The 56,120-nt window shown below is 68.1% G+C and carries 52 protein-coding genes (2 of these 52 only partly in view); 18 read left to right on the forward strand and 34 right to left on the reverse strand.

Annotation, left to right across the window (positions count from 1 at the left end):
- From ACWPKK_RS23035 to ACWPKK_RS23045, 3 genes are all read left to right on the forward strand, one after another.
- Positions 1-301: the 3' portion of a hypothetical protein gene (locus ACWPKK_RS23035; RefSeq protein ID WP_452008892.1), read on the forward strand. 74 nt of this gene lie to the left of the window's left edge; 301 of the gene's 375 nt are visible here — the last part of the coding sequence; the start codon falls outside the window, past its left edge; its stop codon occupies positions 299-301.
- A 93-nt stretch (positions 302-394) separates the two neighbouring features.
- Entirely contained in the window at positions 395-664 is a 270-nt protein-coding gene (locus ACWPKK_RS23040; protein ID WP_310118740.1) for a DUF5985 family protein, read from the forward strand.
- Complete coding sequence (locus ACWPKK_RS23045) at positions 664-942, forward strand: DUF5985 family protein (RefSeq protein ID WP_324864864.1); 279 nt, start codon at positions 664-666, stop codon at positions 940-942. Before ACWPKK_RS23040 ends, ACWPKK_RS23045 begins: the two co-directional genes overlap by 1 nt.
- Positions 943-958: 16 nt before the next feature.
- Here ACWPKK_RS23045 and ACWPKK_RS23050 read toward each other — a convergent pair whose 3' ends face one another.
- Complete coding sequence (locus tag ACWPKK_RS23050) at positions 959-1,375, reverse strand: hypothetical protein (RefSeq protein ID WP_452008897.1); 417 nt, start codon at positions 1,373-1,375, stop codon at positions 959-961.
- A gap of 208 nt (positions 1,376-1,583) precedes the next feature.
- Between ACWPKK_RS23050 and purT the strand changes: the two genes are divergently transcribed.
- Positions 1,584-2,753, forward strand: a complete 1,170-nt coding sequence (gene purT, locus ACWPKK_RS23055) for a formate-dependent phosphoribosylglycinamide formyltransferase (RefSeq protein WP_452008899.1) — start codon at positions 1,584-1,586, stop codon at positions 2,751-2,753.
- 53 nt (positions 2,754-2,806) lie between these two features.
- On the opposite strand, the gene ACWPKK_RS23060 is transcribed toward purT, so the two are convergent.
- The 12 genes from ACWPKK_RS23060 to ACWPKK_RS23115 form a co-directional block, all read right to left on the reverse strand.
- A complete protein-coding gene (locus tag ACWPKK_RS23060) occupies positions 2,807-3,985 on the reverse strand; it encodes a calcium-binding protein (RefSeq protein WP_452008902.1) in 1,179 nt (392 codons plus the stop codon).
- A gap of 282 nt (positions 3,986-4,267) precedes the next feature.
- Positions 4,268-5,503, reverse strand: coding sequence for an MFS transporter (locus tag ACWPKK_RS23065; protein WP_452008905.1), 1,236 nt, complete (start codon positions 5,501-5,503; stop codon positions 4,268-4,270).
- Complete coding sequence (locus tag ACWPKK_RS23070; RefSeq protein ID WP_452008907.1) at positions 5,504-6,670, reverse strand: thiolase family protein; 1,167 nt, start codon at positions 6,668-6,670, stop codon at positions 5,504-5,506. It lies immediately after the preceding gene.
- A 163-nt stretch (positions 6,671-6,833) separates the two neighbouring features.
- The gene (locus ACWPKK_RS23075) at positions 6,834-8,321 is read right to left on the reverse strand and encodes a class I adenylate-forming enzyme family protein (protein ID WP_452008909.1); all 1,488 of its coding nucleotides are present in this window, start codon (positions 8,319-8,321) and stop codon (positions 6,834-6,836) included.
- A gap of 19 nt (positions 8,322-8,340) precedes the next feature.
- Entirely contained in the window at positions 8,341-8,886 is a 546-nt protein-coding gene (locus tag ACWPKK_RS23080; protein WP_452009637.1) for a biotin transporter BioY, read from the reverse strand.
- A gap of 30 nt (positions 8,887-8,916) precedes the next feature.
- Complete coding sequence (locus ACWPKK_RS23085) at positions 8,917-9,564, reverse strand: energy-coupling factor transporter transmembrane component T family protein (protein ID WP_452008911.1); 648 nt, start codon at positions 9,562-9,564, stop codon at positions 8,917-8,919.
- Positions 9,564-10,238: an energy-coupling factor ABC transporter ATP-binding protein gene (locus ACWPKK_RS23090; protein ID WP_452008914.1), complete on the reverse strand. Its 675-nt coding sequence runs from the start codon at positions 10,236-10,238 to the stop codon at positions 9,564-9,566. Before ACWPKK_RS23090 ends, ACWPKK_RS23085 begins: the two co-directional genes overlap by 1 nt.
- Before the next feature lie 256 nt (positions 10,239-10,494).
- Entirely contained in the window at positions 10,495-11,322 is an 828-nt protein-coding gene (locus ACWPKK_RS23095) for an amino acid ABC transporter ATP-binding protein (RefSeq protein WP_452008917.1), read from the reverse strand.
- Positions 11,322-12,026 (reverse strand): amino acid ABC transporter permease, encoded by a 705-nt coding sequence (locus tag ACWPKK_RS23100; RefSeq protein WP_452008919.1) that lies wholly within the window; start codon positions 12,024-12,026, stop codon positions 11,322-11,324. The genes ACWPKK_RS23095 and ACWPKK_RS23100 overlap by 1 nt, the downstream gene beginning before the upstream one ends.
- A 4-nt stretch (positions 12,027-12,030) precedes the next feature.
- Positions 12,031-12,678: an amino acid ABC transporter permease gene (locus ACWPKK_RS23105; RefSeq protein ID WP_324864888.1), complete on the reverse strand. Its 648-nt coding sequence runs from the start codon at positions 12,676-12,678 to the stop codon at positions 12,031-12,033.
- Positions 12,679-12,925: 247 nt separating this feature from the next.
- Positions 12,926-13,756, reverse strand: a complete 831-nt coding sequence (locus ACWPKK_RS23110) for a transporter substrate-binding domain-containing protein (protein WP_324864890.1) — start codon at positions 13,754-13,756, stop codon at positions 12,926-12,928.
- Between the two features lie 66 nt (positions 13,757-13,822).
- On the reverse strand, positions 13,823-14,665 hold the full coding sequence (locus ACWPKK_RS23115; protein ID WP_452008923.1) for a GntR family transcriptional regulator: 843 nt from the start codon (positions 14,663-14,665) through the stop codon (positions 13,823-13,825).
- Positions 14,666-14,924: 259 nt separating this feature from the next.
- On the opposite strand from ACWPKK_RS23115, the gene ACWPKK_RS23120 reads away from it, so the two are divergent.
- Genes ACWPKK_RS23120 through ACWPKK_RS23130 form a run of 3 tightly spaced genes read left to right on the forward strand, consistent with a single transcriptional unit; the run spans position 14,925 to position 18,471 of the window.
- Positions 14,925-16,163: a paraquat-inducible protein A gene (locus ACWPKK_RS23120; RefSeq protein WP_452008925.1), complete on the forward strand. Its 1,239-nt coding sequence runs from the start codon at positions 14,925-14,927 to the stop codon at positions 16,161-16,163.
- Complete coding sequence (locus ACWPKK_RS23125) at positions 16,156-17,856, forward strand: PqiB family protein (protein WP_452008927.1); 1,701 nt, start codon at positions 16,156-16,158, stop codon at positions 17,854-17,856. Before ACWPKK_RS23120 ends, ACWPKK_RS23125 begins: the two co-directional genes overlap by 8 nt.
- Positions 17,857-17,871: 15 nt before the next feature.
- Positions 17,872-18,471 (forward strand): PqiC family protein, encoded by a 600-nt coding sequence (locus tag ACWPKK_RS23130; protein ID WP_452008930.1) that lies wholly within the window; start codon positions 17,872-17,874, stop codon positions 18,469-18,471.
- A gap of 34 nt (positions 18,472-18,505) precedes the next feature.
- Here the strand turns inward: ACWPKK_RS23130 and ACWPKK_RS23135 are convergent, their stop codons facing one another.
- Both ACWPKK_RS23135 and ACWPKK_RS23140 read right to left on the reverse strand, forming a co-directional pair.
- On the reverse strand, positions 18,506-19,045 hold the full coding sequence (locus ACWPKK_RS23135; RefSeq protein WP_452008932.1) for a hypothetical protein: 540 nt from the start codon (positions 19,043-19,045) through the stop codon (positions 18,506-18,508).
- A gap of 89 nt (positions 19,046-19,134) precedes the next feature.
- The gene (locus tag ACWPKK_RS23140) at positions 19,135-20,034 is read right to left on the reverse strand and encodes a LysR family transcriptional regulator (protein ID WP_324864901.1); all 900 of its coding nucleotides are present in this window, start codon (positions 20,032-20,034) and stop codon (positions 19,135-19,137) included.
- Positions 20,035-20,199: 165 nt separating this feature from the next.
- Here ACWPKK_RS23140 and ACWPKK_RS23145 point away from each other — a divergent pair, with 165 nt between their 5' ends.
- Positions 20,200-21,318, forward strand: coding sequence for an S-(hydroxymethyl)glutathione dehydrogenase/class III alcohol dehydrogenase (locus ACWPKK_RS23145; protein WP_324864903.1), 1,119 nt, complete (start codon positions 20,200-20,202; stop codon positions 21,316-21,318).
- An 87-nt stretch (positions 21,319-21,405) separates the two neighbouring features.
- The gene (gene fghA, locus ACWPKK_RS23150) at positions 21,406-22,257 is read left to right on the forward strand and encodes an S-formylglutathione hydrolase (protein WP_452008936.1); all 852 of its coding nucleotides are present in this window, start codon (positions 21,406-21,408) and stop codon (positions 22,255-22,257) included.
- A gap of 143 nt (positions 22,258-22,400) precedes the next feature.
- Here fghA and ACWPKK_RS23155 read toward each other — a convergent pair whose 3' ends face one another.
- The 8 genes from ACWPKK_RS23155 to ACWPKK_RS23190 form a co-directional block, all read right to left on the reverse strand.
- The gene (locus ACWPKK_RS23155; protein WP_452008939.1) at positions 22,401-23,546 is read right to left on the reverse strand and encodes a DUF1513 domain-containing protein; all 1,146 of its coding nucleotides are present in this window, start codon (positions 23,544-23,546) and stop codon (positions 22,401-22,403) included.
- Positions 23,547-23,549: 3 nt separating this feature from the next.
- The gene (locus ACWPKK_RS23160) at positions 23,550-24,662 is read right to left on the reverse strand and encodes an imelysin family protein (protein ID WP_452008941.1); all 1,113 of its coding nucleotides are present in this window, start codon (positions 24,660-24,662) and stop codon (positions 23,550-23,552) included.
- A 50-nt stretch (positions 24,663-24,712) separates the two neighbouring features.
- On the reverse strand, positions 24,713-25,978 hold the full coding sequence (locus ACWPKK_RS23165) for a di-heme oxidoredictase family protein (protein ID WP_452008944.1): 1,266 nt from the start codon (positions 25,976-25,978) through the stop codon (positions 24,713-24,715).
- A 199-nt stretch (positions 25,979-26,177) separates the two neighbouring features.
- The gene (locus ACWPKK_RS23170; protein ID WP_452008946.1) at positions 26,178-27,662 is read right to left on the reverse strand and encodes a multicopper oxidase family protein; all 1,485 of its coding nucleotides are present in this window, start codon (positions 27,660-27,662) and stop codon (positions 26,178-26,180) included.
- A 134-nt stretch (positions 27,663-27,796) separates the two neighbouring features.
- Positions 27,797-29,071: an imelysin family protein gene (locus ACWPKK_RS23175; RefSeq protein ID WP_452008949.1), complete on the reverse strand. Its 1,275-nt coding sequence runs from the start codon at positions 29,069-29,071 to the stop codon at positions 27,797-27,799.
- Positions 29,072-29,250: 179 nt separating this feature from the next.
- Positions 29,251-30,408 carry a trans-sulfuration enzyme family protein gene (locus ACWPKK_RS23180; RefSeq protein WP_452008951.1) on the reverse strand — a complete coding sequence of 386 codons (1,158 nt, stop codon included), beginning with the start codon at positions 30,406-30,408 and terminating at the stop codon, positions 29,251-29,253.
- 102 nt (positions 30,409-30,510) lie between these two features.
- Positions 30,511-31,593: an AbrB family transcriptional regulator gene (locus tag ACWPKK_RS23185; protein WP_452008954.1), complete on the reverse strand. Its 1,083-nt coding sequence runs from the start codon at positions 31,591-31,593 to the stop codon at positions 30,511-30,513.
- A gap of 143 nt (positions 31,594-31,736) precedes the next feature.
- Positions 31,737-33,101 carry a methyl-accepting chemotaxis protein gene (locus ACWPKK_RS23190; protein WP_452008957.1) on the reverse strand — a complete coding sequence of 455 codons (1,365 nt, stop codon included), beginning with the start codon at positions 33,099-33,101 and terminating at the stop codon, positions 31,737-31,739.
- Between the two features lie 462 nt (positions 33,102-33,563).
- Here ACWPKK_RS23190 and ACWPKK_RS23195 point away from each other — a divergent pair, with 462 nt between their 5' ends.
- The 3 genes from ACWPKK_RS23195 to ACWPKK_RS23205 all read left to right on the forward strand — a co-directional run bounded on the left by ACWPKK_RS23195 (position 33,564) and on the right by ACWPKK_RS23205 (position 36,107).
- Positions 33,564-33,767 carry a hypothetical protein gene (locus ACWPKK_RS23195; protein ID WP_149225871.1) on the forward strand — a complete coding sequence of 68 codons (204 nt, stop codon included), beginning with the start codon at positions 33,564-33,566 and terminating at the stop codon, positions 33,765-33,767.
- A 263-nt stretch (positions 33,768-34,030) separates the two neighbouring features.
- A complete protein-coding gene (locus ACWPKK_RS23200; RefSeq protein ID WP_452009640.1) occupies positions 34,031-35,215 on the forward strand; it encodes a quaternary amine ABC transporter ATP-binding protein in 1,185 nt (394 codons plus the stop codon).
- Positions 35,208-36,107, forward strand: a complete 900-nt coding sequence (locus ACWPKK_RS23205) for an ABC transporter permease (protein ID WP_452008959.1) — start codon at positions 35,208-35,210, stop codon at positions 36,105-36,107. Before ACWPKK_RS23200 ends, ACWPKK_RS23205 begins: the two co-directional genes overlap by 8 nt.
- 2 nt (positions 36,108-36,109) lie before the next feature.
- Here the strand turns inward: ACWPKK_RS23205 and betI are convergent, their stop codons facing one another.
- Positions 36,110-36,685, reverse strand: a complete 576-nt coding sequence (gene betI, locus ACWPKK_RS23210; protein ID WP_324864928.1) for a transcriptional regulator BetI — start codon at positions 36,683-36,685, stop codon at positions 36,110-36,112.
- Between the two features lie 350 nt (positions 36,686-37,035).
- On the opposite strand from betI, the gene ACWPKK_RS23215 reads away from it, so the two are divergent.
- A complete protein-coding gene (locus ACWPKK_RS23215) occupies positions 37,036-38,010 on the forward strand; it encodes a choline ABC transporter substrate-binding protein (protein WP_452008962.1) in 975 nt (324 codons plus the stop codon).
- A gap of 119 nt (positions 38,011-38,129) precedes the next feature.
- Positions 38,130-39,788: an NTP transferase domain-containing protein gene (locus ACWPKK_RS23220; protein WP_452008964.1), complete on the forward strand. Its 1,659-nt coding sequence runs from the start codon at positions 38,130-38,132 to the stop codon at positions 39,786-39,788.
- Here the strand turns inward: ACWPKK_RS23220 and ACWPKK_RS23225 are convergent.
- Positions 39,754-40,452, reverse strand: a complete 699-nt coding sequence (locus ACWPKK_RS23225; protein WP_452008967.1) for a type 1 glutamine amidotransferase — start codon at positions 40,450-40,452, stop codon at positions 39,754-39,756. The genes ACWPKK_RS23220 and ACWPKK_RS23225 overlap by 35 nt on opposite strands.
- 186 nt (positions 40,453-40,638) lie before the next feature.
- Here ACWPKK_RS23225 and ACWPKK_RS23230 point away from each other — a divergent pair, with 186 nt between their 5' ends.
- From ACWPKK_RS23230 to ACWPKK_RS23245, 4 genes are all read left to right on the forward strand, one after another.
- Positions 40,639-42,165 (forward strand): bifunctional metallophosphatase/5'-nucleotidase, encoded by a 1,527-nt coding sequence (locus tag ACWPKK_RS23230; RefSeq protein ID WP_452008970.1) that lies wholly within the window; start codon positions 40,639-40,641, stop codon positions 42,163-42,165.
- Between the two features lie 109 nt (positions 42,166-42,274).
- Positions 42,275-43,354 (forward strand): hypothetical protein, encoded by a 1,080-nt coding sequence (locus ACWPKK_RS23235; RefSeq protein WP_452008973.1) that lies wholly within the window; start codon positions 42,275-42,277, stop codon positions 43,352-43,354.
- Positions 43,355-43,359: 5 nt separating this feature from the next.
- A complete protein-coding gene (locus ACWPKK_RS23240) occupies positions 43,360-44,358 on the forward strand; it encodes a hypothetical protein (RefSeq protein WP_452008975.1) in 999 nt (332 codons plus the stop codon).
- Between the two features lie 77 nt (positions 44,359-44,435).
- The gene (locus tag ACWPKK_RS23245; RefSeq protein ID WP_310118328.1) at positions 44,436-45,158 is read left to right on the forward strand and encodes a fused DSP-PTPase phosphatase/NAD kinase-like protein; all 723 of its coding nucleotides are present in this window, start codon (positions 44,436-44,438) and stop codon (positions 45,156-45,158) included.
- A 15-nt stretch (positions 45,159-45,173) separates the two neighbouring features.
- Here ACWPKK_RS23245 and ACWPKK_RS23250 read toward each other — a convergent pair whose 3' ends face one another.
- The 9 genes from ACWPKK_RS23250 to ACWPKK_RS23290 all read right to left on the reverse strand — a co-directional run.
- Positions 45,174-45,839: a YitT family protein gene (locus tag ACWPKK_RS23250; protein ID WP_452008978.1), complete on the reverse strand. Its 666-nt coding sequence runs from the start codon at positions 45,837-45,839 to the stop codon at positions 45,174-45,176.
- A gap of 314 nt (positions 45,840-46,153) precedes the next feature.
- A complete protein-coding gene (locus ACWPKK_RS23255; protein WP_452008981.1) occupies positions 46,154-47,131 on the reverse strand; it encodes a pyridoxal-phosphate dependent enzyme in 978 nt (325 codons plus the stop codon).
- Between the two features lie 381 nt (positions 47,132-47,512).
- Positions 47,513-48,937, reverse strand: coding sequence for a diguanylate cyclase (locus ACWPKK_RS23260; RefSeq protein WP_452008983.1), 1,425 nt, complete (start codon positions 48,935-48,937; stop codon positions 47,513-47,515).
- Positions 48,938-48,984: 47 nt separating this feature from the next.
- A complete protein-coding gene (locus tag ACWPKK_RS23265) occupies positions 48,985-50,607 on the reverse strand; it encodes an ABC transporter substrate-binding protein (RefSeq protein WP_452008985.1) in 1,623 nt (540 codons plus the stop codon).
- Complete coding sequence (locus ACWPKK_RS23270) at positions 50,608-53,283, reverse strand: ATP-binding protein (protein WP_452008987.1); 2,676 nt, start codon at positions 53,281-53,283, stop codon at positions 50,608-50,610.
- Between the two features lie 208 nt (positions 53,284-53,491).
- A complete protein-coding gene (locus tag ACWPKK_RS23275; RefSeq protein ID WP_452008990.1) occupies positions 53,492-54,208 on the reverse strand; it encodes an XdhC family protein in 717 nt (238 codons plus the stop codon).
- Entirely contained in the window at positions 54,205-54,534 is a 330-nt protein-coding gene (locus ACWPKK_RS23280) for an XdhC family protein (protein WP_324864958.1), read from the reverse strand. Before ACWPKK_RS23280 ends, ACWPKK_RS23275 begins: the two co-directional genes overlap by 4 nt.
- Positions 54,531-55,748, reverse strand: a complete 1,218-nt coding sequence (locus ACWPKK_RS23285; RefSeq protein ID WP_452008992.1) for a vWA domain-containing protein — start codon at positions 55,746-55,748, stop codon at positions 54,531-54,533. The genes ACWPKK_RS23280 and ACWPKK_RS23285 overlap by 4 nt, the downstream gene beginning before the upstream one ends.
- Positions 55,749-55,755: 7 nt before the next feature.
- Positions 55,756-56,120, reverse strand: the 3' end of a protein-coding gene (locus tag ACWPKK_RS23290) for an AAA family ATPase (RefSeq protein ID WP_452008994.1). Its footprint extends 559 nt past the window's final position; 365 of the gene's 924 nt are visible here — the last part of the coding sequence; its start codon lies off the right edge, out of view; its stop codon occupies positions 55,756-55,758.

Here is a 56,120-nt window from a genome sequence, read left to right on the forward strand (position 1 = left end):
TCTGCTGCGCCGGAACCCCGAGCGCGATTGGTCGAACGGCGATCTCGTGAGGGAGTTGCGGGGCAGCGATGTGGTGGTTCAGGAGGCGCTTGGCGGTTTCCTGGGGGCCGGGCTGGTGGTGGCGCTGGCGGACGGCCGCCACCGCTACCATCCCGCCGCCCCCGTCCTCGACCAGTGGGTCGAGGAGATCGCGCAGGCCTATGCCACCCGTCCGTCCGCGGTCATCCGGGAGATCTTCGCCGCCCCCGGAAACAAGGTGCAGATCTTCGCCGATTCCTTCCGCTTCCGCCTCAACGACTGACGCCAGTGAATGACATGATCGCCGCTTTCCAATTCGACATCGTGGACCGATCCCCCTCTCCTTTGCCCGGGAGAGCGGGGTGGGGGAGCTGACATGGACGTCGTGAAGTCGGCGGTCTATCTGCTGTGCTTTGCCGCCAGCCTGCTGTGCATGGTCCTGCTGCTGCGCAGCTACCTGCGGTCGCGCAGCCGCCTTCTGCTGTGGAGCACGCTGTGCTTCGTCTGTCTGGCGATCAACAACCTGCTGCTGTTCATCGATGTCGTCGTCCTGCCGACCCAGGTCGACCTGCTGCCGTTCCGCCAGTTCTCCGCCATGGCCGGCGTGGGCGTGCTTCTCTATGGCTTCATCTGGGATGCAGAGTGATGCTGCCGACGACCTCCAGCTTCTTCACCGGTGCGCTTGCGGCACTCTATGCGGTTGCAGGACTGTTCTTCCTCAGCTTCTGGAGGAGGACGCGAGACGCGCTGTTCGTCTCCTTTGCACTGGCCTTTGCCCTGCTGGCGGTGAACCAGACCGTGCTGGCGCTTGGCGGGCTGGAGCGGGAGGAGCAGAGCTGGGTCTATCTGCTGCGGCTGCTGGCCTTCCTCGTGATCATCGCCGCCATCGTGCGCAAGAATTTCGAGGGGCGCCGCCACCGCTGAGGGGGGAGTTTCCGGGTCACTTCCGCCCGTCGCCGAACCGGCGGCAGTCCCACTCGTCGGTGCCGGACGACGCCCGGCCGCCGTTGGAGGTGCGGTAGCGCCCGTCGTCGCACTGGCCGTTGCCGGCATAGCGGCTGTAGCCGTCCCGGCCGCGTCCGCCGTAATGCCCATTACCGTAATGATAGCCGTCGTCGTAGCCGCCACGGCGGTGGTGGCGCCGGTCGCGCTCGTATTCCCGGTCATCGTCGTCGTCGCCGGCCGTCGCCGCCAGGACGCCCAGCCCGACCACCGCGGCGCCGAGCAGCAGGGCGCCCGTCATGTCGTCGTTTCCGTTCCCGTTGCCGGCGCAGCCCGGCAGGGCCAGCGACACCGCAAGGCAAGCGGCCAACACCGTCCTGCCGCCGAAGACACCGCGCCGCACCGTCTTTTCCATCGCCGCCTCCCAGCATACGGGTACTTTCATGTATGAACACACAGGCGGAGTTTTTCATCCAGTACCATTATAATTTCTTTTTAGAAATATTTGTCCTTCCCGGCTTTCGCTGTCCTGAAGGCATGCCCGGGTGCTCACCACGGGGCTTGGCCCGGCCGGGATGAAGCCCTATGGTCGGCCTGCTGTCGCCAATATGGGGAGTGCGTGGATGTTCACCGCCAGGATCCTGCTGCTCGGCTCCGGTGAGCTGGGCAAGGAATTCGTCATCGCCGCAAAGCGGCTGGGATGCGAGGTCATCGCCTGCGACAGCTACGCCAACGCCCCGGCGATGCAGGTCGCCGACCGGGCAGAGGTGTTCTCCATGCTCGACGCCGACGCCCTGCGCGCCGCCATCGCCAAGCATCGCCCCGACTTCATCGTGCCGGAGGTGGAGGCGATCCGCACCGAGGTGCTGCACGAGTTCGAGGATGCCGGCACCACCGTGGTGCCGTCGGCCCGCGCCGCCACCATGACGATGAACCGCGACCGCATCCGCGAGGTCGCCGCAACGGAACTCGGGCTGCGCACCTCGCGCTACCGTTATGCCGAAAGCCTGGACGAAGTCCGCGCCGGGGCGGAGCACACCGGTTTCCCCTGCGTCATCAAGCCGGTGATGTCGTCGTCGGGCAAGGGGCAGAGCACGGTGCAGGACGCCGCCGGTCTGGAAGCCGCCTGGGACTATGCGGTGGCGAACATGCGCGGCGACCGCCGCAAGGTGATCGTCGAGGAATTCGTCCCCTTCGAATACGAGATCACGCTGCTGACCGTCCGCACCCGCGACGGCATCCTCTATTGCGAGCCGATCGGCCACCGGCAGGAGCGCGGCGACTACCAGGAATCCTGGCAGCCGGTTGCCATGCCGCAGGCGATGCTGGACGATGCCAAGGCGATGGCGGCCCGCGTTGTCGACAATCTCGGCGGTTACGGCATCTTCGGCGTCGAGTTCTTCGTGACGGCTGACGAGGTCGTCTTCTCCGAACTGTCGCCGCGCCCGCACGACACCGGCATGGTTACCCTGCTGTCGCAGAACCTGTCGGAATTCGAACTGCACGCCCGCGCCATCCTGGGCCTGCCGATCCCCAGCATCGTCTGCCGCAGCCCCTCGGCCTCCGCCGTCATCCTGGCCGACCGCGAATCCGAGGATTTCCGCATCGAGGGGCTGGCCGATGCGCTGGGCCTCGGTTCGGTGGAGCAGGAGGTCGATGTCCGCCTGTTCGGCAAGCCGACCACCCGCAAGAACCGCCGCATGGGCGTGGCGCTGGCGACCGGCACCGACACCGACGACGCGCGGGCGCGGGCCAAGCAGGCTGCGGACAAGGTGACGATCCGGTATTCGTGATTGGCTGTGCCGCGCCGCGGGCGGGAGACGGTTCCTCGCCCGCGGCGGCCTTGTCAGACAGAGGTGGCGAGCGATCCGGACAGGGTGTTCGTTTCGATCAGGGGCGCTGCCCGGCCGCTGGTGGTCAGCGGTGCGGTCGAGCGGCCTTCGCGATAGCCGAATGCTACATAGTGGGAGATTGCCGCCGTTTCGCTGCTGCCCAGCACACGCTGAAGATCGGGGTTGCGGGACAGATAGGCCGCAGTATTGAAGGTCGTCGACCGTCCTTCCAACCGCCCGGTGGTGGCATAATGGAGGGCCGCCGCCGTGGTATCGTTGCCGAATGCCCGGATCAGGTCGGGGTTGGCTGCGATATAGCCCATGGCGTTGAATGATGTGCTTCGCCCTTCCAACCGCCCGCTGGTGATATAATGCCGGGTCGCGGCGACGGTGTTCGTCCCGAAGGCTGCGGCAAGATCCCGGTTCGCGGCCAGATACCCAACTGCATTGAAGCTGGTGGAGCGGCCTTCGCTGTAGCCGCTCTGGACATAATGGTCGAAAGCCCCCGACTCGTTGGCGCCGAGCGCGGCAGCCAGATCGCGGTTGGACGCCAGATAGCCCAGGGCATTGAAACCCGCGGCGCTGGAGGATGCCACCGTGCGGTCATAGAAGCGGATGTACTCGACGTTCGTCAGCAGGTCGGAGCCGTTGCTGCGGTCGAGAACGGCTACCGCCCCGTTGAAGGCGACGAGTTTGTCTGCAGTGTAGTACTGGCTGCTGATGACGGTGTCCGCGCCTTCGCCGCCGTCGATGAAGTCGGTCCCATACCCGCCGCTGATGAGATCATCGCCGCCGCCACCGGCGATGTAGTCGTTGCCCGAGTGGCCATACAGAATATCTGACTGAGCCGAGCCGAAGATCTGGTCGTTGCCCGACAGCATCGACTGTGTGGTCAGAGCGCTTGCAAGGCTGTAGACGCTGGAAAAGCCGATGCTGGTATTGCTGAACGAAACCAGAAGCGTGCCGTTCGGCTGGGTCGCCGTGATGGACGTTATCCTGCCCGAAATATTGTAATCGGTTACATTCAGAACGCCCCCAACCGTGATGTCCATCACCGGAGTGTTGTTCAGCGTATACCGAAAAGTAATCTGTGACGAGCTTTGCGCAACAAGATAGAAGTTATCGTAGACAATCCCAGCGGTGTCATTGCTTCCTGACAGGTTGACGGCCACATTTGCGACAACAGTACTCATCTCAAATCCTTTTCCGACTGTCCAATGCCGAAATCTGGTCAGCGTCCATTGTCCGATTTAGCGATTATTCATCCGTAGGCGGAGAATATGATCGCTGGCGGGTGGGCTCTACCTGCGAATTGGCGGCTCGGCGGCAACACTCCCTTTCCATTCCGCGGGCGGGTGGGGAATGTTGCGCGTTTGATGCAGCCTTAAGTATAACTTTCGGACCGAGGAAAGTCTAGGGTTGAGCAGCCGTCCTTATCGTCATATGCCTGCGGCAATTCCCGCAGCACAATGCCGCTACCGCCCCAGCAGCCTGTCCACCCGCCGCAGCGCCGGGAACATCGCCGCCCACAGTCCGGCCAGCCCGACCGCACCGACGCCGCCCAGCACCACCGCCGGCACCGCGCCGATCATCGCGGCGACACTGCCGGATTCGAACTCGCCCAGCTGGTTCGAGGCGCCGATGAACAGCGAGGTGACTGCGCCGACCCGGCCGCGCATCTCGTCGGGGGTGGACAACTGGATCAGCGTCTGGCGGACGAACATGCTGACCTGGTCGGTGGCGCCGACCGCCAGCAGGGCGATGAAGGACAGCACCGGATCGGTCGACAGGCCGAAGGCGATGGTGGCGACGCCGAACCCGGCGACGGCGACCAGCATCCAGCGTCCGGCATGGCGCTTCACGCCCCAGCGGGTGATGACCATCGCCATGGCGAGCGCCCCCAGGGCTGGCGCGGAGCGCAGCAGGCCAAGTCCCCATGGCCCGACGAACAGCACATCTCGGGCATAGATCGGCAGCAGCGCTGTCGCGCCGCCCAGCAGCACCGCGAACAGGTCGAGCGAGATGGCGCCCAGGATCTCCGGCCGGCTGCGGATGAAGGCGGCGCCGGCCAGCATGCTCGGCAGGCTCATGGCGCGCTTGGTCATGGTGACCGGGCGGGGCCGGCAGGCGGCGATCAGCAGGACCGACAGCACCAGCATCGCCGTGCTGACGCCATAGACCGCTGCCGGGCCGGCGATGTAGAGCAGGCCGCCCAGCGCAGGGCCGGAGATTTGCGCCACCTGCACCCCCGACGATTGCCAGGCGACGGCGTTGGGCAGATCCTCCAGCGGCACCGTCGCCGACAGGATCGCCTGGTTGGCGGGTCCCTCAAAGGACTTGGCGAGGCCGATCAGCGCCACCACGGCGAAGATCGCGTGCGGCGACAGCGCGCCCGCCATGGTCAGCAGGAACAGGGCGGCGACCGCGGCCATTTCGACGGACAGGGCGCCGAACAGCACCGTCTTGCGGTCGTTGTTGTCCACCACATGGCCGGCCACCAGGACCAGCGCCAGGGTGGGCAGGAATTGGAACAGCCCGACCAGCCCGAGGTCGAGCGGGTTGTCGGTCATGGCGTAGACCTGCCAGCCGACCGCCACCACCTGCATCTGGATCGCCAGCATCGAACAAACCCGCGCGCACCAGAACAGGGCGAAGGCACGGTGACGGAAGGCGGACCGGAAACTATCCCCGGCCGCGGGGGCAGTGGTCATTCAAACTGGCTCCAGAAGTGTGGCGAGCCCCAGCCCGCCGCCGATGCCGAGCGTGGCGAGCCCCCGGCGGGGTGACATGCCCGCCGCGGGGAACAGCAGCTCGGTGAAGAGGCGCGTCACCAGGATGGCTCCCGACGCACCATAGGGATGGCCGAGCGCCAGCGCGCCGCCGCCGACCGAAACGCGGGACTGGTCGATGCCCAGCGCGTCGAGGCTGGCCAGCACCTGGGCGGCGAAGGCCTCGTTGAACTCGATCAGGTCGATGTCGGCAGCCGACAGGCCGGGATTGCGGGCCAGCAGCTTGGCCACCGCCGGAACCGGGCCGGTGCCGAGCAGATTCGGGTCCACGCCGGCCGCTACGCTGTCCACCACCGCCAGCCCTTGGGTCAGGCCAAGCTCGCGGAACTTCCGCTCCGACACCACCGCCACCAAGGCGGCGCCGTCATTGACCGGGCAGGCGTTACCGGCGGTGACGGTGCCGTCCGGCCGCAGGATGGGGCGCAACGCCGCCAGCTTTTCGAGGCTGGTGTCGGCGCGCGGGCACTCGTCGCGATCGACGATGCGGCCGTCGCGCAGGGTGAGCGGCACGATCTCGCGCTCGAACCGTCCGGTCGCCTGGGAGGCGACCGCCTTGCGGTGGCTGTCCAGGGCATGGCGATCCTGCCGGGCGCGGTCGATTCCGTAGACGGCGGCGACATTCTCCGCCGCTTCGATCATCGACGGGTCGCCGATCTCGTCGGGGGCGAAGCGCGCGCGGTCGTAGAAGGTCGGGCTGCGGTAGAGGCTGGATGGCTTGGCGACGCGCCAGGGAGCGGTGCTGGTGCTCTCCACCCCGCCAGCCAGCACGACGTCGCAGGCGCCGGACTGCACCAACCGGGCAGCGAGGTTGATCGCCTCCAGCCCGGACCCGCATTGACGGTCCACCGTCACGCCCGGCACCGAAACCGGCAGGCCGGCCGCCAATGCCGACAGCCGCGCGACATTGCCGCCGGGTCCGACCGCATTGCCCAGCAGCACCTCGTCCACCTCCGCCAGCCCGATTCCGGTATCGGCAAGCACTGCGCGGATCACCGGTGCGGCGAGATCCTCCACGGGCAGTTCGCGCAGGACGCCGCCGATGCGGCCGACCGGGGTGCGACGCGCGGCGACGATGATCGGGTGGGTCATGCGCTGCCCCGCTCAGTTTCCCTCTCCCCCCCGGGGAGAGGGTCAGGGTGAGGGGGAGGCATATCGAGGATTTTTTCGGCTGCGCCGAACCCCCTCATCCCAACCTTCTCCCCAGGGGGGAGAAGGGGCTTGGCGCCGGAGCGGGGAGGTGCGTTCACGGCCATTACTCCACCACCTCCAGCCCACCGCCCTTCGCCCGTTCGCGGACATCGGTGCGGGCGATCTTGCCACTCCCGGTCAGGGGCATGTCGGCCGCCGCGAACACCCGCCGCGGTGCCTTGTAGGCCTCCAGCCGCTCCTGGCACCAGATGCGCAGGTCCGCCAGTGATGCGCGGCTACGTCCGCGCCACCAGACCACTGCGGACAGGGCGTCGCCCCAATAGGGATCGGGCAGGCCGAACACCACCGCCTCCGCAACCGCGGGATGGGCGCGCAAGATCGCTTCCACCTCCGCCGGATAGACGTTCAGGCCACCGGTGATGACCATGTCGCCGGCGCGTCCGACCAGCCGCAGCCAGCCCTCGCCGTCGATCCAGCCGTAATCGCCGACCGTGCCCCAGCCGTCCCGCTCGCGATATCCGGCGCCGTCGGTGGTGCCGAGATAGCCGTCGCTGAGCATGCCGCTCCGCACCCAGACGGTACCGGGCCGGCCGCGCTCCACCGGGTTGCCGTCATCGTCGCGCAGGCTCAGCTCCACCCCATGGAAGGGGCGGCCGACGCTGTCCGCCGGAGCGCCCTCGTGCGACGAGCGCAGGCTGACGAAGCTCAGTTCCGACGCGCCATAATATTCCAGCACCGCGGCATCGGGGCACAGCGCCGCCAGCCGGTCATGCACGGCGGGCGCCAGTTTGGCGCCGGAGCAGACCACCCGGCGCAGGGCGGGGAAGTGCCGGCCGTCGCGTTCCGCCGCGTCGAGAATGCCGACCAGCATCGTCGGCACCAGCACCAGCGTGGTGACACCCCGCTCCGCCAACTGCGCCGCCGCGTCCGCCCCGTCGAATTTCGGCTGCACCCGGATCGTGGCGCCGACCGACAGCCCTTCCACCGCGCCGTAGAGGCCGAGGCCATGGACCAGCGGCCCCGGCACCAGCACGACATCGTCGGACCCGATGCCGAACTCCACCCGGCTCGCCTCCAGCGTCGCCAGCCATGACCCCTGGTTGCGGATGAAAGCCTTCGGCCGCCCGGTGGTGCCGGAGGTGAAGCCGACCAGAAAAGGCGTCCTCGGGTCGACCGCCGGAATGCTCCAGCCCGCCGGCTGTGCGGCGATCCACGCGGCCGCGGTCTCCGTCGTCAGGTGCAGGTCCGGCTGGAAGGTATCGAGTGCGGCAGCGGTCTGCGCCGCGCTCCATTTCGGATCGAGCAGCCCGACGATGCCACCGGCCGCGACGATGCCGAAGAACAGGGCCGGAAGCTCCGCACGGTTGCCGAGGCTGAGCGCCACGCGCGGCGATGCACCGTCCGTCCGCAGGGCCGCTACCCCGGAGCCTGCCCGCCGTACCTGCTCCAGCAGGGCGGCGTAGGACACCGCCACGCCATCGAACACCAGGGCGGGATGGCCGGGCGTGCGCCCGGCCGCGAGCGCGAATGGGCGTGCGAGGTTGTCCGCCCCGGTGATGCCGCCGCTCGATGACGATCGGTCAGGCGCCATTCTCTCAGGCGCCATACTCTCAGGCATGAATCGGCAGGATGCCGGCCCGGCGGACGCCCGCCGCGGCCACCGCGGCGATGCCGGCCTTGATCAGGTCGCCCGGCACGAAGGCGAGCGAGCCGAAGACGGCCTTCTCGACCGGCAGGCCGGCGACCAGCCACAGCCAGGGAATGCCGCCGGCATAGACGACAAGGATGCCGCCGACGACGCTGACCGCGAACAGGCGGATCGGGTTGGCGTTGGTGGCGAAGCGCTCCGCCAGCCAGCCGGTGACGAAGGCGGCCACCGGCCAGGACAGCACGAAACCGCCGGTCGGCCCCATCAGCACGCCGATGCCGCCACGCCCGCCGGCCAGCAGCGGCAATCCGGCGGCAACCAGCAGAACGAACAGCAGGGCGGCGATGCCGCCGCGCTTGGCGCCCAGGATGGTGCCGGCCAGCATGACGCCCAGCGTCTGCGCGGTGACCGGCACCGGCAGGAAACCGAGCGGGATCGGCGGCGCCATGCCGAGCCCGCCCAGCAGGGCGGCGAACAGGGCACAGAGGACGAGGTCGCGGGTGGACAGCATTGCGGACGCTTCCTTCGGATGGTGACGTTATCGTTGTGTACTGTTTTTTGTTGCGGCTTGTGATCCGGAGTCCGCCGGATCGTAGCCGCGTGCTTCCAATGCGGCGGTCAGATCATCGGCCATGGTGAGGATCTTGACCAGCAGCGGAACGAACAGGGCGGCTATGTTGCGCTCGACGCCGCGGGCGCGCTGGGCCATCCGCACCTCGCGCACCTGCTCGCCCAGCAGGGGGATGAAGCGGATGGTCAAGGCCAGCATCAGCGCCATCTTGGCCGGGTTGACCCCGACCGGGCGCAGCAGGCCGAACAGCCGCTCGAACAGGTCGACCATGTCCATGACGCGGGTGGTCAGCGTGACCAGGGTCGCCAGCAGGATCAGGGCGGCGAAACGGGCGATGGCGACCGCCGTCTCCTCCCACCCGCCGCCGGCCAGCAGGGACTGGAAGCCGAACAGCAGGGTCAGCATGACGACCGGCGCCCGCAACTCCTTCAGCACCCGCCCGATGGGCAGCTTCGCGGCGACCAGCACCGTCGCCCCGGCCAACCCGGCGGCCAATGCTCCCCAGGCACCGGGCAGCGCCAGCACGATGATGGTCACCAGCAGCAGCCCGCCCAGCTTCGCCCCCGCCGGCAGGCGGTGGATGGCCGACTCCCGATGCAGGTAGAGCCCCAGCATCAGCCGAGCCGCTCGATGTAGGCCGGCACGGTCTCCGCCGGCGGCCCATCCGCCACGACGCGGCCATCCTCCAGCACCAGCGCCCGGTCGAAGTCCTTCACCATGTCGAGGTCGTGGGTGACGACGATCACCGTCTGCGGCAGTCCGCGCAGCAGTTCGATCACCTTGCGGCGGTTGCGCAGGTCGAGCAGGGTTGTCGGCTCGTCGAAGATCACATAAGCCGGTTCCAGCACCAGCACCCCGGCGATGGCCAGCAGTTGCTTCTCGCCGCCGCTCATCTGGTGGGCCGGCTGGTGGCGGTAGCGGTCGAGGCCGTAGCGCTCCAGCGCCCCGGCGACGCGGCGGGCGATCTCGTCCTTCGGCAGCTTGCGCGCCTTCAGCCCGAAGGCGATGTCCTCTTCGACCGTCGGATAGACGATCTGGGTGTCTGGATTCTGGAAGACGAACCCCACCCGCTGGCGCACGGCCCGGCCTTCGGTGCGGGTGTCCAATCCATCGACGGTAACGTTGCCGGCGGTCGGTACGATCAGCCCGTTCAGCAGCCGCGCCAGCGTGCTCTTCCCCGACCCATTGCCGCCGAGAATGGCGATGCGCCGCTCCGCCAGCCGCAGCGACTGGTCGTGCAGGACGGGACGGTCGCCATAGGCGTGGGTGACTGACCGGAGTTCGATCATCGACGGGGGACGAGCTTTCGCGTTGCAGTTCTGTTGCGCATGCGAAAGGTTCTTAGCGAGTATATGAAGCGCGTGCCAGGGGGGAAGTTGCCAAATTCGCAACTTATGCCCCCTCCCTAACCCTCCCCCGCTCCGCGGGAGAGGGGACTGCCGCTATAACGCAAATCCACCCTCTCCCGCGAAGCGGGGGAGGGGAGGGGCCCATGCGTCAGCATGGGAAGGGAGGGGGCAATGCCAGGTGGTGCACTGCAAGAACTTAGAAGCTGTTCCGCTCGTGATACGTCTGCAGGAACTGCTGCACCCGCGGTTCCGTGGATTCGTGGAAGACCTCGCGCGGGGTGCCGAAGGCGGCGATGCGGCCGTGGTCGAGGAAGGCCACCTTGTCGGCGACGTTGGCGGCGAAGCCCATCTCGTGCGTCACCACCACCATGGTCATGCCGTCGGCGGCAAGATCGCGCATGACCTGCAGCACCTCGCCCACCAGTTCGGGGTCGAGGGCCGAGGTCGGCTCGTCGAACAGCATCAGATGGGGTTCCATCGCGATGACGCGGGCGATTGCCACGCGCTGCTGCTGGCCGCCCGACAGGCGGGCGGGATAGCTGTCGGTCTTGGCGGACAGACCGACGCGGTCCAGCATCCGGCGGGCATGGGCGGCTGCCGCGGCCTTGTCCATGCCGCGGACCTGCACCAGGGCTTCGGCCACATTCTCCAGCGCCGTCATGTGGGGCCACAGGTTGAACTGCTGGAACACCATGCCGACGTTGCGCCGCAGTTCCCGCAGGTCGCGGTTCGACAGGCGGCGGCGCGGCGTGCCTTCGGTGTAGCCGACCAGCTTGCCTTCGATGCGGATTTCGCCGCGGTCGTAGACCTCCAGGAAGTTGACGCAGCGCAGCAGCGTGCTCTTTCCCGACCCGCTGGGGCCGATCAGGCAGACGACCTCCGACTTGTTGACGGTCAGGTCGATGTCGCGCAGCACCTCGTTGGTGCCGAAGCTCTTGCTGACGCCGCGGATGGTGACCATCGGCGCGGCATCCCCGGCGGTGGCGGAACGGGGCGAGGAGGCGGTTTCGGAAATGGTGGTCATCACGCCCTCGCGGTTGCGGTCTGGGTCGAGGAGCCCTGCGGCGACGCATGGGTCAGGAAACGGGTGACGCGGGCTTCCAGCCGGCGGCCCAGGCGCGACACCACCTCCACCAGCAGCCAGTAGAACAGCGCCATGCCGACGATGGTCTCGAAGGTGGCGAAGGTTTCCGCCGCCATCGTCTGCATCTCGTACATGAGTTCCGGCACGGTGATGATCGACAGCACCACCGTCTCCTTGGTCAGGATCGCCATCATGTTGACGATGGCCGGAATGGTGGACACCAGCATTGCCGGCACGATCACCCGGCGCAGGATCGAGCCGTAGGACATGCCGAGGCTGAGCGCGGCCTCCACCTGCCCCTTCGGCACCGCCTGATAGCCGGCGCGGAAGATCTCGGCGAAATAGGCGCTGCCGTAGATGCCGAGGCCGAGGATGCCGGCCGCCGTCGCCTCCAGCCGCAGGCCGATGGACGGGCCGCCGCTGTAGAGCAGGAACAGCTGGATCAGGAAGGGTGTGCCGCGGATCACCTCGATATAGGCGCGGATGACCCAGCGCAGCGGCTTCACCGGGATTTGGCGCAGCAGCATCAGGACGAAGCCCAGCACCATGCCGATCAGGCAGCCGGCGCCCCAGCACAGGATGGTGACGCCGAAGCCGCGCAGCAGCGCCGGGCCGTACTGGACGAGAAGGGAGAGGTCCAACATCGGATCAGGCCTGTTGCAGGCGGCGTTCGACCAGCGTGCCGAACAGGGCAAGCGCGCCGTTGATCGCCAGATAGATGACGCCGGCCGCGAGATAAATCTCGAGCGGGCGGTAGTTGGCGGCAGAAATGGTCTGGCTGGTCCGCGTCAGCTCCGCCACCCCGACGACGGAGATCAGCGAGGACGCCTTCAGCAGCAGGATCAGTTCGTTGACCAGGGCCGGCACCGAGATGCGGAAGGCCTGCGGCAGCAGGATGCGCGTCCAGATCGCCGATCCGGGGAAGCCCAGCGCCAGCGCCGCTTCCGACTGTCCGTGCGGGACGGCGTTCAGCGCGCCGCGGTAGATCTCCGACACATAGGCGCCCGATGCGAGGCCGAGCGCGGCGATGGAGGCGACCAGCGGCGGCACGTCGATGCCGATCAGCGGCAGCATGTAGTAGATCAGCAGAAGCTGGATCAGCAGCGGCACGCCGCGGAAGAAACTGACATAGACGCCGCCGGCCATGTCCGCCGCACGGCCGCCGGACTGCCGCGCCACGCAGACGACCAAGCCGATCACCTGTCCCAGCAGCACGCCGAGCAGCGAGACCCATACGGTCGTGACGGCCGCCCCCAACAGATGGGGAAGGGCGTCGATGATGACGCTGAACTTCATTGATGGGCCTTCGTCGGCGGAATACCGGAACCTAATCCCCTCTCCCCCCCGGGGAGAGGGTTAGGGTGAGGGGGATGCATGGGGTGGAGGTTGGGGGCGTGCAGCGCTCCGCATCCTTGCAAAGCCACACCCCGCGTCCCCCTCACCCCGACCCTCTCCCCGCTTTCGGCGGACCAATGGTCCGCCTGTCGCGTCAGCGCAAACGAAGTTTCCGCGTGAGCGGGGGAGAGGGAGTGAACCGCATCCCTTACAGCTGCGGTTCCGGAACGGTGGTCGGCAGTTCCTGCGAAACGCCGAACCACTTCTTCTGGATGGTCGCCATGCGGCCGTCCTTCTGGATCTTCACGAGGGCGGCGTTCACCGCCTCGATCAGGCTCTTGTCGTCGTCGCTGAGGCGGCCGACCCACGAGAAGTAGGAGGGCTTGCCGAAGGGCGGCAGGACGACGGCGAAGGTCTCCTTGCGCTGGGCGGCGGCGAAGGCGAGGTTCGGCAGCGAATTGACCGACGCATCGATGCGGCCCGCGGCCAGATCGGCGTAGGACTGGTTGCTGTCGACATACTCGCGCACGTCCGGCGGGGTCGGCAGGGTCTGGCCGAATTCCTTGACCTGGGCCAGCTGCGAGGTGCCCTTGCCGCCGCCGACCTTCTTGCCGGCGATGTCCTCCGGCTTGTTGATGCTCTTGTCGTCGGCGCGCTTCATCATCGCGGCGGTCGCCTCGGAGATCGGAACGGTGAAGGCGTAGCGCTTCATGCGCTCCTTCGTGATCGTCACCGGGGCGATGACCAGATCGAACTTCTTGGCTTCCAGGCCGGGCAGGACGCTGGTCCAGGGCAGGTCGATGTGCTTGGCCTTGACGCCCAGCTCCTTCGCCACCTCGTCGATCAGGTCGCGATCGACGCCCTTGTATTCGTTGTTCTCCAGGAAGTCGAAGGGCGGGAACTGCATCTCGGTGGCGACGGTGAGGACACCGGCCTTCTTCACGTCGGCCAGCGTGTCGGCCATCGCCGAGCCGGCCGCGGCACCGGTTACCAGCAGAGTGGCGCCCAGCAGCGCCGCCTTGAACATCGTCCGAACCATACCCTTGCTCTCCATCGTGAGTGGTCCCCTGTCGTGGCCGGCCGACTGTAGCCGGTCCTTTTGTGTTTACAAATTCAACTCGGTCGCGCTGTCGGTGATCGACGATCCGCTGAGGCTGAACCGGTCGCCGACCGAGAGGAAATGTACCAGCGTCACCGGCCGGCTGAGATGCATGGTCTGCCGCCGGATCGACAGGCAGGCCGCTCCGGCCTCCACCCCCAGCAGCGCCGCCATCTCCGCCGTGGCGTTGACCGCGCGCACCGTGTGGTCGGCCGACGACCAGGGAACCCGGTCGACCAGCCAACGGCTGGGCGCCACGCTGTCGAACGATTCCTCCGCCACTTCCGGAACGGCGTCGAGATTGACGAGACGTCGCTCATGCTGGATCGGCGTTCCGTCGCTGAAATGCAGGCACTCCAGCGCCAGGATCGGCGCACCGTCGGGCAGGTCGGGCCAGCGGATGCCCTGTCCGTTACGAAGGCTCTTGCGTTCGCGGATGCGGAACTCGTAAACACGGCCCTCCCGCGCGACGACGTCGCCGATGTCCTCGATGGGCAGGGCGAAGCGGTCGCGGCGCCCGGTGGCGACGAAGGTCCCGGCACGGCGGCGGCGGACGAGGAATCCCTCCCGCGCCAGCAATGCGATGGCCTTGTGAACCGTCTGGCGGGAGACGCCATAGAGGCTCGACAACTCCGCCTCGTTGGGCAGGCGTTGCCCGGCCTGCCAGCGGCCCCGCAGGATCTGGCCGGCAACGGCGCGCTTGATCTGGTCGAACAGCGCGCCGCGGCCGTCGAGGGTGAGGCCGTCGAGTGAGAGGCCGTTGGGGGAAAGGTCATCCCGCGGGGCGCCGGCCGGCGTGGGTGCCGGTCCGCCAACGCGGTCCTGTCCGGTCAGGCCTTGCCGTGCCACCCCCTGCACCCCGCTCTCCGCGCCGCGATGTGACGTTTCCGCGATAATGTATGTACATAATCTTACGGTCAATCGCCAATTCCCGGTCAGTCAGCCGGTATTGCTGCAATGCGGCGGAAAACCGCCTACCCCGTTCGCCGGGGCTTGCGCAACTGCCTGAAAAAGCCAATTGGAGTGTGGGATTTGCATTAAAATCGGTTTGGGCGCGTGCATGTGGGGATGGCAGGGCAAGGTCGGGTTGAGTGGACATCTGGCAACCGTGCGGGACGATCTGATCGGCTGTCCGGATTGCGGGCGGCTTCACCGTGTCCGAGAGTTGCCCCGCGGTGGCCGGGCCGTCTGCACCCGGTGCGGCGCGCTGCTGTACCGGCATGTGACGGGCGGGGTGCATCATGCCCTGCCGATGGCGTTGACCGCGCTGCTGCTGCTGGGACTGATCGCCGTCAATCCGCTGATGGCGGTGCATATCCAGGGCAACGACCGCGCCGGTCTGGTCACCACCGGGTTGGAGGCGCTGGCCGACCAGGGGATGTGGCCGCTGTCGCTGCTGGTCGGGCTGCTGGTGCTGGGTGCGCCGGTGGTCCGCGTGGTGGGGGTGATCGCCGTGCTGCTTCGCCTGCACGGGGGACGCCCGCCGGAATCGCCGCGTTCGACCGCCCGGCTGTTCGCCTTGACCGAGTCCCTGCGCCCCTGGGCGATGCTGGACGTCTTCCTGCTCGGCCTGCTGGTCGGCTATTCCAAGCTGTACGGATTCGCCAATGCGGAACTGCTGACCGGTGGGCTGGCGCTCGGCGGCTATGTGCTGGCGATCACCGCGATGGACCAGGGGCTCGACCGCCGGGCGCTGTGGTCGGCCATCGACCATGTGCCTGCAGATCCTTCACCGTCCCCACAGCGCTGGGTCGCCTGCCCGGTCTGCCAGCGGGTCCACGGCCATGACCATGAGCCCGCACCGCACCGCTGTACCCGCTGCGGCAGCCGCATGCATGAGCGGGAACCCGACAGCCTGGGGCGCACCACGGCGCTGGTGGCGACCAGTGCAATCCTCTACGTCCCGGCCAACCTGCTGCCGGTGATGACCGTCGTCAATTTCGGCCAGGGCGACCCCAGCACGATCCTGGGCGGGGTGGGAGAACTGGCGGGGTCCGGCATGTGGCCGCTGGCCCTGCTGGTCTTCGTCGCCAGCATCGCCGTGCCGCTGCTGAAGCTGGGCGGGTTGGCGTGGTTCGTCGTTGCCGCTTGGCGCGGATCGGCCGCTCGGCTGCAGGGACGGACCCGGCTCTACCGCTTCATCGACGCCATCGGGCGCTGGTCCAATGTGGACGTATTCATGATCGCCATCCTCACGGCACTGGTGCAGTTCGGCGCCGTCGCCTCCGTCCGCGCCGATTCCGGCGCGATCGCCTTCGCCGCCGTGGTCATCCTGACCATGCTGGCAAGCCACGTCTTCGACCCGCGCGTGATGTGGGACCGGGCGGACGGGGTGCGGCATGACTGACGCCGGCCAGCCCCCGCCTTCCGCCTCTTCCGCCGCTCCGCCGCCCCCGCCCTCGCACCCGCCGGAGGTCGAGGTGTCGACGCGCCGCAGGCTGTCCTTCCTGTGGCTGCTGCCGCTGGTGGCGGCGCTGATCGCCGGCTGGCTCGGCTGGCGCTGGCTGGAGGACCGCGGCCCGCAGATCGTCATCACCTTCCAGTCCGGCGACGGGCTGGAGGCGGGGCGGACTCGCATCAAGCACAAGAACGTCGATCTCGGCGTGATCGAGTCGGTCCGCCTGTCCGACGACCTGTCCCAGGTGATCGCCACCGCCCGCATGGACCGCACCGCCGGCCGCCACCTGAAGGAGGGGACCCGCTTCTGGGTGGTGGCGCCGCGCCTCAGCCTGGGCGGGGTCTCGGGGCTGAGCACCGTGGTGTCCGGCACCTATGTGGAGATGGAACCCGGCGGCGGCGAGGACCGGAGCGAGTTCGACGCGCTGGACGAACCGCCGGTGATCCGCGCCGACGTGCCGGGCCGCAGCTTCTCCTTGAAGGCGGAACAGCTGGGATCGCTGGCGCAGGGCTCCCCGGTCTATTTCCGCGGCGTCCAGGTGGGTGAGGTGATGGGCTACAACCTGTCGCCCCAGGACCGCACGGTGTCGGTCTCCATCTTCATCCGCGCGCCCTACGAGGGGCTGGTGCGCGACGGCAGCCGGTTCTGGCGGTCCTCGGGCGTTCAGTTCACCGCCGGGGCCGAGGGTCTCAAGTTCCAGACGGAGTCGCTCAAAACGCTGGCGCTGGGCGGCGTGGTGCTGGAAACCCCGCCCGATCCGGAGGCGGGGGAGCAGGCGAAGGACTGGTCGACCTTCACCCTCTATGAGGATCAGGCGACGGCCGCCGCGGCACGGGACCGGTTGCGCGTGCGCTACCGGCTGGAGTTCCCCGGTTCGGTCCAGGGACTGCAGGCGGGGGCGCCGGTGCTGATGCGCGGGCTGACGGTCGGGCATGTGGCGGCGGTGCGGCTTGAGTATGACGAGGCGACGCAGGAACTGCGCATTCCCGTCGACATCGATTTCGAGCCCGACCTTGTCGCCCGGACCTATTCCGTCGTCGATGGCCGGCCGATGGACGAGGCGGCGGTGCGCAAGCTGATTGCCACCCAGGTGGAAAAGGGACTGCGCGCCCGTCTGGCGTCCGGAAACCTGCTGACCGGGCAGAAGCTGGTGTCGTTCGACTATGCGCCGGGCGTGCCGCCTTCGCCGGGGTCCGAACGGTCGGAACTGCCGACGGTGGCGTCCAGCGATCTCGATTCGATCATGGCGTCGGCAGGCGTGGTGATGGAGAAGGTCTCCGCGCTGCCGCTGGACGCGCTGATCGCCGACCTGCGCGGCACGCTGCAGTCGGTCAGCGGCCTCGCCGGTTCGCCGGATCTCGCGCGCTCCCTGGCGGCGCTTGCCAAGGCGCTGGGCAGCGCCGACGCGCTGATGCGCGATGCCGACCGCCAGTTGCCGGACTTGGTGAAGAGCCTGCGCGGGGTGGCGACGGCGGCGCAGGGAACGCTGAACAGCGCCAACGGCTTGTTGGGCGGCGGCGGCGGGCAGGCCGATCTGGCGGGGGTGATGCGGCAGTTGAACGACGCCGCGCGGTCCTTCCGCGTGCTGGCCGACTATCTGGAACGTCACCCGGAGGCACTGATCCGGGGCAAGAGACCGTAGGGGATGGGGGAAGGGATGGCGATGGGACGGGTGCGCGGATGGCGGGCGGCAGCGATGGCGCTGCCCGTGCTGGTGCTGGCGGCCTGCCAGTCGACGCCGGAGAGCCGGCTCTACACGCTGGCGGTGGTGCCGCCGGCGGCAACGGCGCAGCCTGTCCGCACCGTACCCCAGACATTGGCGCTGGGATCGCTGGACCTGCCGATGCTGGTCGACCGGCCGCAGATCGTCCGCCGCATCGACGGCAACCGGGTCGAGGCGCTGGAGTTCGACCGCTGGGCCGAGCCGCTGGCCGACGGGCTGCGCTCCACACTGGCCGGTGATCTGGCGGCGCGCCTGCCGGGCGTGACCGTCCTGCCGGTGGCCGGCAGCGCGGTGGGGGAGGGCACGGCGGTGCTTGCCGTCACCGTTCTGCGATTCGATGCCGACGTCAGCGGCCGGGTGGTACTCGACGCGCAATGGAGCCTGTCGCAGGCCGGCGGCGCCCGGAAGAGCGGCCCGTCGCGCGAGACGGTGGAAATTCCCGCCGCCAGCGCCGAGCCGGATGCCTTGGTGCGGGCGATGAGCCAGGCGGTCGCCACCTTCGCCGACCGCATCGCCGCCGGGGTGCGCCGCTGAGAAAGACGGCGCGCTCTCCCGGAGCGGCGTGTCTTCAGTGAAGCAGGGTGGCGCCGCGGTCGGCGGTCGGGCGGGGACGCTCCATGCGCTCGACCGCCGTCCGATGGGGCCACGCGTCTTCCGCCGCCGGGTCGGGCATCTGCAGTCCGGCGCGGGACAGTGCGGAGGCCAGGACGCAGAGCGGCGCCATCGCCATCCGCACGCCCGGCAGCGGCAGCCAGTCGTTCATCAGCAGTCCGGCCTCGCCATGCTGCCCCTGCTGGGCAAGCCGCAGCATGTCGAGCAGCAGCGCCTCGTCGACGCCGAGCGACGGGCAGGGCGGCCGGTGCAGGTCCAGCGGACGGGTGGTCGCCGCCAGCACGATGCGCATCAGCGTGTCGAACGCCACCGCGGCGTCGTTGGACAGGCCCGCCGCGGTCATGCCGTCCTGCCAGTGCGGATGCTGGCGGTCCGGCTCGCGCAGCAGTTCGGCCCACAGGCGCAGAACGGACACGACCAGCGCCTCCGCAGCGTGCAGATCCTGGAAACGCTCGCGGGCCGGCATGGCGTGGCGATGGGACGACATGGTGGACATGGCGAACTCCGCTTTGGGGAACAGGCGGAGGGTAGGGCGTTTCAAATGATAATGCAAGTCATTCGCATTTGCATTGTGGCAAACCGCCCTCAACGATATTCCGCCCGCCGCGCCAGCCCTTCCTTCAGATGCCGGATTGCCGCATGCACCTTGGGCGGGACGTGGCGCTTCTGTGGATAGACCGCCCACACCGCGGTGTTCGGCGGCCGGTGGCGGTCCAGCAGGGAAACCAGCCGCCCGTCCGCCACCGGCTCGCGCACGTAGTAATCCGGCAGCTGACACAGTCCGAATCCGCGCAGTGCGGCATCCAGAACGGAGAAGCCGCTGTTGCAGCGCCAGCGGCCACGCGGACGGAAGAGCCAGTCCTGCCCATTGTCGTCGAACAGCCAATGATCCGACGTGCCGATCAGGCATTGGTGGGTGCCGAGGCTCGCCAAGCTTTCGGGGATGCCGTGGCGGTCCAGATAGTCCGGTGCGGCGCACAGATGCATGACGCGGGGGGCGATGCGGGTCGCCACCATGCTCGATTCGCTGAGGCGGCCGAGGCGGATCGCCAGATCGTAGCCTTCCTGCACCAGATCGAGCTGCCGGTTGGTCAACTCCACCTCGATGCTGAGCTGCGGGTGCCGCTCCATCAGGTCGTTGATCAGCGGCATGACGAACTGCTCGCCATAGGCGGTGGAGCAGGTCATGCGCAGCATCCCCTTCACCTCGGCGTCTCTGCCGCCCTGGAGCGCACCCACCGCCAGGAAGGCCTCGTCTCGCTGTTCGGCGAGCCGTCGGCAGCGGGCGAGGAAAGTGTGGCCGCTCTCCGTCAGGCTGACCTTGCGGGTGGTGCGATAGAACAGGCGGGCCTGCAGCCGGTCCTCCAGCCGCGCCACGCTGCGGCTGACGTGGGAGGAGGAGACGCGCAGCCGCTCCGCCGCACGGGAAAAGCTGCCGGTTTCGGCCACCGCCACGAATTCGTCGATGCCGTCCCAGCCGCTCATGATCTTTCTCCCAGGGCTTTCTCCCAGGGACGCCCGGCCATTATCCCCATATGGCAAAAATCTATTCCCAAAATCGCCGTTCTGGCAATGACCGCTCGCGGTCTACACTGCGGTAATCAAATGCCAATCCGCATTGGCCAATCCGTTTTCGGGAAGGAAAGCCACATGGTCCTGTCGCGCGCCGCCGTCGCCTGGGAAGCCAACCGTCCGCTGGAGATCGAGGAGGTCGAGGTCGCGGCACCCAAGGCCGGCGAGGTGATGGTCCGCATCGTCGCCACCGGCGTCTGCCACACCGACGCCTACACCCTGTCCGGCAAGGATTCGGAAGGCGTCTTCCCCTGCATCCTCGGCCATGAGGGCGGCGGCGTGGTGGTGGAGGTCGGCCCCGGCGTCACCTCCGTCGCGGTAGGCGACCACGTGATCCCGCTCTACACGCCGGAATGCGGCAAGTGCAAATTCTGCCTGTCCGGCAAGACCAACCTGTGCCAGGCGATCCGCGCCACCCAGGGCAAGGGCCTGATGCCGGACGGCACCAGCCGATTCTCCCTGAAGGGCAAGGAGATCGCCCACTACATGGGCACCTCGACCTTCTCCGAATACACGGTGCTGCCGGAGATCGCTCTCGCCAAGATCAACAAGGCGGCGCCGCTTGAGAAGGTCTGCCTGCTGGGCTGCGGCGTCACCACCGGCATGGGCGCGGTGATGAACACGGCGAAGGTGGAGCCGGGCTCGACCGTCGCCATCTTCGGCCTGGGCGGCATCGGCCTGTCGGCCATCATCGGCGCCACCATGGCGAAGGCCAGCCGCATCATCGGCGTCGACATCAACCCGTCGAAGTTCGAGATCGCCAAGCAGCTGGGCGCCACCGACGTCGTCAACCCGATGGACTACGACCGCCCGATCCAGGAAGTGCTGGTGGAAATGACCGACGGCGGCGTCGATTACAGCTTCGAGTGCATCGGCAACGTGAAGATCATGCGCGCCGCCCTGGAATGCTGCCACAAGGGCTGGGGCGAGTCGGTGATCATCGGCGTCGCCGGCGCCGGGGAGGAGATCTCCACCCGTCCGTTCCAACTGGTCACCGGCCGCGTCTGGCGCGGGTCCGCCTTCGGCGGCGTCAAGGGCCGGTCGGAGCTGCCGGACTATGTGGAGCGCTACCTGCGCGGCGAGTTCGAGCTGGACACCTTCATCACCCATACCATGGGGCTGGAAGACATTAACCACGCCTTCGACCTGATGCATGAGGGCAAGAGCATCCGCTCGGTCATCCTCTACAACCAGTGAGGCGACGGCCGGTAAGATGACGACGCTCCCCTCTCCCGCACCGGGGGAGGGAGCGATCAGGGCAGCGACTTACAAAAAGGCAGTTCCATGACCGACCCCCTCACCACCCTGTCGGAAACCCGCGTCTTCGGCGGCCGGCTGAAGCGGGTGCGGCACCAGTCCGCGGCGGTGGATTGCGACATGACCTTCGCCATCTTCCTGCCGCCGCAGGTGGAGGACGGCGCCAAGGTGCCGGTCTTCTATTGGCTGTCCGGCCTGACCTGCAACGACGAGAACTTCACCCAGAAGGCCGGCGCCTTCCGCGTCGCGGCGGAACTCGGCCTTGCCATCGTCGCCCCCGACACCAGCCCGCGCGGCGACGGGGTGCCGGGCGATCCCGACGGCGGCTGGGATTTCGGCCTCGGCGCCGGCTTCTACGTCGATGCGACGGAGGAGCCGTGGGCGGGGCATTACCGCATGCACGACTATGTGACGCGGGAACTGCCGGCGCTGATCGAGGAGAACTTCCCGGTCACCGACCGCCGCTCCATCGCCGGGCATTCGATGGGCGGGCACGGCGCGCTGGTCTGCGCGCTGAAGCATCCCGGCGTCTACAAGGCGGTTTCGGCCTTCGCTCCCATCGTCAACCCGGCGGCGGTGCCCTGGGGCGAGAAGGCGTTCGGCCGCTATCTGGGGCCGGACCGGGACCGCTGGCTGGAGTGGGACGCCTGCGCGCTGATCGGCAAGGCGACGGAGCGGCTGCCGATCCTGATCGACCAGGGCGACCGCGACGGCTTCCTGGAGGCGCAGTTGAAGCCGCAGGCGCTGGTCGAAGCGGCGGAGGCGGTGGGATACCCGGTGACGCTGCGCATGCAGCCGGGCTACGACCACAGCTATTTCTTCATCAGCACGTTCATCGAGGACCATCTGCGCCATCATGCGGCGGCGCTGGCGGGGTAGGTGGCAGGCTTCGATTGCCCCCACCCCAACCCTCCCCCGCTGGGCGGGGGAGGGGGTAAGTGCTCGTTCGGGAGAGTGACGGCAGTCCCTCCCCCGCCCAGCGGGGGAGGTTAGGTGGGGGTCCAACTCCGCACTACCGAACCTCACCCCACCCGCCGCGTCAGGTGGTTGTCCCAGCGGAACTCCGGCGCCCGGTGCTCCGGCCCGGCGGTGGCCGTGTTCGACACCGGCTCGATCACGCCCAGCCCGCTGGTCGCCAGATAGCCTTCGCCGTTCGGCGCCAGCCCGCAGCCGTCTGCCAGCGTGGTCGAGCCAAGCCACTCGCCGCTCACTGCGTCCCACAGTCCGATGATCCCGCCCAGCGGCGAACTGGCGGCGACGGTCCGGCCGTCCGACGCGACGCTGCCGATATAGCCCTGCATGCGCGACAGCACGTCCTCCGGCGTGTCGAACAGGCGGACGGCCCCGCTGCCGGGGCGGTGGGCGCCGGTCAGCGGCTGCAGCATGCCGATGGGCCGCTCGTCCTGGGTGCCGAAAGCGATGCCGCCATCGTCCAGCAGGGCGATGTGGCGGATGCCGAGGTTGCTGTGCTCCTCCGGCAGGCGGACCTTGTCGAGCAGCTTGCCGGTCGCCGCCTCCACATAGGTCAGCGACGCATCCATGCTGTCGAGGTTCAGCTTGGCCCGGCCGGTGTCGGGATGGGTGATGACGCCGCCGTTGGCGACCGCCAGCGTGGCGCCGTCCCGCATCAGGATCAGTTCGTGCGGCCCCAGCCCGTGGGTGGGGATGGCGCCGACGCGGCGGTAATTGTCGGTGGCGTCATAGACACCGATCGCCCCTTCTTCCCGCGGGACGTCGTCCTCGGCGACATAGAGGGTGCGGCCGTCGGCGGAATAGTCGCCATGGCCGGTGAAGCGGCGGTCGTCCGGCGCCCGCACCACCGGACCGGCGGCGCCATCGGTCAGCGACAGGGTCTGGAACCAGCGGCCGGGCCGGCGGGCGAAGACCACCGCCTCGGCCATCCCCGGACGCGGCACGATGCCATGGGCGCGGCCGGGGGTGGGGGTGGTGAACAGCACCTTGCCGGCGGGATTCAGCGCCGCGACGCCGTAGCGCGGCTCCGCCCCAGCGGTGGCATAGGCGTTGAGATAGATCGCGCCGTTGCCGGCGGCATGGGCCTTGCCGGTCAGAATGGCCAGCAGCCCGCCGCCCAGCAGGCGCCCACCCAATGCCGGAGCGGCGAGCAGGCCGAGGATGTTCCGGCGGTCCATCGCGCCCTTTCCGGCCATGCGTCAGTCCCCGTCCAGTTCGTTGAAGCCCAGCGTGATGTCCAACTGCGGGGCGAGCGTACCCAGCATCTCCACCCGCGCCGCCTTGATCAGGCGCAGAGCGCCGTCGGCCTTCTTGCGGGCGGCGGGGTCGGTCACCGCCTTGTTCAGCGGACCGGGCACCGCGTCCACCGCGCCGATGGCAGCAGCGAAACTCTCGTCGATCGCCTGCTTGGCGGTCGACCCGTCCTCGCCCGGCGGCAGCAGCGAAACGAAGCCGGGACCGCCATTCTCGCCCATCAGCAGGGCGCGCAGCCCCTCCAGGTTCAGCGCGATGTTGCGCAGCGCCCGGCCGCTGCGCAAAGCCTCGACGACCGTCGGCTTGGCATCCTCGATGCCGGTGCCGAGCGGGGCCATCAGCTTCTGGTCGATGATGACCTGCATGGCGGTGATGGCGGAGGCGTAGAGCGTGTTCACGGCCTCCGACGCGGTGGGGCCGAGCACGGTCGCCTGGCCGGCGGCAAGCGGCGCCTCCAGTTCCTTCCAGCCGTCGCGCGCATCGGTCGCGATGGCGACGACGTTGCGGGCGGCGGCGGCGGCGAGCAGCCCGCGGAAGCGCTTGGCGTCGCTGCCGGTGAAGCTCTCCACCGTGACGTTCTCGTCGAACAGCAGCCGTTCCAGCACGGTCAGGCCCTGCACGGCCGCGCTCTGGCGGGCCAGCGCCCCCGGCTGCAGCAGCTTCGGATCCTGGTCGCGCAGGATCTGGCCGATCTGGCGCTGGACCACGCCCGCCCGTTCCGGCCAGAAGGACAGGCGGTCGGCCCGCAGGTTTACGGTCAGCGGGCCCGGCCGCAGATGCTGCACGCCGGCCCAGGCATCGGTGACCCGGGTGTGGGCCGTCCGCGCCTCTGCCAAGCCGGCGGCGCTGGGGCCGGCGGCGAAGCGGTCGAGCGTGTCGGCATAGGCGGTGGCTGCGGTCACCAGCGCGTCGAAGCGGGGAACGGCATGGGTGCGGACCATGCCGGCCAGGAAGGCGCTGTCCTTGTCCGACTGGCGGGCGGCGAAGGCCGGGGTCCGGGGCAGCAGTGCCGCCACGGCGGCGGCGGACATCAGCCCAAGCACTATGCGGCGTCGCATACGATCAAATCCCTTCTGCCGGTTACGCGGATCGAAACCCCGTCCATCCTTTACAAACCCAGCACGTAGCGCACCAGCCGTTTCCGCTCCGCCGCAGGCAGGGTCATGAAGCGCTCCTTCGCTCCCTCCGCCTCGCCGCCATGCCACAGGATGGCTTCGGTCACGCTGCGCGCGCGCCCGTCATGCAGCAGCGAAAGCCGGCCGTCCTTGGCCGCGAGCCGGTTCAGCCCCCACAGCGGCGTGGTGCGCCAGTCGCTTCCGCGCGCCTCGCCCATCGGCAATGCGTCGCCCAGGGCGGGACCGAGGTCATGCAGCAGCATGTCGCTGTGCGGGAAGATGTCGCGGCTGGACAGGGCAGGGTGCGCCGGATCCCCCACCGTGCGCCAGGACGGGCGGTGGCAGGCGGCGCAGCCGGTGTCGGCGAACAGCTTGGTGCCGGCCTTGTCCTTCGACGCCTCCAAGCTGCCGTCGGGCGGCAGGTCGCGCAGATAGCCGTCGATCAGGCCGATCACCGTGCTCGGGATCTCCAGACCCTCGAATTGCTTGGAGTCGCCGTGGGGGGCGTTGCGGCAGGCGGTCTGCGCCGCGGTGCAGTCGGCCCAGGGTTCAGGAAAGGCCGGGGTCGACATGCCGATGTCGAGGCTGAAGGCTTCCGCATCCTGGTGGTCGAGCGTGGGGTGCATCGCCTTCCAGCCGAAACGGCCGACCTGACGCTTGCCGTCCACCGTCACATGGTTGACCCGCCCTGCCACCGGACCGCCGGACGCCGCCTGCCTTGCCGCCTCCGCCTCGATCGCCTCGGCCGGGATGCGGTCGAGCAGGCCCATGCCATGGACGCGGGGCGGTACGCGGGCGGACATCACCGTCGCCTCGGCCAGCGGACCATAGCCCAGATCCTCGACGACCGGCGTGGGATGGCGCAGCCGGACGGTTTCGCCGTCGGGGAAGCGCACCACCTCCTCGCGGTAGGTGACGCGGGGACGTCCTTCGATCACCTGTCCGAGGATGGCGTTGGCCTGGATCTGCCGGCCATAGACCGGGTCGTCGTTCAGCTTGATCGCATAGCCGACGCCCTGGTCCGCCTCCACCGCCGGGTCGGGCGGACGGCCGCCGCCGCCGCGCGGATGGCAGGTGGCGCAGGACCGCGCGTTGTAGAGCGGACCGAGACCATCCGCCGCCTGGGTCGCGGTGGGCGCCGCCACCCACATGCGGCGGAACAGCGCCTCGCCGATGCGGTTGTCGAGGCTGTCGGCTGCGTGCGTGGCCGGGGCGAGGAAAAGGAGAAGGGTGGCAGCAACTGCGACGCGGAGCGACATACCCTCGCCCCTCCGGGGAGAGGGGGGGGACCCGCGCCGCAGGCGTGGGGAGGGTGAGGGGGCCGGCGCGCCATCGCGCGCCGCCAAGGGGCATTCTGCCCCTTGGCAATCCCCTGGCGCGGGCTGGCGCCCGCGCTGCCCCCTCACCCTGCCCCTCTCCCCAGGGGGGAGAGGGGATTTCGGGCGGATGATTGGATGCTCAAGCAACGCGGATGTATCCCATCATGCCGGTGTCCTGGTGTTCGATGATGTGGCAGTGGAACATCCAGTCGCCAGGATTGTCGGCCTTGATGGCGACGCGCAGGCGTTCCTTCGGTTCCAGCAGGACGGTGTCGGCATGGTGGGGCACCACCTCGCGGCCGTCGGATGACAGCACCTTGAAGGTGTAGCCGTGGATGTGGATCGGGTGCAGGTGCGGCGTCAGGTTGGCCAACTCGAAGATGTAGCTCCGGCCCTTCTCCAGCGTGACCAGCGGCGGGGGCAGATGCTCGTGCCCGCCCTCCGGCCAGCTTTGCTGGTTGATCGCCCAGAAGGTCTTCTCCGACAGGCAGAGCGAATCGGCATAGGGCAGGCCGGACAGGATCGCCGGGTCGAAGCTCTGTGCAACCGCGGTGGCGGAGAAGGCCATCGGGATGATCGGCGCGTCCTTCAGGTCCGGTTCGGGAATGGCGGAGGCGGGCAGGGCGCGCGGCTTGAAGCGCTTGTTGGGCAGCGCAGGACCGACGGCGCGGAAAGTGGCGAGCGGCCGGGGCTCGGCCGAATAGACGTTGGTCAGCCGCAGGGTCTGGCCGGCCTTGGCAGGAGCGCGGAACAGCACGTCGATGCGCATCGCCGGTCCCATCGGCCAGCCGTCGAGCGGGCGGGGCGGCAGCGGATTGCCGTCCACCGCGATGATCCAGGCCTCCGCCCCCTCCACCCGCAGATCGACCACGCGGGTGCTGTCGATGTTGTAGAGCCGGGCGCGGATGTCGCCGTTGGCGGGAACCTCGATCACCGGATCGATGGCGCCGTTGACGGTCGACACGCTGCCGAATGTGCCCGCGCGCGCGGCGCCGCGGTCGGTGATGAAGGCGCCGAAGCTGCCGGTCTTGTCCAACTGCCAATCCTTGACCAGACAGACGATGTCGGCGTCGACCTTCGGCGCGTCCGGCTCCTCCACGATCAGCACGCCGGCAAGACCGCGGCCCAGCAACTCCACCGTGTTGCAGTGGGGATGGAAGAAGAAGGACCCGGCGTCGGGCGGGGTGAATTCATAGACGTGGCGCTCGCCGGGCCTGGTCGGCGGCTGGGTCAGGTAGGGCACGCCGTCTTCAAGGTTCGGCAGGCGGATGCCGTGCCAATGGATCGAGGTGTGCTCGTCCAGTTCGTTGACGAGCGTGGCGCGCAGCCGCTGGCCCTTGCGCATGCGGATGATCGGACCGGGAAAGCGGTCGGCGTAGGTGATCAGCGGCGACGGTTCGGCGGGCTCCGGCAGGATGCGCTGAAGGCGCTGCTTCGCGACCAGCTCGACCTCGACCAGATCGCCGGCGGCGGTGATCGGCGCCGGCCCGGTCAGGCCGGGCTTCAGGGCGCCGGCAGTTGGCGCGGTGGCTCCCGTTCCGCCCAGCGCGACCGCCGCGACGGCGGCGCCCCCGGCGCGCAGCAGGGCACGGCGGGACAGGGCGGCGGCGAGGCGGTGCGGCATGACGGCGGTCCGGAAACGACAGGCAGGAAAAGACCGGCTCCGGCCCCGCCCCTTCCGCGCCGGATCGGTCCGGAAGGGAAGGTGGGGGAACGGTCATGCGCGGATGAGGCGCGGGACCGGAGCCGGATGCAGGCTTACTTGCCGACCTTCGACGGATCGTCGAGGCTGTCGGAGCCCTGGACGCTGATGGAGACGCCCAGGGTGCTGACGGCGCCTTCCAGCGCCTTCTTCTGGTCGACAAGACGGTCGACGGCGGAGGCCACCAGCTTGTTGCCGTCCTCGTTGTCGGCGGCGATCATCTGGTCGTAGGCCATCTTGCCGCTGTCGGCGGTGTCCTTGATCGCCTGCATCGCCTTCATGGTCTCGGCCATGGCGGTCTTCACCGCGGCGTCGGCGTCGGCGGACTTGGCGGCGACCAGCTGCGACAGCGAGGCACCCGACACGGTCTTGCCGTCGATGCGCTTGTAGCTGCCGTTGTAGACGTTCACCATGCCGACTTCGTCGTAATAGTGCGAGTTGTGGGTGTTGTCGGAGAAGCAATCATGCTCCTCCTCCGGGTCGTGCAGCATCAGGCCGAGCTTCATGCGCTCGCCCGCCAGTTCGCCGTAGCTCAGCGAACCCAGCCCGGTCAGCATGCGGGCGATGCCTTCGCCTTCCGGAGCCTTGGCGATGGAGGCGCGGGCCTTGCCCTTCGGCGCCCAGTCGGCGGTCATCTCGGCGAGGTCGTCGACCAGCATCTGGGTGGCGACGGCCAGATACTGGGCGCGGCGGTCGCAATGGCCGTTGGTGCAGTCCTTGCCCTTGGCGTAGTCGGTCGCCTTGCGTGCGCCCGCACCCGGGCCGGTGCCGTTCAGGTCCTGGCCCCACAGCAGGAATTCGACGGCGTGATAGCCGGTGGCGACGTTCGCCTCGACCTTCCCTGCTTCGTGCAGCTTTTCGCCAAGCAGGCCCTTGTTGATCTTCGCCGCGTTGATCGTCTTGCCACCGGCCGTGATCTTCGCGTTGGCGATGACATTGGCCTTGGCGTAGGGGTTGCTCTCGCCGCCGGCATAGCCGTCGTCGACATAGTCGATCAGGCCCTCGTCCAGCGGCCAGGCATTCACCTTGCCTTCCCATTCGTCGACGATCGGGTTGCCGAAGCGGAAGGCTTCCGTCTGCATGTAGGGGACGCGGGCGGCCTTCCAGGCCTCGCGCGCCTTCACCAGGGTCTCCTCCGTCGGGTTGGCGACCAGGGCATCCACCGCCTTCTTCAGCGCCTTGGCGCTGTTGGTGGCGTCCTCGTAGGCGGCATGGGCGATGTCGGCGTAGTTCTTCGCCACGTCCTTGTAGGCCGGTGCCGCCGCCTGGGCGGCGAACGGCATCAGGGCAACGACGGCTACGGCGGCAAGGCCGGCAGCGCGCTTCGACATGGAGGTCTCCTCGAACGTCGGTGGTCTGAAATGACGGAAAGTGCGACTGATTCTCAGCGAATAACGTCGCGAATCATTCTCACTGTCAAGCCCTATCCGCGTTGGGGATACTCGGAAAAGCGGCTGCGGCCGATGGCTGCGTCGATATTACCCGGTGGGAAGGGAAGGGCGGCCGTTCCTCACCCCTGGCGGAGTGCCCAATTGAGCGCCTGGCCCAGATCTTCGAACAGATCGTCGGGCGACTCAAGGCCGACCGACAGGCGCAGCAGGTCGCCGGGAACCGGGGAGGTCGGGCCTTCGATGCTGGCGCGGTGTTCGATCAGGCTTTCCACCCCGCCCAGCGAGGTGGCGCGGCGCCAGACGCCGACATGGGCGGCGGTGTCGATGGCGGCCTGGGTGCCGCCCTTCACCCGGATCGACAGCATGCCGCCGAAGCCGCCGGTCATCTGGCGGGAGGCGATGCCATGGCCCCGGAAGCCGGGCAGGCCGGGATAGAGCACCTCCGACACCTGCGGATGGGCGGACAGCCGCTCCGCCAGGGTCATGGCGGCGGCGCACTGCCAGCGGACGCGGGCGAACAGGGTGCGCAGCCCGCGCTGGAGAAGCCAGGCCTCGAAGCTGCCGAGGATGCCGCCCTGCTGGGTCTGCACCGCCTTGATGCGGCCCCAGAACTCGTCCTTGCGGGCGGCGGTCAGGGTGCCGGCGACGACGTCCGAATGGCCGTTCAGGTATTTGGTCGCCGAATGCATGACGATGTCGGCGCCCAGTTCCAGCGGACGGGTCAGCACCGGCGTCGCCACCGTGCTGTCCACGGCGAGCCAGGCCCCGGCGTCATGCGCGAGTTCCGCCACCGCGGCGATGTCGGTGACGGTCCACAGCGGGTTGGCCGGCGTCTCCAGCCAGACCAGCCGCGTCTGGCCGGGGCGGAGCGCGGCTCGGACCGCGTCGGTGTTGCTGGTGTCGACCCCTTCCACCCGCAGGCCCCAGCGGGTCGCCGGACCATGCACCCAGTTGCGGAAGGCCCAGTACATCACGTCGGGAACGACCACATGGTCGCCGGGATCGAGCGCCTGGAACACAGCCGTCGCCGCCGCCATGCCGGAGGCGAACAGCAGCGTGTCCGCGCCCTTTTCCAGTTCGGTGATGGTGCGGGCCGGCGTGTCGAAGGTCGGGTTGTCGGCGCGGGCGTAGACCCGGCCGCGGCCATAGCCATTGTCGGGATCGCGGATGTAGGTGGTGGAGGGGTGGATCGGCGGAATGACCGCGCCGCTGGCGGCGTCCTCAAACCCCAGGGCGCCGGCGGCGATGGTTTCGGGACGGTGGGGACGGTCGGTCATTGCCGGGGCACTCCGGATCGGGGCGTAAGGGGGGACGAAGGATACGCTTCGAACCAGAGCCGGCGCAACGTCCCGTCCGGAAGTCCGACTTTCGCCGAAGGCTCAGGCGTAACGGGCGATCAGGCGGGCCAAAGGCGGTCCGGACAGCACCACCACGAACAGCCGCAAGGTCTGCAGCGCCAAAACCAGCGGCAGGTCCACCCCGGTGCCGAGCGCGATCACCACGACGGAATCGAGCCCGCCTGGGCTGGTGGCGAGAAAGGCGGTCAGCGGGTCGGTGGGCAGCAGCGTGACCAGCATCCAGGCCGACAGGCTGCACAGCGCGATCATCAGCGCGGTCGACAGCAGCATCTGCGGCACCGCACGGAACGCGTGGCCCAGCACTTCGCGGGTGAAGCGCAGGCCGATGCTCCAGCCGATCACTGCGTATGTGACGGTCAGCAGCGTGTGCGGCAGTTGAAGCGATATCCCGGCGCCGGTCTGGACCAGCGCCCCCAGCACCATCGGGACCAGAAGGGCGCCGGACGGGATGCGGAACCGGTGCCCGATCCAGCCGCCGACCAGGGCGACCAGCAGGGTCGCCGCCAACCCCGCCGGGTCCAGCGCCTCGACCGGGGCGGCGGCCGGCGTCGCGCCTTGCGAGCCGGCGGTCAACGCATGGGTGACCAGGGAGGCGCTGAGCACCACCAGAACCACGCGCAGATACTGCATCACCGCGACCAGCCGGGCGTCCGCGCCATGCTGTCCCGCCATCGCGACCATGGCCGCGGCGGCTCCCGGCGACACGCCCCAGGCTGCGGTGGTTCCGGGCAGGCTGCCGTAGCGGACGAAGAGCCAGCCGACGATGCCGCTGACCGCCACCGTCAGCCCGACCGTTCCCAGCATCAGCGGCCAGTTGCGGGCGATGGACAGCAGGATCGACACAGTGACGGCATGGGCGACGAGACAGCCGATGATCGCCTGGGCCACGGTGAAGCCGGACGGCGGCACCCGGATGGAAGCGCCGCCGACGCCGAACGCGATCGCTCCGACCATCGGCCCGATCAGCCAGGCGGCCGGCAGCCCGATCCCGTCCAGCCCCAGCGTGATCGCCCCCGACAGCGCGAGCAGGCCCGCCCATTGCGCCAGCTTGCCAGCCCAGCCCTTCGGCCACCCGGCTTCCGCCCGATCCCCCGCACCCGCCACGGATTCATACCTATACGAATAGTTTGCGACCGGAGCATGCTGCCTGCCGCAGGACCTTTCCGTCCAGCGGCAGGGCGGGCGCGGCAGCCATGCAGCCGGGGCCGGTGGGGCCGGTGCGGCCGGGGTGAGGAGCCCGGACGGGGTCAGCTGGCGGAGCGGATGCGGCTGAGGAAATCGCCGACACCCCGGTTCAGATCGTCCGCCTGACGGTGCAGCAGGCCGGCCGCCGACAGCACCTCCTGCGCGATGCCGCCGGTTTCCGCCGAGGATTGCGTCACCTGCCCGATGGACCCTGTGACGCGGCGGGCGCCGATGGCCACCTCCTGCACGTTGCGGGTGATCTCCTGGGTGGCGGCGGTCTGTTCCTCCACCGTCGCGGCGACGGTCGTGACGATTTCGTTGATCTGGGTGATGGTGCGGCCCACCGCATGGATTGCTTCGGCGGCGTTGCCGGCAGCAGCCTGCATGCCGGCGATCTGGGTGGAGATGTCCTCCGTCGCCTTGGCGGTCTGATTGGCCAGATGCTTCACCTCGTTGGCGACGACGGCGAAGCCCTTGCCGGCCTCCCCCGCACGGGCGGCCTCGATGGTGGCGTTCAGGGCCAGCAGATTGGTCTGGCTGGCGATGCTGTTGATCAGGTTGACCACGTCGCCGATGCGCCGCGCCGCTTCGACCAGGCCGCTGACGGTCCCCTTCGTGCGTTCCGCCTCGTCGACGGCGGAGGACGAGATGCGGGACGATTCGTTGACGTGGCGGCTGATGTCGGAGATGGAGGCGGAGAGTTGCTCCGTCGCGGCGGCGACCGTCTGCATGCTGGAGGAGGCGATCTCCGTCTCCGACGCGACATCGGTGGAGCGGCGGCTGGTGGCGGTCGCGATCTCCGACATGCGGCGGGCATGCGCCTGCATCTGGTCGGACGCGGAGACCGTGCCCTCCACGATGCTCTTCACGCTGCCCTCGAAATCGCCGGCCAGCCGGTCGAGCGTGGCGCGCTTGCTGTCCTCTTCGGCGGCCTTGTAGGTCTCCAGCAGCAGTTCCATGTCGAACCAGGCGATCTTGGTCAGCGCCTCCAACTGGGCGGCACGGGTGCGGCGGGCACCGGCACCGAACAGGCCGGCCATCACGCCGTCGTCGCCGCCACCGGTCAGGCCCAGTTCGCGGGCGATGTTCGTGCTGACGATGTAATGGCAGATCGACACCGCATAAGCGGGAACGCCGTTGCTGTAGAACAGCGAGGCCAGCCGCCGGGCGGACTCGCCGAAGCCCTCGTCGAGCCGTCCGGAAGCGGCGCGGGACCAATGGTCGACACGGGCGGCATGCACTTCCGGCTGCTTAAGCGCGGACTGGATCTCCGGCCATGCGTCGAAATAGCGGTGCCACTGTTCGAGGAGTCCGGGAAGCCTGCGCTCGGCGAAATCCCGGTTGGCCCGAAGAATGGCAAGATCATCCTCGGTGATGGCGAAGGCGGCAAGGCGCTTTGCATGCCCGTTGGACAGCGCGACACTCATGATCGGACGACCCTCTATTCCGAAACCCTTGGTGCGGCTGCCGCTGCCGCCGGCCACTGGCCCGCTGCCCGGATGGATTGTTGCGGCCAACAATCTCTGAATACCGCAGTATGGCGTGTGATAACTAAGCACGAACATGGCGCATGAATGAAGTGTAATCTTTTAGATAAATATTTCGTCAGCAGGAAATTGAAAATCTAAAACGTTTGACCCTGCACATTTTACTTACTGATCCAAACGGCCTGCCGGTCGTTCGTCAGAGACATACTTAACAAAAGTGAAACAGGGCCGTCCAATACCCACAGGAGGAAAGAGGAAATGGTGTGGGTTTCTTGCATTTTCACGGAGTAGCCGTGCCTTTGCCGTAAGGCTTCGATAGCCGTCGAAGCGGAGGTCGCTTTCCAGGAACGATCGGCGCCGGGACTGGTTGAGCGGTCAGTCATCGCCTGCAAGGAGGATGCAATGGCCGACGAGACCACCCGCCGCACCGGCGGCGACACCAGCCAGCCGCATGGCGAGCAGGGGCCGCCCACCGACCGCAACAGCGACAAGCCCAAGGGCGGCAGCCACAGCAAATACAACGTCCAACAGGATGCCGAAGGCGCCCACAACCCCACCAATCCGGTGAAGATGCGCCCGGAAACCAAGTCCGGCAAACCCGGCTGATCCGGGGGCCGCTTTCGCCCGGCCCTCCCCTTTCCGGTTGAAAAGGGGAGGGCATGGCCCGCAGCTCAATGTCGTGCCAGTATTTTTTATTGAACGACCAATCAAAATAAAACGCGTGGTCATGTGCGGCGAAATGGGTAACGACGTCATCAAAATGCAGATTCCGTGAACGCGGCTATCGACCGCGCCCCTCGTCTCGGGGCAATCTACGGCCCGATTGCCATCATCCCGTTCTGTTGCGTTCCGGAAGTCTTGCCATGTCCATGAACCTGCCCACGCCCACCGGCCCGTCTTCGACGGGAACGGCAGAGGTGCGCCTGACGGTTCGCGGCCTGCGCAAGGTCTTCGCCGACGATCCGCGCCCGGCGCTGGAGATGCTGCGCCGTGGCGCGACGAAGGCGGAGGTGTTGCGGACCTTGAACGTCAATGTCGGCGTGGCGGAGGCCAGCTTCGACATTCGCGCCGGCGAGATCTTCGTCATCATGGGCCTGTCCGGGTCGGGCAAATCGACCATCGTCCGCCTGCTGAACCGGCTGATCGAACCGTCGGAGGGGGAGATCCGGCTGGACGGCCGCGACCTGACCCGGTTGTCGCACGGCGGTCTGGTCGAGGTGCTGCGGCGGGACATGAGCATGGTCTTCCAATCCTTCGCCCTGCTGCCCAACCGCACCGCCCTGGAGAATGCCGCCTTCGGGCTGGAGGTCGCCAGGGTTCCGCGCGGACAGCGGCGCAAGGCGGCCATGGCGGCGCTGGAACGGGTGGGGCTGGGCGCCTATGCCGACCGCTATCCGCATGAGTTGTCGGGCGGCATGCAGCAGCGGGTCGGGCTTGCCCGCGCGCTTGCCAAGAATCCGACGATCATGCTGATGGACGAGGCGTTTTCGGCGCTCGACCCGCTGATCCGCACCGACATGCAGGACGAGCTTCTTCGTCTCCAGCGCGAGGACGCCCGCACCATCGTCTTCATCTCCCACGATGCGGAGGAGGCGATGCGGATCGCCGACCGTATCGCGGTGATGGAGGACGGACGGATCGCCCAGATCGGCACGCCCGCAGAGATCCTGCGCGCGCCGGCCGATGATTATGTCCGCGCCTTCTTCCGCGGCGTCGATTCCTCCCGCGTTCTGCGCGCCCGCGATCTCGCCCGCCCACCGACGCCGGGAGACGCCGCGGGAGAGGGGGAGGGGGCGCGTTTCCGCTACCGCACCGATGCCGCCGGCCATTTCCGCGGCGTGCTGGCCGGCGACGGCACATCGGCGTTGTTCGGGCTGGAACCGGTGGCGGCGGATACGCCGCTGCACTCGCTGCTGGGCCGTGCCGCCGCGGCGCCCTGCCCGCTGCCGGTGGTGGAGGCCGACGGACGCTTTGTCGGCGTGATCTCCCGCGCGGCACTGCTGGCGGCGCTGGACCGGGGCGAGGGCGCAGGCCGCGAGGTGCGCCATGGCTGAGGCGGCGTTCATCGACGTGGAGTGGTTGAGCGAGACCATCGGCGGCGGTATCGCCCGCGGTTCCGAATGGCTGGTGGAGTCGATCCTCGACCATGGCCAGCCGGCGCTGAACGCCATCGCCGGGGTGGTCGACGGGCTGGGCGGCGTGCTGGACGAACTGCTGCTTGGCGTGCCGCCCTGGCTGCTGGCGCTGGTGCTGGCCGCGATCGCCCTGTGGCGGGTCGGGCGCGGCTTCGCCCTGTTTACGCTGCTGGCGTTCGGCGGCATTTTCGTGATGGGCCTGTGGGAGCCGACGGTCTCGACCCTCGGCCTCGTGCTCGCCTCCACCGCGCTCAGCCTGATCGGCGGGGTGCCGCTCGGCATCTGGATGGCGCGCAGCAAGGTCGCCGACGGGGTGGGCAAGACCCTGCTCGACCTGATGCAGACCATGCCGGCCTTCGTCTATCTGATTCCGGCGGTGATGTTCTTCGGGCTGGGACGGGTGCCGGGGATCATCGCCACGGTGGTGTTCGCCATGCCGCCGGCGGTGCGGCTGACCGCGCTCGGCATCCGGCAGGTGCCGGAGGAGCTGGTGGAGGCCGGCCGCGCCTTCGGCTGCCGCAGCCACCAGCTTCTATTCAAGGTGCAGTTGCCCAACGCCCTGCCGTCGATCATGGCCGGGGTGAACCAGACCATGATGATGGCGCTCTCGATGATCGTGGTTGCCTCGATGATCGGTGCCGGCGGTCTCGGCAACGTGGTGCTGCAGGGCATCCAGCGCCTCGACATCGGGCTCGGCGTGCAGAGCGGGCTCAGCGTGGTGCTGCTCGCCGTCGTGCTCGACCGCATCACCCAGAGTTTCGGCCGGCCCGCCGCCTCCAGGTCTAGGAATCGGCGCTGGTGGCGGCGGTGATCTCAGGCGTTCAGTTCGGAATCGAGGTAGCCCAGCGCCACGGCGCGCGCGGCGCTGCCGTCCATGGCTCCGGTCAGGGCGAAGCGCAGCCACAGACCGTCGATCATCGCCGCCAGCCCGACCGCCACCCGCTCCGCCCGCTCGGCCGGAAGCAGGGGGCGCAGGGCGTGCAGCAGGTTGGAATGCAGGCGGCGGGCGTTGATCCGTTGCAGTCGTGCCAGCGCCGGGTTGTGCGGCGCCTGCGCCCAGAAGCCGAGCCATGCGGCGACCACCCGCGGCTCGAACTGGTCGGGGGCGAAGTTGCAGTCGACGATCGCCTCCAACCTCGCACGCGGAGAATCGGCGGTCGCCAGCCGCTGGGTCGCATCGTCGCGCAGCTGTTGCAGCATGCTGCGCATGGTGGCGGCCAGCAGCTCGTCCTTGCCGCCGAAATAGTGATGGATGATGCCGGGCGACACGCCGGCCCCGCGGCTGATCGTCTGGACCGTGGTGTCGACCAGTCCATGCTCGCCCATCGAGGTGATGGTCGCGTCGATCAACTGACGGCGGCGGATCGGTTCCATTCCGACTTTGGGCATGGGGCGAGCGGTCTCCTGTCCATCTCCGCCACGGCCGGCCGCAACCGGGACCTTGGCTTGCATCGCAACAAATGCGCCATTTTCGCCGCTTCGTCGATGACGAAAACGGCAGAGCTGTGCAGAGGACTTGGGCGTCGGGAGATCGGCAAAAGCCCCTCTCCCCTTGCGGGAGAGGGGTTTGGGGTGAGGGGTGCGGTCCAGTTTGAAAAGCTGGGAAGCAAATTCCCGGCCGGCATTCGCCGGCGCCACCCTCACCCCAACCCCTCTCCCATCGAGGGAGAGGGGCCTCGATCCGCGGACTGAAAAACAGACCAGATGAACCGGAACCACAGGAAAGAGGAGTTGAGGATATGAGCGGATGGATGGCTGTGGCCAAGGGGATCGCGGGCGTCGGTGTCGCTGCGGTGATGGCGCTGGGTGCCGGCGGGGCGCTGGCCGCCGATCCGGCGTCCTGCAAGGCGGTGCGCTTCGGCGACGTCGGCTGGACCGACATCGCGGCGACGACAGCGCTCGCCTCCGTCACGTTGGACGCGCTGGGCTACAAGCCGACCACCACCATGTCGTCGGTGCCGCTGGTCTATACCGGGCTGAAAACCAAGTCGCTCGACGTCTTCCTCGGCAACTGGATGCCGACGATGGAGCCGTTCCTGAAGCCGGTGCTGGAGGACGGCTCCGTCGAGGTGACGCGCGTCAACCTGGAAGGCGCCAAATACACGCTCGCCGTCCCGAAATATGCCGCCGAGGCCGGGCTGAAGACCTTCGCCGACATCGCCAAGTTCAAGGACAAGCTGGGCGGCAAGATCTACGGCATCGAGGCCGGCAACGACGGCAACCTGATCATCGACAAGATGCTGAAGGCCGACGCCTTCGGCCTGAAGGACTTCAAGCTGGTGGAATCCAGCGAGGCCGGCATGCTGGCTGAGGTGAAGCGGGCCTCCCGCGGCAAGGGCTGGGTCGTGTTCCTGGGCTGGGAGCCGCATCCCATGAACAAGAGCTTCGAGCTGACCTATCTGGAGGGCGGTGACGACTGGTTCGGCCCCAATCTGGGCGGCGCCACCGTCGCCACCAACGTCCGCAAGGGCTACGCCGCCGAGTGCCCGAATGTCGGCAAGCTGCTGTCCAACCTGTCCTTCACCCTGGACATGGAAAACGCGGTGATGGACGAGATCATGAACGGCAACAAGAAGCCGGATGCCGCCGCCAAGGCCTGGCTGAAGAAGAACCCCGACGTGCTGAAGGGCTGGCTGAACGGCGTCACCACCATCGACGGCAAGGACGGTCTGGCGGCCGTGCAGGCCAAGCTGGGCGTGGCCGCGAAGTCGTGACCCGACGGAGGGCTCCGGACGGCAGTCGCGCCGGCCCAAGGCGGCAACCCGGCCATTGCTAGGCCGTGGTGCGGTCGCCATATCGGTTGGCATTCCTTCGTGCCCGCTCCGGAGCCCCCATGTTTTTCGGCCCGCTTCCCCTGTCCGACGCAGAGGGCGCAATCCTCGCCCATTCGCTCCGCCTGGGGGCGCTGGTCTTCAAGAAGGGCCGGCGGCTGTCGGCTGCGGATGTCGCGGCCCTGCGGGAGGCGGGTGTCGGCGAGGTGATCGCCGCCAAGCTGTCGGATGCCGATATCGGGGAGGACGCCGCCGCCACCCGCATCGCCGCCGCAGTGGCGGGCGGTGGCGTGCAGGTTGCCGCCGCCTTCACCGGCCGCGTCAACCTGTTCGCGGAGGCGCGCGGCCTGCTTCGCCTCGACCCGGCGCGCATCGACGCCATCAACGCGATCGACGAGAGCGTCACCATCGCCACCCTGCCGGATCATGCCGCGGTCGAGCCGGGCCAGATGCTGGCGACCGTCAAGATCATCCCCTTCGCCGCCCCCGTCGCCGCGGTGGAGCAGGCGGAGCGTCTGGCGGCCAATGATGCGCCACCGCTGGCCGTCCTTCCCTACCGTCCACTGTCGGTGGCGCTGATCCAGACCCGGCTGCCGGGGGTGAAGGACAGCGTTCTCGACAAGACCGTGGCGGTGACGCGGGAGCGGGTCGAGGCCCTCGGCGGCACGCTGGTCCAGGAGGCGCGCTGCGCCCATGACGAGGGCGCGCTGGCGGACCTGATCGCCGCGATGCCGCCTGCGGACCTGCTGCTGATCGCCGGGGCCTCCGCCATCACCGACCGGCGCGACGTGCTGCCCGCGGCCATCGAGCGGGCGGGCGGCGTGGTCGAGCATTTCGGCATGCCGGTGGACCCCGGCAACCTGCTGCTGCTTGGCCGGCGCGGGGGCAAGCCGGTGCTGGGTCTGCCGGGCTGCGCGCGCTCGCCCAAGCTGAACGGCTTCGACTGGGTGCTGCAGCGCATCGCTGCGGGCGTACCGCCGGGCAGGGCGGACGTGATGCGGATGGGCGTCGGCGGGCTGCTGGCGGAGATTCCGACGCGCCCCCTGCCGCGGGCCGGCGTGGCGGCGGAGGCGCCACGGGCGCCGCGGGTCACCGCCCTGGTGCTCGCGGCCGGCCGCTCCAGCCGCATGGGACCGACCAACAAGCTGCTGGCGGAGGTGAACGGCGCCCCGCTGGTCGCCCGCGCAGTGGATGCGGCCCTGGCCTCGCAAGCCGCCAACGTCATCGTCGTCACCGGTCATCAGGGCGAAAGCGTGGCGCGGGTGCTGTCCGACCGCCCGGTGACCTTCGTCCACAATCCCGCCTTCGCCGAGGGGCTGAGCAGTTCGCTGCGCGCCGGGCTGGCGGCGGTGCCGAGTGAGTCGGACGCGGTGGTGGTGTGCCTGGGCGACATGCCTCGGGTGGCGTCCGCCGTGATCGACCGGCTGATCGCCGCCTACAGCCCATTGGAAGGCCGCGCCATCTGCGTGCCGACCACCCATGGCAAGCAGGGCAACCCCGTGCTGTGGGATCGCGCCTTCTTCACCGAGATGGCGGCGCTGACCGGCGATGCCGGGGCGAAGCGGCTGATCGGCCAGCATGCCGACCGGCTGTGCGAGGTGCCGGTGGAGGATGCCGGCATCCTCTACGACGTCGATACCCCCGACCTGCTGGCCCGCTTCGCCGAGACCGCCGGCAGCGGTGTAATCAGCGCGCCAGATCCAGCCAGCGCCGGGTCATAGCGCGGGTGAACTGCTCCGCCACCGGCATGTGGGTGGCGATGGAGTCCTCCAGGCCGTGCAGCATCTCCGCATTGCTCTCCCGCGCTTCCTCCCGGATGCGGGAGGCCCAGCCGCGCAGAATGTCGCCGGTCGCCTCGGGGTGGAACTGGAAGGCATAGGTGGCGCGGCCGAGCCGGAAGGCCTGCCGGTCGCAGGCCTCGCTATAGGCCAGCGGCACCGCACCCTCGGGAAACTCGAAGGTGTCGTAATGCCACTGGGCGAGGTTCAACTCCGGACCGAAGCCGCCCAGCAGCGGGTCGTCCTGCGCCCCATCGGTCAGGCTGACCCGGTGGATGCCCAGTTCCGGCGTGGTATGGCGGTAGACCTTGGCGCCATAGGCGCGGGCGGCCAGCTGCGCGCCCAGGCAGATGCCCATCACCGGCCGGTCGGCATCGGTGAAATCGCGGATCACGTCCATCACCCGGCCGAAATGCGGGCCTTTGGCGTCGTCCCAGGCGTCCTGTGGACCGCCCAGCACCACGAGGCCGGCATAGCCGTCCTTTTCCGGGATCGCCTCCCCCTCGTTGGCGGCAATGGTGTGGAGGGTGGCGCCGTTGCCGGTCAGCGCCTCGCCCACCAGACCGATGGGAGCGGTGCGGCTGTTCTGAACGACCAGGATGCGCATGGGTCTGCTCGGCTCGCGTCGTTGGCACGGGTGTCATCAAGTTGTGAGACCGTCGCGGGCGGAGTTCAAGCCGCGGGCGCTCCAGATCCCATGCTCCGCCCCGCAAAGCCGCTATGCGCGGCGCTTGGCTGCTGGTCTAGAGTGCCTGTCACCCGTCCATTCCGCTCCGCGCCGGAGGTCCGTCCCATGCCTTTCCGCCCCCGCCTGCTCGCCGCTCCGCTGGTCGCCGCCATCCTCGGCTTGGCCCTCCCCGCCTCTTTCCCCGCCTGGGCGCAGAACGGCTCGCTGACCTTCCTGCACATCAACGACGTGTATGAGATCGCGCCGGTGAAGGGGCAGGGCGGGTTCGGGCCGCTGGCGACGCTGCTGAAGCGCGAACGCGCCTCGGCCCCCGACGCCTTCACCACCGTCGGCGGGGATTTCCTGTCGCCGTCGCTGCTGTCGGGCACGACACAGGGCGAGCAGATGATCACCCTGTTCAACGCCATCGGCGTCGATGCGGTGACCTTCGGCAACCATGAATTCGACTTCGGCCCCGACGCGCTGAAGCGGCGGATGGCCGAATCGAAATTCCCCTGGATCGGCACCAATGTGCGCTCCGCCGACGGCTCCGCCTTCGCGAACACGGTGCCGAGTTGGACGAGGACCGTCGACGGCATCACCGTCGGCTTCATCGGCCTGATCACCCCCGACACCGCCCGCCTGTCGAGCGCCGGCCCCAGCCTCGACTTCCCGCCCGTGCTGGACACCGCCGCGGCGGCGGTGAAGGAGTTGCGCGCCAAAGGCGCTGCGGTCGTGGTGGCGCTGACCCATCTCACGATCGAGGAGGACCGGCAACTGGCTTCCAAGGTCAAGGGCATCGACCTGATCCTGGGCGGCCACGACCATGACCCGATCAGCTTTTATGAGGGCTCCACCCTGATCTTGAAGGCCGGGCACGACGCGCAGTATCTCGGCGTCGTCAAGCTGGCCGTGGAAACCGGGGACTCCGGCAAGGGGCCGGCGACCACCACCGTGCCGACCGAGTGGCGCTTCGTCACCACCGCCGGCGTCGCCCCGGATCCGGAGGTGGAGCAGGTCGTGGAGGGCTATACCAAGCGGCTCGACGGCGACCTCGCCGCGGTGATCGGCACCACTACGACCGAACTGGATAGCCGCAAGGATGTCGTGCGCAGCCGTGAGGCCAGCATGGGCAACCTGATCGCCGACGCCCTGCGCGAGACGCTGAAGGCCGATGTCGCGATCACCAACGGTGGCGGTATCCGTGCCGATGCGTTGCATCCCGCGGGGGCCAAGCTGACCCGCAAGGACATCTTCGCCGAACTTCCTTTCGGCAATGTCGGGGTTCTGGTGGAGATGTCCGGGCAGGACCTGATCTCCACCCTGGAGCACGGCGTCGGCAAGGTGGAGGAGAAGGCCGGCCGTTTCCCGCAGGTGTCGGGCCTGACCATGACCTATGATCCCAAGGCCCCGGCCGGCCGCCGGGTGACCGAAGTGACGGTGGGAGGCAAGCCGATCGACCCACAGGCGACCTACCGCGTCGCGACCAACGACTACATGCTGAAGGGCGGTGACGGCTATGCCGCCTTCCCACGGTCCAAAGTGATCGTCGACGCATCGGGGGCGGTGTTGCTGGCGACCATCGTGATGAACCACGTGGAATCCAAGAGAACGGTCACGTCCGCGGTGGAAGGGCGGATCGTGGCAAAATAACGCAGCAGCCGGGACATTATCGGGCTGCGATGCGACACTCCGTTGCGCGGGTGCGGCATTTCCCTTTAGGGTAGCCCGTCCGCCCTATATCCGCGCCGGAAGCCGCCGCATGTCCGATACCCTGCCCAGCCGTTCCAACGACTTCGCCCAGACCTTCAACACCGCCCATGGCGAGGCCGGTTTGGGGCGGGTGTCGATCGCCCATATCCTGCAGCGCATCCAGGCGGATCCGAACTTCCTGTTCAGCGAGGATTTCCGGCAGGGCGGCGGCCAGTGCCCGTTCCATTCCGGCAAGGCCGAGGGAGCGCCAGAGGGAGCGCCAGAGGGAGCGCCAGAGGGAGCGAAGGACGGCGCCGCGCCGATCCCGCAGGACGATGCGGACAAGGTGGCGGTCAACAGCCTGCTGGCCCTGCTGTTCAACCGGCTGCGCGACCACATCGCCGAGAAGCTGCCCTTCGACGCGGATGGGCGGCCGATGCTGCCGATCCCGCCGCGCTCGCTGCATGGGCTGGACCCGGCCGACCGCGTCGCCATGGCTGCGGCGGCGCCGGACGTCCTCTGCTCCGTCCTGCGCGATGCCACCTGCCACCTGCTGGACGGGCTAATCACCGGCTGGGCCGTCGATCTGGTGCATGAGGAGGAGTATTTCCGCTCCCAGGGGTCGGGCGCCATCTCGCTGGAGGCGGCGGCGACCTTCGTCCTGCGCAGCGTGCTGGAGCATTCGCCGCTCTACCAGCGCGCCGGCTACGACATGCTGTCGATCACCAAGACCGGCAGCCACACCGCGATCCACATCTGCTGGGCGCTGGTGGAGGCTGCTCCTCTGCTGGTGCCCGGCCGTGACGCCGCCTTCTACGACGACCTCGTCCGCCGCAGCCTGAAGCAGATCGTGCCGCTGTCGATGGCCAGCCTCGGCATGCTGGTCCACTACATGGAGGAAAGCGGGATCGAGCCGGCTGACGGGCTGGCGGTTCACCGGCTGCCCAAGGACCAGACCGCCTTCGTGCTGGACGGCAACGGCCTGATCCGGCTGAACGCCGATCCCATCGTCACCTTCGCCAAGCCGGGCGAGCGCTACTACACCGGCTGCCCGGCCTTCTACACCACGAACCTGATCAAGCTGTATCTGGACATCGTGGCCGGGCTGGCCCTGGAATATTCCGTCTACGACCGCCTGCAGGAGGGCTGAGCCCGATGGCCCGGACCAACGACTTCGCGCTCACCTACGCCTCCGCGCATGAGGAGGCCGGGATGGCCCGGATCAATCTCGCGCCGATCCTGCACCGCATCGCGGAAGACCCGAACTATCTCCTCAGCGAGGAACTGTTGACGCTGGCCGGCCACTGCCCGGCCCATGCCGACACCCGCAAGGAGGATTTCGAGAAGGTCGCCATCAACACCCTGCTGGGCTTGCTCTATGTCGATCTGCGGGAGCACATCATCGCCCGCATGCCGCTGGACGAGTCCGGCCATCTGGTGCTGTCGACCCCGCCGGACTCGCCGCATGGACTGGATTTCGCCGATCCCACCGGCATCGATGCCGCCGATCCGGACCGCATGGTCGGTTTTCTGCGCGATTCGGTCTGCCACCTGCTGGATGCCATCATCAACGATTGGACGATCAAGGTGATGGTCGAGGAGGACCGCTGCCGGACGGAAGGAACCATCACCGAGATGGCCGCCGCCAGTTACGTCCTGGGGCGCGAATTGCAGAAGTCGGTCCTGCACGGGCCGTCGGGCTACGACATTCTGTCGATCACCAAGACGGGCAGCCACACTGCCCTGCATGTCTGCTGGAATCTGGTGGAAGCCGCCCCGCTGCTCCGTCCGGGGCTGGAAGCGGCCGCCTATGACGACCTCGCCCGCCGCAGCCTGAAGCAGGTGCTGCCGCTCGCCATGGGTAGCCTTGGCATGCTGTGCCAGTTCATGGCGGCGGGAAAGATCGAGGCAGACGACCATCAGGCCATCCACCCGCTGCGCCCCGACCAGTCGGCTTTCCTCTATGATCCGGACAAGGACCTGATCGTCCTGAACACCGACCTGATCGAGCCGACCGCGATGGCGGGGGAACGCCACTACACCGGCTGCCCGGCCTTCTACGCCAACGGCCTGATCAACCTGTACATGGAAATCGTGCTGACCTTGGCGGCGCAATACGGCATGTATGTGCGGCTGCAGGCGAAGTCGGCGTGACGTCGGCATGACAGTGGTTCTTGACGGAACGGCGACCATGCCTATGTTGGCGTTCCGTCAGAGTCGAAAGGTCTAAGTTGGCGAAGAAAAGCTATCTGCGGGCGGTCACCACCACCGCGCTGGCCGACGCGATCAAGCGCAGCCGCAGCCGCATGGCGACGCCGTGGCAGCGTGCGCTCGGCCATCTGGAAAGCGTGTTCATCGACCACGCCTGTTTCCGGCTGATCTATTCGAACACCTACCGCATCTCGCCCAACATGTACCGGGCGAGCCAGCCGTCGCCGTCGCACATCGCCGCGGCGGCGCGCAATGGGATCAAGTCGATCCTGAACCTGCGCGGCTCGCGCGACTGCGCCTCCTACATCCTGGAGGCGGAGGCCTGCCGTGCCCATGGTCTGGAACTGGTCGATTTCCCGGTGAACTCCCGCGACATGCCCAAGAAGGAAACCCTCCTGAAGGCGCGCGAGTTGTTCAAGACCATGACCTACCCGGCGCTGATGCACTGCAAGTCGGGTGCCGACCGCGCCGGATTCATGTCGACGCTGTACCTGTTCGCCCATGAAGGCAAGCCGCTCGACGAAGCGATGAAGCAGCTGTCCTGGCGGTACGGCCACTTCAAGCAGGCGAAGACCGGCATCCTCGACTACTTCTTCGAACTGTACGCCGCCTACAACCAGAAGCGCCCGATCGAGTTCTGGGATTGGGTCGAGCGCGTCTATGATCCGGTCGAAGCCAAGGCGAGCTTCCGCTCGCGCGAATGGGCCGATGCCGTGGTCGACCGGGTGCTGGGCCGCGAATAGGGCGGCCCGCTCCGTCTATCGGGCGACATACCAGTCTGCGCGGTGGTTGAAGGCGACGAAAGCGTTCAGCACCGCGGCCCCCAGGATCGAGGCGAGCAGCGCCGGCCATTCCAGAACGAAGGCGGCGGCGGAGAAGACCGCCAGATCGAACAGCGACTGCAGCCAGCCGGCGCGGAAGCCGGTCTTCTCCTGCAGATAATAGGCGAGGATGCCGACACCGCCGCCGCTGGCGCCGTGGCGGAACAGCCCGATCACCCCAATTCCGACGCAGAAGCCCGCCAGCACCGCCGCGACATAGGGGTTGATGGCGCTGAAGCTCATCATCGACGGCAGCAAGCTGGAGAGGACCGAGATGCCGGTGACGGCGATCAGCGACTTGACCGTGAAGCCGACGCCGATGCGGGCCAGCGCAAGAAAGTAGAAGGGCAGGTTGACGAGGAAGAACAGAATTCCAAAGTCGACGCCCGTCGCATAGGAAATCACGAAGCTCAACCCTGCCGCCTGTCCGGTGACCAGCCCGGCGGCATGCAGAATGGCAATACCGAACGACGTCATCACGACGCCGAACAGTTGTCCTTGCAAATTGTCAAAGACACTGTGCGCTGCCTTTGGGCGCTCGTAAATGACCGATGCAGGGGATGACGAAATAGTCGGGGAAGAATTGTTCGTCATGCCAATCACCCTTCGGCGTCGCCTATGTGTTTACACGCGACAGCCAATATAGGTCATTTCTACTGACCTATCCATACTTCACTTCGGTGACGGGGGAGCTATGCGATTTGCGGGGGATGGGTGTGGTGAGACGGCCCTTTAGTGCCGGCTTACTTGCCCCCTCCCTAACCCCCCCGCTAACGCGGGAGAGGGAACTGCCGCTGCATTCTTGCAAGGCTCTTACCCCCTCTCCCGCGATCGGACCGGCCTTCGGCCGGCCGAGGGCGGGGGAGGGATGAGGAGGGGGCAAATGACCGTAGCAATTGAAGATGAACGCACGGAAATCACGCCGCCAATGTCCGCGCCAGCGTGTCGCCGTCGACGTTGCGGCCGGACAGCACCGCCACCGTCCTTCCGGTTCGTCCCAGCCGGCCGCTCAGCACCGCGGCGACGCCGGCGGCACCAGCCCCCTCGGCCACCATGCCGAAGGAGCCGTGCAGGGCGCGCATCGCGGCGGCGATCTCCGCCTCCTCCACCTCGACCACCCGGTCGACCAGCGTGTCGACGATCGCCTGGGGCAGCTTGCCCAGCGCGTGGACGTTGATGCCGTCGGCCAGCGTCGGGCCGCCGCGCCGGGCCAGCCGCACGCCGATCACCCGCACGCGCGGCCGCTGCGCCTTCACTGCGGCGGCGACACCGGCCAGCAGCCCGCCACCGCCGACGGGAACCACCACCGTGTCCACATCCGGGCGGTCGGCGAGGATCTCCAGCCCGACGGTTCCCTGGCCGGCGATCACGTCGGGATCGTCATAGGGGTGGAGGAAGGTCAGCCGCCGGTCGGCCGCCAGTTCCAGCGCCTTTCCCTTGGCCTCGCCCACCGTCGCGCCGTGCAGCACCACCTCGGCCCCGAGGGCGGCGGTCCGCTCCACCTTGCAGCGGGGCGCCGTCTCCGGCATCACGATGGTGGCCTTCACGCCCAGCCGCGCCGCATGCAAAGCCACGCCCTGCGCGTGGTTGCCGGCCGACATCGCCACCACGCCGCCGGCCCGCTCCGGCGCCGTCAGCCGCAGCAGGCGGTTCAGCGCGCCACGCTCCTTGAAGGCGCCGGTGGCCTGGAAGACCTCGGCCTTCAGCCACAGGTCCCGGCCCAGGGCCGATGCATGGAGCAGGGGCGTCCGGACGATCTGGCCGGACAGCCGCCGGGCCGCGTCGGTCACCGCTGCCAGCGGCAACCAGGCCGGCAGCCCGGCGGCAAAAGCAGGTGCGTGGACGGGCGTGCAGACGGACAAAGTGCGCGCGGCATCGGCATGCGCGGTGAGCATCGCGAAAATCCTCGACGAACGAATTTTGGGTAGGACGGGCTTGACCCGGACCGCCTCAGCGGACCGGGTGAGTAATTCGCGCCGAGCCACACATTCGCTCGCCGAGACGGACGTCGACCTGCGACGCCGCGACAGCGGTCAGACCGTTGGACTTGTCATGAACCGGATTGAGGGTTCCGGAGACCACAGGGTGCAGCGACACGCCACACACTCCACACGACCAGTGAACACGAACACGGCAACTCTCCGACGCTCTCAGAGCGCCGGGCCGGTAATTCGCATTCGCATGGTGGCGGAGATGTTCATAAGATCTGAATACCCGCTGCCGCCGCGGAGGTCAAGCCGTCATCGAGCAAAATGTCGCAGGACGCTCTGATGGCATCAGTTCAACTCGACCCGGTTGCGCCCCAGAGCCTTGGCACGGTAAAGCGCATGGTCGGCACGGCCCAGCACGCTTTCCACCGTATCCGCCAGCGGATGGACTTCCGTCAGGCCGAAACTGCCGGTCAACTGAAACCGTCGGCCATCGGGCAACGGGATCGCCAGCGCCGCCAGACCACTGCGCAGCCGCTCCGCGATCGCCGCACCATCGGTCCGGCCGGTATCCGCCAACAGGATCGCGAATTCCTCGCCGCCGATGCGGCCGATCTGGTCGGTTGTGCGAAGATGGCGGCGAATCTCCTCCACCACGCTGCGGATGGCGGCATCGCCGGCGGCATGGCCCAGCCCGTCGTTGATTCGCTTGAAATGGTCGATGTCGAGCATGACGAGGCAGGCAGGCCCGACAACGGCCCTGGATTCGGCACCGCCTTGCCCGGCCAGCAGACGGTCCAGCAGGTCCAGGATGTGACGGCGGTTGTGGGCGCCGGACAGCGGATCGGTGGTGGCCAGACGGTGCAGTTCATGCTCCATCCGCCGGCGTTCGGTGATGTCGGTTGCGATGCCGATCAGGCCGGCGGCCGTACCGTCCGCCCCGGTCAGCGGGCGCTTCACCACCAGCAATTCGCGTGGGGCTCCATCCGGCCCGACCACGCTGGTCTCGAAGGAATAGGCTTCCGTGCCGGTGCCCGTCCGCCCCTGCCTGTCGATGGTCCATTCGATCCCGTCGTCCGCATCGGGGAAAAGATCGCGGAAAGCGCGGTTGCACAGGGTGCTGCGGCCGGCGGCGTCCCGGTACCAGACCGGGCTCGGCATCATCTCCACCAGATTTTCGATGAAGCGGCGCTGCTCGTCGGCCAGCGCGGTCTGCCGTTCCAGTTCCGCCGTGCGCTCGGCGACCCGGCGTTCCAGGGAGTGGTTCAGGGTCTCGATGGTGACGAGGTCGCGCCAGCCGCGCACCGCGCCTATGAGGCTGGTGAACAGCTTCTGCGCGGTCAGCTCGGCCTTGCTCTTGTAGTCGTTGATATCGTAGGCGACGATTACCTCGCGCTCCGGCGCCTGACCGGGTTGGCCGGTGCGCAGGATGATGCGGATGTGGCGGTTGCCCAGGTCACGGCGGATGTGATGGACCAGCCGCAGCCCGGCGTCATGGGTCTCCATAACCACGTCCAGCAGAACCACCGGCAAATCCGTCCGCTCGGCCAGGATCGCCCGTGCCTCCGCTGCGGAAAAGGCGCTGACGATGGCGAAGCGGCGGCCTTCGAACTCGAAGTCGTTCAGCAGGACGCGGGTCATCGCGTGCACCTGCTCGTCATCGTCGACCACTAGGACAGGCCAGGGGGCCGCGCCTACGGACGGCTGTTCCGACGGCTGCTCCGACGACGTCTCCGCCTGTTCGTCGCCGAACAGCAGGTCGTCGGGAGACATGTTCTCGGGCGAGGCTTGTCCAGGAGAGGTTTGCATATCCCTGTCGCTCACTGGGCTTCTATATCGACGCCTGAGAAATCCTGTTTGAACAGGTTGTTCGTGTAATTCTTCACCTCTTTGCGGTGAACCACTGCGATGAAAGTGTTGGCTATCGGAAACCACGGCATTTCGCGATTGAATATCTGTTGCGCCTTACGGTAATACGCCGCGCGCTTCTCGATATCGTTGTCGGATTTTGCTTTGGTGATCTGTTCTTCGAAATCCGGATTGCACCACCTTGCGACATTGGTGCCGCCCGGCTGCACACCGGTGCAACTCAGCAGGAAATACAGGAAGTTGTCGGGATCGCCGTTGTCGCCGGTCCAGCCATAGATCACCATGTCCTGCTCGCCCTGCGTCACGCGGCTGCGATAGTTGCCCCAGTTCTCCGTTTTCAGCGTGACCTTGATCCCGATGCGCTCCAGGTTCTCCCGGATCATTTCGGCGGCGCGCTTGCCGTTGGGCATGTAGGGGCGCGTGACCGGCGGATACCAGAGATCGAGGGTGAAGCCCTCCGGATATCCTGCTTCGATCAACAGGCGGCGCGCGGCCACCGGGTCGAACGGGTGGTCTTCGATGCTGTCGTCGTAAGACCACATGCCGGGCGGGATCGGGTTCTTTGCCGGCCGCCCTCCATTCTGATAGACGGCATCGACCAACGTGCGCTTGTCGATCGCCAGAGTGACGGCACGCCGCACCCGCACATCGTCGAGCGGCGGCTTCCGGGTGTTGAGCGCCATATAGGCGACATTCTTCCCGTCCTGCTGCTCGATGACCAGATTGGGGTCCTTTTCGATCTTTCCCAATTCCGCCGGGTTCGGGAAGATCATCACGTGGCACTCGCCGGACCGCAGCTTGTTCAGGCGCACGGCGATGTTCGGGGTGATCGAGTAGATCAGGTTGTCCAGCGGTTGGCGCCCCTGCCAATAGCCGTCGAACGCCTTGTAGCGGATGGCGAGATCACGCTGGTAGGACACCAGACGGAACGGTCCCGTGCCGATGGGCTCCTCGTCGAACAGTTCCGGCCGCTTCGCCTTCATCAGGCTGTCGGCATATTCCGCCGACTGGATCGACAGGAACGGCATGGCGAGATCGGCCAGGAACGGAGCTTCCGGCCGGTTCAGCGTGATGCGGACCCCATGGTCGTCCAGCTTCTCCACCGACTTCAACAGGGTCGGCAGCCCCATGCCCCGGAAGTAGTCGTAAGTTGCCGGGCCGACATTGTGGTAGGGATGATCACTTTTCCATTGCCGCTCGATGGAAAACAGCACGTCGTCGGCATTGAGCGTCCGGCTGGGTGTGAAGTGTTCGTTGGAATGGAACCGGACGTTCCTGCGCAAACGGAAATCGTAAACCAGACCATCATCGGAAACCGTATAGGATTCGGCAAGAGCCGGAGTGATGATCTGCGTGCCGCGGCCGAATTCCACCAGATTGTTGAACAGGGGGCTGGCCGCATTCACACTGGTGCCGGAGGTGGACACCTGCGCGTTGAAGCTCTGCGGATTACCTTCCGTGCAGTAGACAAGTGACTTGTCGGCCTGCGCAGCGCCGGACGTTCCCGCAAGCACGACGAGAACACACAGCCCCTTCGCAAGCCTCTTCGTGAATGTCTTCGGCGGCAAAGGCATTTACTGCTCCTGCACGGATTGTGCTTCCATCGCAAGGGCGACGTTATCAGTAGCAAGTCGTCGTGGAAAGCGAATGGTGAAGCGTACGCCCTGGCCGGGACGGCTCTCCACCACAACCTTTCCACCCAGCCTATTCGCCACAAGATTGTAAACAATGTGAAGCCCAAGCCCGGTGCTGCCGGTTCCGCGGCGGGTGGTGAAGAACGGATCGAACACCCGTCCCAGATCGGTCGGCGGAATACCCCTGCCATCATCGGTATAGACCAGTTCCACCAACTCCGGGCTCGGCGCGCAGGCAGCGATCAGAAGGTGCCCCTGCTGTCCGTCCTGATAGCCATGGATGAGGGAGTTCATCACGAGATTGGTCAGGATCTGAGCCAGGGCGCCGGGATAGCCGTTGATCTCGATGCCATCGGGGCACTCGACCCGCAGGCTGTGCCCCGCGCGGCGCCAGGACGGGCTGAGACTGGTCGCCAGATCCTCCAGATAGGGTTTCAATTCGAAGCGCCGCCCCTCGCCGCTGGTCTGGTCGGCGGCGACCTGCTTGAAGCTCTGCACCAGTTCGCCGGCCTGACGCAGGTTCAGCACCATCAGCCGTGCCAATTCCTCCGCCGTCTCCTGGAAATCGGCGAAGTCGCTGCGGCGCAGGTTTCCCTCTTGGGCGAGGCGCCCGATCGATTCCAGCCGGTCCTGCAGATGGGTGGCCCCCATCAGGGCGTTGCCGAGCGGCGTGTTGATCTCGTGCGCCACACCGGCGACCAGGGCGCCGAGAGAGGCCATCTTCTCCGCCTGGATCAGATCGGCCTGGGTGCGGCGCAGGTCCTCCAAAGCCCGATCGGCACGCTCCTTCGCCTCGCGGGCCGCCAACTCCCGCAGACCGATTTCGCGGATGAAGAAGGCCGCGGCGCGCGCCATCGCGCCGAACTCGTCCTGACGGCGCGTGCCGTCGATCGGGCCGGCCAGCGGATCCTCGGCCAGCCGGGTCATCTGCCGCTGCAGCCGCAAGACAGGCCTGCTGATGGACCGCGCGACCACGACCGCCGCACCGCCGCCCAGCAGCAGGCCGATGGTCGCCCCGATGATCAGGATGCGGGTCAGCAGGTCGCCGATGCGCGCCGCTTCGTCGCGGAAGGTCTCGTCCAGTTGGCGGGCGGTCTCCACCAGGGCACCGGCATCGCGGTCCATGGCGATCAGAAGCTGGTTGAGGCGGCGCAGCCCCTCCGCGGTCCGGCCGAGGCTGTCGCGCCAGCTGCGGATGGCCGACAGCACCTCGTCCTGCAGCAGCGGCGACATGGGAAGCCCGCGGACCGTTTCCAGCAGCGTACCGGCATCGTCGACGATGCGGTCGGCTTCCTCCGCGTCGCGTACCGCTACCGCGTCGGCCGCCCGCCGCCCCAGGCGCAAGGCGACGATGGCGACATTCTGGGTTTCCTGCTCCGTATCGTTGGCCTGGATGGCATAGGCGATCAGCTGCACCACCTCTTCCTGGAGCGCGGTGTATCCGGTCGCCTTCACCATCAGGATCCGGGCGGTCAGCGCCTCGATGGCGGATGCCGCTCCGGCGCTGGCATGCTGTGCATCGGCAAGCCTCCGCTGCGCAGCGGTGGATCGCGCCTGCACCTCATGCAACCCGTCCAGTGCCGGGCGGACCGATGGCAGGAGGGTGGATAGGAAGGTCACGTCGGGCTGCTGGTTCAAGGTGCCGGTCAGGACCAGCGCCCGCACCACCGGCAGGGTCCGGATGACCTGCTCCGCCAGCATCCGTTCCCCAAGGCCGGTGCCCGACCTGCCGTCTTCGCTGAAGCCGGCCGCCGCCTGGAGCGCCGTTTCGAACCGGTTCAGCGCCGCCTCGCGCTCCGCCCGCGTCTCGTGCAGTGTCTGCACGGCGGATTGCAGGTCGGCGACCGCCGCGGCATAGCGGCCGGCGGTTTCCGCCGCCGGATAGCGGTCGGCCAACGGATCGGTGCGGCGCAGCGCCGCCTGGAGCCGGCCGGCGGTGGCCGACAGCTTGTCGGTGGCAATGCGGAAATCCGCGGCGGTCAGCGGCCGCCCGGTGCCGAAGACTCCGGCTCCGAAGGCCAGTGCCGCGACATGCTGCGCCTCCGCCCGCTGCAGGGCCAGCATCGCCTCGCGCAGTTCATGGGCCCCGTCGACCACGTCGCGGCTGTCGCGCAGGCGCTGGTCCGCTTCCGTCAGCGAGCCGAGCGAATCCACATTGGCGGCGTGCTGGCGCTTTCGGGCACGATCGGTCAGGGTCATCAGGCTGGCGGCATGCCGGCCCATATCGGCGACGGCCGCATCATTGGCGCCCGTCACCTCGATGAAGGCGCGCATCTGGCCGACGTAGCGCTCCAGCACCGCGGTGGCGCGCTCCACCTCATGACGGTGGGCGGCGGCCGATCCCGATGTGTCCAACTGCCGCAGTTCGGTATCCGCCGAGGCCGACAATGCTTCGAACCGGGCGACACGGCCGGCGCGATCGGTGGGAGCGACCTGGAGATAATCGATCCGCGCCGCTGTCGCCGCCAGCACGTCGCGATAAACGGAACCGGCAAGCACCGCCGCTTCGTAAACCCGTTCGCTGCGATCCAGCAGAAGCCCGCCGGTGACGGCGATCACCGCGGCCACCGCCACCGGCACGCCCCCAACCATTGCGATGCGCGAGCGAATCCTCATGCGCGCCCCGCCGCGGTCATCCGCGCGCAGGCTGTCCCGGCAGTGAACCGGGGAAACGAAGAGGATGACCGGCGGTCCGCCACGAACGCTCCGCACACAGGATCACTGGTGCCTTATCAGAGCAACTAGCGGGGGCAAAGGGGTAATGATGAACGGACGAAAGCGGTAACGCGGGCGGGTCGTCGTCACGCCCGCCCGCGAGCCCCGATCAGCAGGGGTGGTTCTCTCCGCGGCGCACGCAGGTGATCTGTCCCATGATCGAGATGGCGATCTCGGCCGGGGTGACCGCGCCGATGGACAGGCCGACCGGACCGCGGATCCGCTTGACCTCGGCCTCGCTCAGCCCCTCGTCGCGCAGGCGGTCCAGACGCAGCGCGTGGGTGCGCTTGCTGCCCAGCGCGCCCACATAGAAGGCGGGGGAGCGCAGGGCGGCGATCAGTGCCGGATCGTCCAGCTTCGGGTCGTGGGTCAGGGTCACGACCGCGGTGCGGACATCGGGCTTCAGTTCCGCCAAGGCCTCGTCCGGCCACAAATGGTTCAGCTTGACGCCGGGGAAGCGCGCTTCGGTCGCGAAGGCCCCACGCGGATCGATCACCGTCACGTCGTAGCCGGTCAGCGCCGCCACCGGGGCCAGCGCCTGGGCGATGTGCACCGCACCGACGATCAGCAGCCGCATGGCCGGGTTGTGGACCTGCACGAACAGGCGGAAGCCGTCCTCGTCCTGCGGATCGACCAGCAGGCCGGAGCGGTCCTGGCGGATGCGTCGGCGCACCTCGTCCAGCAGGTCGGGCTCCAGCCCGAAGCCGCCATGGATGGTGTCTTCGAAGACAAGGGTTTGCAGACCGCTGTTGAGGTCGGTCACCAGGGCGGCCGGGGTCGCGGCGGCCTTCGCCGCCAGCAGCCGGTCCAGAATTTCGCGTTTCATTCCACGGCCTCGATATAGACCTGTACCTGCCCGCCGCAGGCCAGCCCGACTTCCCAGGCCATTTCGTTGCTGATGCCGAAGGACAGCAGGCGCGGTTCGCCGTCCTCCATCGTCTTGGCCGCCTCGTGCGCCACGGCGCCTTCGATGCAGCCGCCGGACACGGAACCGGCCATGGAGCCGCGGTCGTCGACCGCCAACTGGCTGCCGACCGGCCGCGGCGAGGAGCCCCAGGTCGACACGACGGTCGCCAGGGCAACCCTGCGGCCGGCGGCGCGCCATGCGGCTGCCTGCTCCACGATGTTGTCCGCCATCAGGGTGTCGTTCATCCCGCCGCCTCCTTCAACCAGCGGCGCAAGCCCGGGCTACGTCGCGGACCGTCGGCCGACAGGGCGCCGGCCAGATCCGCGAGGCTGTTCAGGCTGTGGGCCGCAAGAAAATCGTCCACATGCGGCAGCAGCGCCCGGATGCCCGAGGATTTCGGCGCGAAGCCTTCCCAGCGCAACAAAGGATTCAGCCAGACGAGCCGCCGACAGCTTTTGTGCAACCGTTCGGCCTCTGCCGCAAGCCCTTCCCCTGCATCCCTGTCCAGCCCGTCGGTAATGAGAAGCACCACCGCGCCCTGGCCCAGCACCCGCCGCGCCCAGGTCCGGTTGAAGGCGAGCAGAGCGGTGCCGATGCGCGTGCCGCCCGACCAGTCGGCGACCGCCCCCGACACCGCGTCCAGCGCCACGTCGACGTCCTTGTGCCGCAGATGGCGGGTGATGTTGGTCAGGCGCGTGCCGAAGACGAAGCTGTACACGCGGTCACGGTCGTTGGTGACCGCATGCATGAAATGCAGCAGCATCCGCGAATAGCGCGTCATCGATCCGGAAATGTCGCACAGCACCACCAGCGGCGGCGGCCGGGTGCGGCGGCGCTTGCGGGCAAGGTCCGACAGGTCGCCGCCGGTGCGCAGCATCCGCCGCAGGGTGGCGCGCGGATCGACGCGCGGCCCCATCGGGTCGGGGCGGTAGCGCCGGGTGGTGACCTCCGCCAGCGGCAGGGCGAGACGGGTCAGCAGGCGCTTGGCCTGTGCCATCTCCTCGCCCGTCATCTTCTCGAAATCCTTGTCCTGCAGGCGTTCGGCGGCCGATACGGTGAAGGAGGCGTCGACCTCGATCTCCGTCTTCTCCGGCTCCTCCTGTTCGGCGCCGCTGCCGTGCAGGGCCTCGGCGAGGCGCTGGGCCATCTCCTGCCGGTCGGCCGGGGCCTCCGTTCGCACCTTCGGCAGCATCAGCGACATCATCTTCTTCAGGATGTCGGGGTTGCGCCAGAAGACGTGGAAGGCCTGGTCGAACAGTTCGCTCTGGTCGTGGCGGTTCACGAAGACGGCATGCAGAGCCCAATAGAAGTCGGTGCGGTTGCGCAGGCCCACCGCCTCCACCGCCTCCACCGCCTGCAGGACCTTGCCGGGTCCCACCGGCAGGCCGGCGGCGCGCAGCGCGCGGGCGAAATGCATCAGGTTGAGGGTGAGGCGGCCGGCCGGCGCTTCGTCCGTCATGGCGGCCTCAGCGCGCGGTGGTGGCGGCCAGCTCGGTCTTGACCTGGGTCAGGATGCGCGCCGCCTCGCTGCCCTGGATGCGGGCGATGTCGTCCTGGTATTTCAGCAGCGTGCCCAGCGTGTCGTTGATGACGGACGGCTCCAGCTCCAGCTGGTTCAGTTCCACCAGGGCCTGCGCCCAGTCGAGCGTCTCCGCCACGCCCGGCGCCTTGTAGAGGTCCATGCTGCGCAGGGTCTGGACGAAGCCGACCACCTGGGCGGCCAGCCTTGCGTCGGCCTGCGGCGCCTTGACCGACAGGATCTCCCGCTCCCGCGCGGCACCGGGATAATCGACCCAGTGGTAGAAGCAGCGCCGCTTCAGCGCGTCGTGGA

The sequence above is a fragment of the Azospirillum largimobile genome (assembly GCF_977007025.2).

What these genes read in the sequence shown, in the direction of transcription:
- ACWPKK_RS23040 (WP_310118740.1), top strand. Translation starts at nt 395, where the DNA reads ATGGACGTCGTGAAGTCGGCGGTCTATCTGCTGTGCTTTGCCGCCAGC.
- ACWPKK_RS23045 (WP_324864864.1), top strand. Translation starts at nt 664, where the DNA reads ATGCTGCCGACGACCTCCAGCTTCTTCACCGGTGCGCTTGCGGCACTC.
- ACWPKK_RS23050 (WP_452008897.1), bottom strand. Translation starts at nt 1,375, where the DNA reads ATGGAAAAGACGGTGCGGCGCGGTGTCTTCGGCGGCAGGACGGTGTTG.
- purT (WP_452008899.1), top strand. Translation starts at nt 1,584, where the DNA reads ATGTTCACCGCCAGGATCCTGCTGCTCGGCTCCGGTGAGCTGGGCAAG.
- ACWPKK_RS23060 (WP_452008902.1), bottom strand. Translation starts at nt 3,985, where the DNA reads ATGAGTACTGTTGTCGCAAATGTGGCCGTCAACCTGTCAGGAAGCAAT.
- ACWPKK_RS23065 (WP_452008905.1), bottom strand. Translation starts at nt 5,503, where the DNA reads ATGACCACTGCCCCCGCGGCCGGGGATAGTTTCCGGTCCGCCTTCCGT.
- ACWPKK_RS23070 (WP_452008907.1), bottom strand. Translation starts at nt 6,670, where the DNA reads ATGACCCACCCGATCATCGTCGCCGCGCGTCGCACCCCGGTCGGCCGC.
- ACWPKK_RS23075 (WP_452008909.1), bottom strand. Translation starts at nt 8,321, where the DNA reads ATGGCGCCTGACCGATCGTCATCGAGCGGCGGCATCACCGGGGCGGAC.
- ACWPKK_RS23085 (WP_452008911.1), bottom strand. Translation starts at nt 9,564, where the DNA reads ATGCTGGGGCTCTACCTGCATCGGGAGTCGGCCATCCACCGCCTGCCG.
- ACWPKK_RS23090 (WP_452008914.1), bottom strand. Translation starts at nt 10,238, where the DNA reads ATGATCGAACTCCGGTCAGTCACCCACGCCTATGGCGACCGTCCCGTC.
- ACWPKK_RS23095 (WP_452008917.1), bottom strand. Translation starts at nt 11,322, where the DNA reads ATGACCACCATTTCCGAAACCGCCTCCTCGCCCCGTTCCGCCACCGCC.
- ACWPKK_RS23100 (WP_452008919.1), bottom strand. Translation starts at nt 12,026, where the DNA reads ATGTTGGACCTCTCCCTTCTCGTCCAGTACGGCCCGGCGCTGCTGCGC.
- ACWPKK_RS23105 (WP_324864888.1), bottom strand. Translation starts at nt 12,678, where the DNA reads ATGAAGTTCAGCGTCATCATCGACGCCCTTCCCCATCTGTTGGGGGCG.
- ACWPKK_RS23110 (WP_324864890.1), bottom strand. Translation starts at nt 13,756, where the DNA reads ATGGTTCGGACGATGTTCAAGGCGGCGCTGCTGGGCGCCACTCTGCTG.
- ACWPKK_RS23125 (WP_452008927.1), top strand. Translation starts at nt 16,156, where the DNA reads ATGACTGACGCCGGCCAGCCCCCGCCTTCCGCCTCTTCCGCCGCTCCG.
- ACWPKK_RS23130 (WP_452008930.1), top strand. Translation starts at nt 17,872, where the DNA reads ATGGCGATGGGACGGGTGCGCGGATGGCGGGCGGCAGCGATGGCGCTG.
- ACWPKK_RS23135 (WP_452008932.1), bottom strand. Translation starts at nt 19,045, where the DNA reads ATGTCCACCATGTCGTCCCATCGCCACGCCATGCCGGCCCGCGAGCGT.
- ACWPKK_RS23140 (WP_324864901.1), bottom strand. Translation starts at nt 20,034, where the DNA reads ATGAGCGGCTGGGACGGCATCGACGAATTCGTGGCGGTGGCCGAAACC.
- ACWPKK_RS23145 (WP_324864903.1), top strand. Translation starts at nt 20,200, where the DNA reads ATGGTCCTGTCGCGCGCCGCCGTCGCCTGGGAAGCCAACCGTCCGCTG.
- fghA (WP_452008936.1), top strand. Translation starts at nt 21,406, where the DNA reads ATGACCGACCCCCTCACCACCCTGTCGGAAACCCGCGTCTTCGGCGGC.
- ACWPKK_RS23155 (WP_452008939.1), bottom strand. Translation starts at nt 23,546, where the DNA reads ATGGCCGGAAAGGGCGCGATGGACCGCCGGAACATCCTCGGCCTGCTC.
- ACWPKK_RS23160 (WP_452008941.1), bottom strand. Translation starts at nt 24,662, where the DNA reads ATGCGACGCCGCATAGTGCTTGGGCTGATGTCCGCCGCCGCCGTGGCG.
- ACWPKK_RS23165 (WP_452008944.1), bottom strand. Translation starts at nt 25,978, where the DNA reads ATGTCGCTCCGCGTCGCAGTTGCTGCCACCCTTCTCCTTTTCCTCGCC.
- ACWPKK_RS23170 (WP_452008946.1), bottom strand. Translation starts at nt 27,662, where the DNA reads ATGCCGCACCGCCTCGCCGCCGCCCTGTCCCGCCGTGCCCTGCTGCGC.
- ACWPKK_RS23175 (WP_452008949.1), bottom strand. Translation starts at nt 29,071, where the DNA reads ATGTCGAAGCGCGCTGCCGGCCTTGCCGCCGTAGCCGTCGTTGCCCTG.
- ACWPKK_RS23180 (WP_452008951.1), bottom strand. Translation starts at nt 30,408, where the DNA reads ATGACCGACCGTCCCCACCGTCCCGAAACCATCGCCGCCGGCGCCCTG.
- ACWPKK_RS23190 (WP_452008957.1), bottom strand. Translation starts at nt 33,101, where the DNA reads ATGAGTGTCGCGCTGTCCAACGGGCATGCAAAGCGCCTTGCCGCCTTC.
- ACWPKK_RS23195 (WP_149225871.1), top strand. Translation starts at nt 33,564, where the DNA reads ATGGCCGACGAGACCACCCGCCGCACCGGCGGCGACACCAGCCAGCCG.
- ACWPKK_RS23200 (WP_452009640.1), top strand. Translation starts at nt 34,031, where the DNA reads ATGAACCTGCCCACGCCCACCGGCCCGTCTTCGACGGGAACGGCAGAG.
- ACWPKK_RS23205 (WP_452008959.1), top strand. Translation starts at nt 35,208, where the DNA reads ATGGCTGAGGCGGCGTTCATCGACGTGGAGTGGTTGAGCGAGACCATC.
- betI (WP_324864928.1), bottom strand. Translation starts at nt 36,685, where the DNA reads ATGCCCAAAGTCGGAATGGAACCGATCCGCCGCCGTCAGTTGATCGAC.
- ACWPKK_RS23215 (WP_452008962.1), top strand. Translation starts at nt 37,036, where the DNA reads ATGAGCGGATGGATGGCTGTGGCCAAGGGGATCGCGGGCGTCGGTGTC.
- ACWPKK_RS23220 (WP_452008964.1), top strand. Translation starts at nt 38,130, where the DNA reads ATGTTTTTCGGCCCGCTTCCCCTGTCCGACGCAGAGGGCGCAATCCTC.
- ACWPKK_RS23225 (WP_452008967.1), bottom strand. Translation starts at nt 40,452, where the DNA reads ATGCGCATCCTGGTCGTTCAGAACAGCCGCACCGCTCCCATCGGTCTG.
- ACWPKK_RS23230 (WP_452008970.1), top strand. Translation starts at nt 40,639, where the DNA reads ATGCCTTTCCGCCCCCGCCTGCTCGCCGCTCCGCTGGTCGCCGCCATC.
- ACWPKK_RS23235 (WP_452008973.1), top strand. Translation starts at nt 42,275, where the DNA reads ATGTCCGATACCCTGCCCAGCCGTTCCAACGACTTCGCCCAGACCTTC.
- ACWPKK_RS23240 (WP_452008975.1), top strand. Translation starts at nt 43,360, where the DNA reads ATGGCCCGGACCAACGACTTCGCGCTCACCTACGCCTCCGCGCATGAG.
- ACWPKK_RS23255 (WP_452008981.1), bottom strand. Translation starts at nt 47,131, where the DNA reads ATGCTCACCGCGCATGCCGATGCCGCGCGCACTTTGTCCGTCTGCACG.
- ACWPKK_RS23260 (WP_452008983.1), bottom strand. Translation starts at nt 48,937, where the DNA reads ATGTCTCCCGACGACCTGCTGTTCGGCGACGAACAGGCGGAGACGTCG.
- ACWPKK_RS23265 (WP_452008985.1), bottom strand. Translation starts at nt 50,607, where the DNA reads ATGCCTTTGCCGCCGAAGACATTCACGAAGAGGCTTGCGAAGGGGCTG.
- ACWPKK_RS23270 (WP_452008987.1), bottom strand. Translation starts at nt 53,283, where the DNA reads ATGAGGATTCGCTCGCGCATCGCAATGGTTGGGGGCGTGCCGGTGGCG.
- ACWPKK_RS23275 (WP_452008990.1), bottom strand. Translation starts at nt 54,208, where the DNA reads ATGAAACGCGAAATTCTGGACCGGCTGCTGGCGGCGAAGGCCGCCGCG.
- ACWPKK_RS23280 (WP_324864958.1), bottom strand. Translation starts at nt 54,534, where the DNA reads ATGAACGACACCCTGATGGCGGACAACATCGTGGAGCAGGCAGCCGCA.
- ACWPKK_RS23285 (WP_452008992.1), bottom strand. Translation starts at nt 55,748, where the DNA reads ATGACGGACGAAGCGCCGGCCGGCCGCCTCACCCTCAACCTGATGCAT.